Raw genomic sequence first — 57,671 nt, 5'->3', positions numbered from 1 at the left:
GCGCCCTGGCCCAGCGCATCCACGGCTGGAGCCTGGTCCCAAGCGGCACAGCCGGGTATCGCAAGGCCGAAGTGATGCGGGGCGGCGTGGACACGCGGGGCCTCGACCAGAAGACCATGCAGGCCAGGGCGGTGCCGGGCCTGTATTTTATTGGCGAGGCGGTGGATGTCACGGGCTGGCTCGGCGGCTACAACTTCCAGTGGGCGTGGGCGTCGGGCGTTGCCTGCGGCCGCGCGCTACGGGCTGCCTGAAGCACGGCCCCGGCCTTGGCGCGTGGTGCTGATTCACGCTATGCTGGGCCCTCACCCGGAGTTGTCATGACACAGCACTTGAAGCGTACTCCCTTGTATTCCCTGCATGTGCAGGCCGGCGCGCGCCTTACCGATTTCGCGGGCTGGCACATGCCCTTGTCGTACGGGTCCCAACTGGACGAACATCGCGCCGTGCGAAGCGCGGCGGGCATGTTCGACGTTTCCCACATGCGCGTGATCGACGTGCACGGAAGCCAGGCCAAGGCCTTCCTGCAACGCCTGCTGGCCAACGACGTGGCGCGGCTCAAGGCAGTGGGCCAGGCCCTGTATTCATGCATGCTCAACCATGACGGCGGCGTCCTCGACGACCTGCTCGTCTATTTCTTTGCATCCGACGACTGGCGCCTGGTGGTCAATGCGGCCAATGCACAGGCCGACCTCGAATGGATGCAGGCCGTGGCGGCCGACGAAAGCTTCGACGCGGCACTGACAATGCGCGAAGAGCTTGCCATCATCGCGGTGCAGGGTCCCAAGGCGCAGCAGGCGCTTTGGCAGGCGCGGCCGGCCTGGCAGGCGGCCACCCGCGACCTGAAGCGCTTCACGGCCACGTTCATCGACGAGGTCGTCATGGTGGCGCGAACCGGCTACACGGGCGAAGACGGCTACGAAATCGTTTTGCCCGCTTCCCTGGCCCCGGCCCTATGGAGCGACCTGGCGCAGGCGGGCGTGGCACCTTGCGGCCTTGCCGCGCGCGACACCCTGCGCCTCGAGGCGGGCCTGAACCTGCATGGCCAGGACATGGACCCCGGCATACTGCCTTCCCAAGCGGGCCTTTCCTGGACGGTCAGCTTTGCCGATCCAGTCCGCCGCTTCATCGGCCGCGATGCCCTCGAGCAGGCCGGCGAACCCCAACTGGCGTTTGTGGGCCTGCGCCTGCTCGATCGCGGCATCATCAGGGCGGGCGCCGCCGTCCAGACCGCCTTGGGCCAGGGCGTGGTCACGTCAGGCACCATGTCGCCCACCCTGGGCGTTTCCATTGCGATGGCGCGGGTTCCCTACGGCATCGGCGCCGGCGATGCCGTGCAGGTACAGGTGCGCGGCAAGCCGATGTCCGCCGAAGTGGTAAAAATGCCTTTTGTCCGCAGCGGCAGCGCTGCGGGTTCCGACAATCCAGCAACATGAACGAGGTCCTAATGAATCAACCGGATGATCGCAAGTACACGCCTTCGCACGAATGGGTAAAGAACGAGGACGATGTCCTGCTGGTGGGCATCACCGACAATGCGCAAGATCAGCTTGGCGACCTGGTTTTCGTCGGCGATTTCAAGGTGGGTGCCAAGCTCAAGGCCGGCGAGACAGCGGGCGTGGTCGAGTCGGTCAAGGCCGCCTCCGACATCTATGCCCCGGTTGCCGGTGAAATCGTCGCCTTCAATGAAGTGCTCGACAGCCAGCCCGATCTCATCAATCAAACCCCGTACGAGGCCTGGATCTTCAAGATCCGCCCCTCCAATGCCACCGACATCGAGGCTTTGCTCGACGCCAACGGCTACCAAGACCTGGTCGACTCCAACTGACAGCGGCCCCCATCATGGCTGCCATTCCATCCTGCACGCCGCGGGCCGACGGCGAGTTCATTGCGCGCCACATCGGTCCCGACGCATCCGACCGCGCCCGCATGCTCGACGCCATCGGCATTGAAAGCCTCGATGCGCTGGTGGCCTCGGTGCTGCCTGATTCCATCGCCCTTGACCGCCCGCTCGGCCTGCCCGGCCCGCGCAGCGAAGCGGACGTGCTGGCCGAGCTGCAAGGGCTTGCCGGCCGCAACCGCGTATTGCGCAGCTATATCGGCCAGGGCTATTACGGCACCCATGTTCCGCCGGTCATCTTGCGCAATGTGCTCGAGAACCCGGCCTGGTACACGGCCTATACGCCTTATCAGCCCGAAATCTCCCAGGGTCGGCTCGAGGCGCTGCTCAATTTCCAGACCATGGTCGCCGACCTCGCCGGCCTGGACATCGCCAACGCTTCGCTGCTTGACGAGGCCACGGCCGCGGCCGAGGCCATGGCGCTGGCCTGGCGGGCAACGGCTTCGTCCTGCCCGGTTTTCTTCGCGTCGTCGCATTGCCATCCCCAGACGCTGCAGGTGCTGCGCACGCGCGCCGAGCCGCTGGGCATACAGCTTCAGGTGGGCGATGAAACCGCCCAGCCGCTTCCCGAGTGCTTTGGTGTGTTGCTGCAGTATCCGCATAGCCTGGGTGGCGTGGTCGACTATCGCGACTTGATTTCCCAGGCCCATGCCAGGGGCGCGGTGGTGGTCATGGCCACCGACCTGCTTGCATTGGCCCTGCTTACGCCTCCAGGCGAACTGGGCGCCGACATCGCCGTGGGATCGGCGCAGCGCTTTGGCGTGCCCATGGCCTACGGCGGGCCGCATGCCGCCTTCATGGCGTGCAAGGACAGCTACAAGCGCAACCTGCCCGGACGCATCGTGGGCGTCTCGCGCGACGCCCACGGGGCGCCCGCCCTTCGCCTGGCGCTGCAGACGCGCGAACAGCACATCAGGCGCGAGAAGGCCACCTCCAATATATGTACGGCGCAGGTGCTGCTGGCCGTGATGGCGGGCATGTACGCCGTCTGGCACGGGCCGCAGGGCATTACCCGCATCGCGCGGCGTGCGGCCGCGCAGGCCGGGTGGCTGCGCCGGGTTCTGGGCGGCATGGGCCTGAAGGTATTGAACCCGCACGGTTTCGACACCCTGCACGTGGATTGCGGTGCGAACGCCGGGGCTGTCATGATGGCGGCGCTTCAGGCCGGCATCAACCTGCGCCGCGTCGATGAGCGCAGCCTGGCCGTTTCGCTGGACGAAACCGTTACCGAAGACGACCTGGCCATGCTGGCCGAGGTGTTTTCCAAGGGGGCGGCCGCCGGGTCCTCCCTATTCGAAGCGCCCGCGTTCGAACCGTCAGCCGGCGACGCGGCCGACATAGCCATTCCGGCCGCTTTGCTTCGAAAAGACGGCATTCTTTCCCAGCCGGTGTTCTCCCGCATCAAGTCCGAGACCGACATGCTGCGCTACCTGCGCAGCCTGGCCGACAAAGACCTGGCGCTCGACCGGGGCATGATCCCGCTGGGTTCATGCACCATGAAGCTGAACGCAAGCGCCGAGATGATGCCCATTACATGGCCGGGCTTCTGCGACATGCATCCCTATGCGCCCGCGGACCAGGCCCAGGGCTACCAAGAGCTGGTTGAACGCCTGTCTGCGGCCCTGTGCGAGATCACCGGCTACGACGCCGTGAGCCTGCAGCCCAACTCGGGGGCGCAGGGCGAATACGCCGGCCTGCTTGCCATACGCGCCTTTCATCGCCATCAGGGCCAGCGGCAGCGCGACATCTGCCTGATACCGGCCTCGGCTCACGGCACCAACCCGGCGTCGGCCCGCATGGCGGGCATGCAGGTGCTGGTGGTCGAATCCGACGCCAACGGCCAGGTCGACCTGGCCGACCTCGACCGCAAGATCGCCCAGGCGGCCGACCGCCTTGCCGCACTGATGATCACCTATCCCTCGACGCATGGCGTGTTCGAGCCGGCCATCACGGCGATTTGCGACAAGGTGCATGCGGCGGGCGGGCAGGTCTACCTTGACGGCGCCAATATGAACGCCATGGTGGGCCTGGCCAAGCCGGGCCTGTTCGGCTCCGATGTTTCCCACCTGAATCTTCACAAGACCTTCTGCATTCCCCATGGCGGGGGCGGCCCGGGTGCGGGACCGGTGGCGGTGCGGGCCCACCTCGCCCCCTATTTGCCGGGACGGATCGATGCGCACAATGGCCTGGAAGACGCGGCCGTGGGCCCGGTCTCGGCCGCCACGCACGGTTCCGCGGGCATCATGCCCATTCCCTACGCTTATATTGCCCTGATGGGCGCCGAGGGGCTGCGCGAGGCTTCGCGTGTTGCGATATTGAACGCCAACTACATCGCCGCCCGCCTGCGCCGGCATTATCCCCTGCTGTATGCGGGCGACGACGGCCGTGTCGCCCACGAATGCATACTCGACATCCGCCCGCTTACCGCGCGCACCGGAGTCTCGGCCGAGGACATCGCCAAGCGCTTGATGGACTACAGTTTCCATGCGCCCACCATGGGCTTCCCCGTGCCTGGCACGCTCATGATCGAGCCGACGGAATCCGAGGGGCTGGCCGAGCTCGACCGTTTCATCGAAGCGATGATCGCCATTCGAGCCGAAATCGCGGCCATAGAAGAGGGTGCCGCGCCGGCGCAGGACAATCTCCTGAGCAATGCGCCGCACACCGCCCAGGCCCTTTTGGCGGCCGAGTGGAAGCATGGATACAGCCGCGAACAGGCAGCCTATCCGGTGGCGTGCCTGCGTGAATCCAAGTATTGGCCGCCCGTGGGGCGCGTCGACAATGCCTGGGGCGATCGCAACCTGGTCACCATGGCATCCAAAGACTGCGCAGGGTAGTGCTGCATGTTCCTTGAATGCGGAAAGCTGTCTTGCGCATGCGTTGCGCTTTCCACCGCCTTGCTGCTTGGTGGTCCTGGCATGGCGTGTGCCGAGCAGATGATCGATTCCGAGACGGGTGAACTGCATCTCGACTTCCAGGTGGGCGCCGGCGCCTACCACAGCCAGCGCAATTATCAGCAGTCGGGGCTTCGCGGCAAGGGCTCTTCTACGTGGCAAGAGGGCTACGTCAAGCTCGGCTTGCGGGGCGTGCGAAACCTGTCGATGGCAAGCCAACTGTACGGCGGCGTCACAGGCCTGGCCAAGGGCACGTTCGGCGACGGCGATCCCGCCGGATGGACCAGCGGCCGCGAGCGTGCGACAGCGCTTTCCGAAGCCTATGTCGGCTGGCGCTCGGGCTTCCTGTTTCCCGCACTGGGCAAGGACGGGCTGCGCTTTTCAGTGGGGCGCCAGCGGCTCATGCTTGGCGACGGCTTCCTGATCGCCAAGGACGGCCTCAGCATGGGCCGGGAAATTTCGGGCGGGGTGCTGGACCGGGGCGGGGCTTATTACCTGGCGCCCGAGAACGCCTTTGCGCAAACGGCCGCCTTGCGCCTGGGCGGCGACCGGGGCCTGGCCGGCGAACTGATGTGGCTGAAGTCGAACAACCCGGGCCAGGGCAAACCGGAGCTGGCCGTTGCCTTGCTGGAAGGGCAATCGGAAGAGGCCACCCTGAGCCTGGCCTATGTCGATATTCTCGACAGCGATGCCGAGCTCGATACGCGCGACCGCAAGGGCGTCAAGACCTACAGCTTGCGCGGCCATGGAAACCTGGGCATACGCAATCTCTTCGTCTCGGCCGAGTACGCGCATCAGCGCAGGCACACGGGAGCGGAAAGGGCCTGGTATGGCGAGATAGGGTGGACTTTCTCAGATCTGCCCGGCAAGCCCAGCGTCAACTATCGCTACAGCTATTTTTCGGATCGCTTCGATCCTTTGTTCTATGGCAATGTGCGCGGCCTGGGCACCTGGGTGCAGGGCGAGCTGGCCGGCAATTACGCCGGCCCGTTCAACAGCAATGCCAAGGTGCATCACGTCAACGTCAGGGTTTCCGCGGGTGAACGGCTGAGCTTCGGCCTGCTGGCCTACCGCTTCAGTTCCCTGAACAAGTCGCTGGGCCGGCTGGACGCCCATGAAATCGATCTGTACGCCGAATGGCGGGCGGGCAGTTTCTATATCATGCCCGTCATCGGCTGGTACAAGCCTCGGTACGACGATGCAAGCGGAGGCAGCCAGATCGGCACGAGTAGCGGAAACCTGTGGGGCCAGCTTCTCGTTACCTACACTTTCTGAAAGCGGCCCGGCGCTTTTTCAGGCTATCTTGTCCAATACTGCCTTGAGCGTGCCGAACAATTGCTCGATCTGGCCTTCGTCGATGATCAGGGGGGGCGAGAGCGCCAGGGTGTCGCCCGTGTAGCGCAGCAGCACGCCCTGTTCGTAGCAGGCCTGGAAGGCCTCGGCGGCGCGCGCGCCCGGTGCGTCCTCGCGGCCTTGCAGTTCCACGCCGGCAACCAGGCCCAGGTTGCGCACGTCCGCGACATGGCGCGCGCCGCGCAGGCCGTGCGCGGCTTGTTCAAAATAGGGCGACAGCCTTGCGGCGCGTTCGAACAGGCGCTCGCGTTCATAAATGTCCAGAGTCGCCCGGATAGCCGCGGCGGCCAGGGGATGCCCCGAATAGGTATAGCCGTGGAACAGTTCGATGCCCTGGGCCGCCTGGCCCACGATGCTGTCGTGGACGTCGCGGTGCACGGCCACGGCGCCGCAGGGCACGGCCGCGTTGCTCAGCCCCTTGGCCAGGGTAAGCAGGTCGGGGGTAATGCCGAAATACTCGCTGGCCGTGGCGGAGCCCAGCCTGCCGAAGCCGGTGATGACTTCGTCGAAGATAAGCAAAATGCCATGGCGCGCGGTAATGGCGCGCAACTTCTCGAGATAGCCCTTAGGCGGCAGCAGCACGCCGGCCGAGCCCGCCAGCGGTTCGACGATGACGGCGGCAATGGTCGAGGGGTCGTGCAATGCGACCAGGCGCTCGAGTTCGTCGGCCAGGTGAGCACCCCATTCGGGCAGGCCTTTCGAAAAGGCGTTGTGCTGCAGGTTATGGGTATGCGGCAGATGGTCGACGGCGGGCAGCAGGGCGCCCGAGTAGGCCTTGCGGTTGGCCGTGATGCCGCCTACCGAAATGCCGCCGAAGCCGACGCCATGGTAGCCGCGCTCGCGGCCTATGAAGCGCGTGCGCTGGCCTTCGCCGCGGCTGCGATGGTAGGCCAGGGCGATCTTCAGGGCGGTGTCCACCGACTCTGAGCCCGAATTGGTGAAGAAGATGCGATCCAACTGGGGCGGCATGATCCGGGCTACCGCTGTGGCGGCCTCGAAGGCTTGCGGGTGGCCCATCTGGAAGCCCGGCGCATAGTCCAGCTGCGCGGCCTGGCTGGAAATGGCCTGCACGATCTCGCTTCTTCCGTGCCCGGCATTGACGCACCACAGCCCGGCTGTGCCGTCCAGGATGCGGCGGCCGTCCATATCGTGGTAGTACATGCCCTGGGCGCTGCTGAGCAGGCGAGGCTTCTGCTTGAACTGCCGGTTGGCGGTGAAGGGCATCCACAGATGGGCGAGTTCCGGCGCAGAGCCGTCGTCGGCGGAATCGGCGGCCTTCAGCGCGTTTTCCGTGCTGTCTGTGGCAGGCTCAACTGTGTCATCGGCTTTGCGCGCAGCGTCGCTGCCCTGGCGGCAATACACGACGAAGTCGTAGCGATAGCCGTTTTCTTCAGGCTGGGGCCGGCGTTCTTTCTCTTGCCATTCATTGGCGGGCAGAGCCGGAAAAAACACGTCGCCGTCCACCGTCGCATGGATTTCGGTGGCGATGATTTCATCGGCCAGGGGCAGGGCTTCCTTGAATATCTGCGCGCCGCCGATGACGCAGGCCGTGGCTTCGCCTTCGCAAGCCGCCAGGGCCTGAGCCAGCGAGGTGAACGTGCGCGCGCCTTCGGCCGCATAGGCTGGGTCGCGGCTGATGACGAGATTGGGCCGGCCCGGCAGTGGCCGCCCCAGCGATTCCCAGGTCTTGCGGCCCATGACGATGGGCTGGCCCATGGTGCTGCGCTTGAAGTGCGCCAGGTCGCCCGGCAGGCGCCAGGGCAGGTCGTTGTCGCGGCCTATGACCCGGTTGGTGGAATAGGCGACGACCAACTTGATGTGGGGCTGGGCCATGGCAATGCCTTGTGTGAAGGTCAGACGGCGACAGGGGCCTTGATGTGCGGATGGAACTGATAGTCGACGATTTCGAAGTCTTCGTATTCGTACTCGAACAGGCTGGCCGGCTTGCGCTTGATGTTCAGGCGCGGATAGGGATGGGGCGCGCGGGACAGCTGCAGTTCGACCTGCTCGAAGTGGTTGCTGTACAGATGGCAGTCGCCGCCGGTCCAGATGAAGTCGCCCACCTCTAGGTCGCACTGCTGCGCCACCATGTGGGTAAGCAGGGCATAGCTGGCGATGTTGAAGGGCACGCCCAGGAATATGTCGGCGCTGCGCTGGTACAGCTGGCAGGACAGCTTGCCGTCGGCCACGTAGAACTGGAAAAAGGCGTGGCAGGGCGGCAGGGCCATGTTGGGAATGTCGGAGACGTTCCAGGCCGACACGATGAGCCTGCGCGAGTCGGGATTTTCACGTATTTGCCGCAGCACGTTCGAGATCTGGTCGATGTGGCGCCCGTCGGGCGTGGGCCACGAGCGCCATTGCACGCCGTAGACCGGCCCAAGGTCGCCATTGGCATCGGCCCACTCGTCCCAGATCGAGACCCCGCGCTCTTGAAGCCAGCGCACATTGGAACTGCCGCGCAAGAACCACAGCAGTTCGATGAAGATGCTTTTGGTGTGCAGTTTTTTAGTGGTAACCAGCGGAAAGCCCTGGCTCAGATCGAAACGCATCTGGTGGCCGAAGATCGAGCGCGTGCCCGTGCCGGTGCGATCGGTCTTGCTGGTGCCATGTTCGTATACATGGCGCATGAAGTCTTCGTACTGTTGCATGGTCATCGATCGAAAAAGAGGTTTTCAAGTGGGTGGGCCGGCGGTTTCAGCCGTGCCAGGCACGTGCCGGCGCTTCAGGCCTCGTGGATGGAGACCGAATGCGTGATCTCGGCCGTCTGGGCAAGCATGGCCGAGGCGGAGCAGTACTTTTCGTGAGAAAGCTTGACGGCCCGCTCGACGGCCGCCTGGGGCAGGCCCGTGCCCGTGACGGAGAACGCGAAGTGGATCCTGGTGAACACCTTGGGGTCGGTTTCGGCCCGTTCGGCCTCGAGCTTGACCTGGCAGCCCTTGATTGCGTGCCGCCCGCGCTTGAGGATGAGCACGACGTCGTAGGCGGCACAGCCGCCCGCGCCGGCCAGCATCATTTCCATAGGGCGCGGCGCCAGGTTGTGGCCGCCGCCGTCGGGGGCGCCGTCCATGGCGGTAACATGCCCGCTGCCCGTGCGTGCGACGAAAAGCATGCCTTCCGGGCCGCCCCAATCTACAGTGCATTCCATTTGAGTCTCGTTGCCTGGATATATGTCTGAATGGACCGGAAACAAGCCGGTCCGCAAGAGGTCAATCATAGCGCAAGCGTCGTTGCGGTACTGCCCGGCGCGCGCATGGCGGCGACATCGCATAGCTGCGACCGGACAGTGCGGAAGCCCGGCTCCGGGCCTGGGCTGAAAGCGCCGCAGTTCCTGCGGCCGGCGCTGAATTTTTATATCATGTCAGGGTAGAACCTAGTTGACGCAAGAGGGCATTATGGCCGAATCCAACGTATCCCAGGCTCAAGCCTCATCCGCGGCCGGCATGCCGGCGCGCTCTTTGCGCGGGCTGGACGCCGTCCTGGCCGAAGCGGGCCGCGCTCTGCAGGTGCTGTCGGGCGCGGCGCAGGCCAGCCGGCCGAATCCGGCAGGTCGGCAGCGCGGCGAACCTGCGTTGTCAGAGGCCGAGCAGCGGCACGCGGCAGGGCTGATGCGCGTCAACCATGTGGGCGAAGTGTGCGCGCAGGCGCTGTACCGGGGCCAGGCCTTGTTGTGCAAAGACTCGGCAGCCCGAGCGCTGCTGCTGCGCGCAGCAGCCGAAGAGGTCGACCACCTGGCCTGGTGCGGCGACAGGCTGGACGAACTGAAAAGCCGCCCCAGCTACCTGAACCCCTTGTGGTACGCGGGATCGTTCGCTTTGGGGCTGGCCGCCAGCCGGGCCGGCACGGCGCGCAACCTGGGATTCATGGCCGAAACCGAAGCCCAGGTCGAGCAGCATCTCGATGGGCATCTTACCCAGCTTCCGGCTGCCGACGAACGTTCGCGCCGCATCGTCGAACAGATGCGCAGCGACGAGATCGATCATCGCGCCACGGCGCAAAGGGAAGGCGCCCGGCGCTTGTCCCTGCCCGTACGGCTGGCAATGCGCGCCATGTCGAAGGTCATGACCACGACCGCATATCGCATTTAGCAAAGTGGCTCGCCAGAAGGCCGCCCACGGCCTGTTGTTGTTTTGTAACGAATTAGTCGAACCGCTTTTTTATTTTTCTTGCCATTCGGGTTTCCCCTAGGTATACTGCAGTTGTGGTTGCAAGAAAGCGGTATCGAAAGCGCCAGTCGCTCCAGATACGACAGTTTTAAGAAGTTTCTTGCATTGCACCATTTGATGCTATATAATTTAGTTATCGGATGTCGAAACGTGATTGTAGAGGTAAACCCTTAACAAAACTTCCAGTCACGGCGGCTCAAGCAGTAAAGCTTTTGTAGCCCGACATGCCACGGTTGTCTCCTCCACCCTCCTCCTTTGGTGGATTTAGCCCGAGATCTCACGATCTCGGGCTTTTTTTTTCTTTGTGCGCCGTGGCCCCATTTTTATAGGCCTGTCCTCCCTGTTTGGCCCTAGAATTCCGAAGAAGATGCCTCGTGCCTGTTTCGCGGCAGGCCACATGTTTCGTTGCATATTTCTTTTAGGGTTTGCCCCTACTGTTACAATTTCGGCTCATAATGATGGTTGCTCATTCTGGTTCGGCGGCGAAGCGGAATTGTCCTTAACAACATAGCGGGAGCTCTCTGGTCGTGCCTCAAACCTGGGACACTCTAACCTGGCTGTACATTTGTATCGTGGCCTTCACGGTCGGGGGGCTCATTGTTGCGTCCGAGCGCTGGCATGGCGCGTTCACGGGCGACTCCGACATGTCCAAGCCCCAGGCCTCGCATGCGCGCGCCGCGCCGCGGGTGGGGGGGCTGGCCGTGGTCGCGGGCAGCCTGGCGGGCTTGCTGGTGCTGGGCCCCAGCAACATGACACTGACCTGGCTGTGGCCGGTGCTGTTCATTGCGGCCATGCCGGTATTCGTAGCGGGCCTGCTCGAAGACATCACCAAGGAAGTCGGTGCGGGCAAGCGCCTTGTGGCCGCCTTTGTTTCGGCCGCCATTGCCTGGTGGCTGCTGGGAGGCGTGTCGCGCGTAGGTGTGCCGGGGCTTGATTGGCTGCTTTCGTTCTGGCCCATTTCGCTGGTCGTCACGGTGGTGGCGGTGGGCGGCTGTACCCATGCGCTCAATATCGTCGACGGCATGAATGGGCTGGCCGGCATGGTGGCCACCCTTATGGCGCTTTCCATCGGGCTGGTCGCCCTGCAGGTGCAGGATATTCCCATCTTCCTCATCGCTGCGGCGCTTGCCTCGGCCACCCTGGGCTTCCTGGTCTGGAACTTTCCGTTCGGGCGGGTGTTCCTGGGCGACGGCGGCGCGTATTTCCTGGGCTTCATGCTGGCTTCGCTGGCCGTGCAACTGGTGGTGCGCAATCCGGGCGTATCGCCTTTCTATGCCCTGGCGGCGGTGTTCTATCCGGTGTTCGAAACCCTGTTCTCGATCTGGCGGCGGCGCTTCAAGCGCGGCACGCCGGTCGACCAGCCCGATGCCCTGCACTTGCACCAGCTGGTTTTCCGGCGCCTGGTGCGGGTCACCTTCAGCCGCGACAGCCGCCACGCCGTGCCGGCGCTGTGCAACGCCATGGCTTCGCCCTACCTGTGGGTCCTGACGCTGATCGGGCTGGCTCCGGCCACCATCTGGTGGGACAACCCGGTCATTCTCTGCATCAGCCTGGTGGTGTTTGCCGCCGTCTACATCTGGATCTATACGCGGCTCGTATCGTGGCGGCGCCCGGCCTGGCTGCTTCTGCCCTCGCTGGGGCGCAACAGCCGCGACAAGAACTGACTCTGGCGCGGGCTCGTGCCGCCCCGGGCTGTCCGGGCGTGCGCTTTGGCCCGCGAACCTATTAATATTGTTTTCGACAGCTCAACGTGGGAGATTCGATTTTGCAACTTCAAGACGTGAAACTGGCCGTTGTGGGCCTGGGCTATGTAGGCCTGCCTTTGGCCGTGGAATTCGGCAAGAAGCGCCCGGTCCTGGGCTTTGACATCAATGCGCAGCGCATCGCCGAGCTGAAAGAGGGCAGGGACCACACGCTCGAGGTCGACGCTGAAGAACTGGCGCAGGCCAGCCAGCTCGAATTCACGCATGAGGCCGAGATGCTTGCGCGGGCCAATGTCTACATCGTGACGGTCCCCACGCCCATCGACGAATACAAGCAGCCTGACCTTACGCCGCTTGTACGCGCCAGCGAAACCCTGGGCAAGGTGCTCAAGCGCGGCGACATCGTTATTTATGAATCCACCGTGTATCCCGGCGCCACCGAAGAAGATTGCGTGCCGGTGCTCGAGCGGGTGTCCGGCCTGCGCTTCAATGAAGATTTCTACGCCGGCTACAGCCCCGAGCGAATCAATCCGGGCGACAAGCAGCACCGCGTTTCCACCATCAAGAAGGTCACGTCGGGCTCTACGCCCGAAGTGGCCGAACTGGTCGACCAGCTTTACGGCCAGATCATCACCGCGGGCACTCACAAGGCCTCGTCGATCCGGGTGGCCGAAGCCGCCAAGGTCATCGAGAATACGCAGCGCGATGTCAATATCGCCCTCATCAACGAGCTGGCGCTCATCTTCAACCGCCTGGGCATCGATACCCAGGCCGTGCTCGAAGCGGCCGGCACCAAGTGGAACTTCCTGCCTTTCCGTCCGGGCCTGGTGGGCGGGCACTGCATCGGCGTCGACCCTTACTACCTTACCCACAAGGCGCAGGCCATCGGCTACCACCCCGAGATCATCCTGGCCGGCCGCCGCCTGAACGACGGCATGGGCAGCTATGTCGTGTCGCAGCTGGTCAAGGCCATGACCAAGCGCCGCATCCAGGTGCAGGGCTCCAGGGTACTGGTCATGGGCCTGGCCTTCAAGGAAAACTGCCCCGACCTGCGCAACACGCGTGTGGTCGACATTGTGCGCGAGCTGGGCGAATACAACATCGATGTAGACGTCTACGACCCCTGGATCGATGCGGCCGAGGCCGTGCACGAATACGGCATCACGCCCATCAAGACGCCTGGCGCGGGCGCCTACGATGCGGTCATCGTGGCGGTGGCGCACAAGCAATTCCTTGAAATGGGCGCGCAGGCCATACGCGCGCTGGGCAAGGACCAGCACGTGCTTTACGATCTCAAGTACATCATGTCGGCCGACGAATCCGACCTGCGTTTGTGATCAACGGGACAAGAGGTCTATATGAGTAACCGCTATCAAGAAGTCATCGAATCCCTGCGCGAAGAACCCAAGCGCTGGCTGGTCACGGGCTGCGCCGGTTTCATCGGCTCCAATCTGCTCGAGACGCTGCTGGCCCTGGGCCAGAAGGTGGTCGGCCTGGACAACTTCGCCACCGGGCACCAGCACAACCTGGACGAAGTCGAAAAGACCGTCGGGGCCGACAAATGGGCCAATTTTTCCTTCATCCAGGGCGACATCCGCGATCTTGAAGTCTGCCGCCGCGCCGTCCAGGACGTCGACCATGTGCTGCACCAGGCGGCCCTGGGCTCGGTGCCCCGTTCCCTGCAAGATCCCATCACCAGCAACGACGTCAACATTTCGGGTTTTCTGAACGTGCTGGTGGCTGCGCGCGACGCCAAGGTCAAGTCCTTTGTGTATGCGGCCTCAAGCTCCACCTATGGCGACCACGAGGCGCTGCCCAAGGTCGAAGACCGTATCGGCCGTCCCTTGTCTCCCTATGCCGTCACCAAGTACGTGAACGAGCTCTACGCCGACGTTTTCGCGCGCTCATACGGCTTTGGCAGCATTGGCCTGCGCTACTTCAACGTGTTCGGCAAGCGCCAGGACCCCAACGGCGCCTATGCGGCCGTCATTCCCAAATGGGTGGCGGCCATGATCCGCGGCGAAGAAGTCGTGGTCAATGGCGACGGCGAAACCAGCCGCGACTTCTGCTTTGTCGAGAACGCCGTACAGGCCAACATCCTGGCCTCGCTGGCCCAGCCCGAAGGTGTCAACCAGGTATACAACGTCGCCTTCAATGCGCGCACTACGCTGAACGAGCTGTTCCAGTATCTGGCGCAAACCCTCGACAGCCAGGGCGTCAAGTACGACAAGCCGCCGGTCTATCGTGATTTCCGGGCCGGCGACGTGCGTCATTCGCAGGCCGACATCAGCAAGGCCAAAGAGCTGTTGGGCTACGAGCCCATGCACAACATCGTGCAGGGGCTCGAAGTCGCGATGCCGTGGTATACACAATTCCTGCGCTGACTTGAAGACTTTTTCCCAACGGCTGGCCGGGCTGCATGCGGATCATCGCCGCATCGCCCAGGGCGCCGCCCGGGTAGCTTTCTTCCTGCTTCTGGGCAAGGCGGCGGGCGCGCTGAAAGAAATGGCGGTGGCCTACCGCTATGGCGTCAGCGACGCCGTCGACGCCTACCAGTTCACGCTCACGATGGCCAGCTGGCTGCCCGTCACCATCGTGGGCGCCCTGTCCGTCGTGTTGATTCCGGTGCTGGTGCGCAGCCGCCGCGAAAGCCGCGCGGCACGCGCACTTTTCCTGGGGCAGCTGCAGGGGTGGGTCATCATGCTGGGCGTGGTGCTGGCCGTCCTCAGCTATATTGCCTGGCCCTTGCTGCTGCAGCTGGCCGGCCAGGGGCTCGACCCGCGCACCCAGCACATGAGCTCGCAGTTGATGCTGGCGTTTGCGCCCGCGGCACTGCTGACCCTCATGACAGGCATCAGCGCGGCACGGCTGCGCGCGCACGAGCGTCACATCAATACGCTGCTCGACAGCGTGCCCGCCGTCGTGATCCTTATCTGGGTCTTGCTGGCCGCCACGGTCGACGACATCGGGCCCTTGCTGTGGGGCACGCTGGTGGGGTATGTGATTCAGTCGGCATGGCTGCTGTGGCTTGCGTCGCGGGCCGACGGCATGTGGGGCCGGCCCCGGCTGGGTTTTTCGGCCCATCAGTGGCCCGACCTGGTCAAGGCCGCGGGCGTCATGCTGGTGGGACAGATCGCCATGAGTTTTGTCGGTCCCATCGACCAGTACACGGCGGCCAACCTCGGGGCCAACGCCAATGCGACGCTGGGCTTTGCGGCGCGCCTGCTGTCGCTGGTGCTGGGCCTGGGCGCCGCCTCGGTGGGGCGCGCGGCCCTGCCGGTCCTGGCTGATGTTCAGAGCCGTGGCGATGCGGGACATGCCCGGTCGGTGGCACTGAAATGGTCTGTATGGATGCTGGGCGCGGGCGCCGTGGCGGCCGCGGTGGGCTGGCTGCTGGCGCCCTGGGGGGTGGCCCTTCTGTTCGAAAGAGGGGCCTTTACAGCCCAGGACACCGTGGCGGTGGCGCACGTGCTGCGATGGGGCCTGATGCAACTTCCCTTCTATTTCGGTGTCCTGATACTGGTGCAGTTGCTGGCAAGCCAGAACCGCTACCGCATCATGGCCGGCATCGCCGTGGCCAACTTTGCCATCAAGGCCCTCATGAACATGGTGCTTGCGCCGGTCATGGGCACGGCCGGCATCATGCTGGCAACCAGTTGCATGTACGCGCTGTCGTACATTTGTTATGTGTTCGTCGCGCTCTATTTGCCCGCATCGCCGTCGGGCGCGCGCTGAGCCGGTTCATCAAAGGTTTCAATTGTCACGCTCTTCAGTTTCTTCTCCTCACCTGATGATAGTCATCCACTCGCTGAGCGGCGGCGGCGCCGAGCGGGTGGCGGTAGACCTGGCGGCCTATTGGGTCGAAAGGGGCTTTCGTGTCTCGCTCGTGACCCAGGCCGACGCGCAAAGCGACGTCTATGAGGTCGATGCGCGCGTCAAGCGCATCGTCATGGGTACCGCCGGCGAAAGCGGCGGCGCATTTGCCGGAGCGCTTGCAAACCTGCAGCGCGTATGGAGGCTGCGCAGGCTGATCCGGCGCGAGAAGCCCTCGCTGGTGCTGGGCATGATGACGACGTCGTCCGTATTGGCGGTGATGGCCGCCCAGGGCTTGCCCTGCCGCGTCATAGCCACCGAGCACACGCATCCTCCGGCCCAGACGATGGCGCCCATGTGGCAGCGGCTGCGCCGATGGGCCTACCCGAAAGCGGCGCGCGTGGTGGCCCTTACCTCGGGCACGGCTGCCTGGATAGAGCAGCACGTACCCGGTTCGCGCCTTACCGTCATACCCAATGCCGTTCGCTGGCCCATGCCGGTCGAAGAGCCGGTGGTCGAGCCACCGGCGCGCTACGGCAGGCGGCGGCTGCTGGCCGTGGGCCGCCTGCATGAGAGCAAGGGCTTCGACCTGCTGATCGAGGCGTTTGCGCAGTTGGCCGGCTACTTTCCCAACTGGGACCTGGTGATACTGGGCGAAGGCGATTGCCGCGAGCCGCTTCAGGCGCAGATCGAGGTGGCGGGCCTGGAGCAGCGCATCTCCATGCCGGGCCGGGTGGGCAATGTCGGGCAGTGGTATGTCGAATCCGATCTGTACGTCCTCAGTTCGCGCGTCGAGGGCCTTTCGAATACATTGCTGGAATCGATGGCTAGCGGGCTGGCGCCGGTGGCCTTCGATTGCGAAACCGGGCCGCGTGAAATCGTGCGGCACGGCATAGACGGCGTGCTGGTCAACCCGCCCGAAGACGTCGAGGCGCTGGCTGCGCACTTGTCCGACATGATGAGCAACGAAGAAAAGCGGCGCTCATGCGCCCGGCGCGCAGTCGACGTGCTCGACCGTTTCTCGACCGCAAGGGTCATGGCCCTGTGGGAAGAGGTGTTTCGCGCCCGCTGAGCGCGCCTCGCGCTCGGCATCGAACAATGGCAAATAGGCGATAGACATGTGCGGAATCCTTGGGGCCTGGGGCCCGATGCCGGAAAAGCGGGCAGCCATAGGACGGGGCTGCGAACGCATGCGGCATCGGGGGCCGGACAGCCAGGGCTTATGGGAGGACGAAGAGACGCAGGTCGCCTTGGGCCATGTGCGGCTGGCCATCCTTGACCTGACCGAGGCGGGACACCAGCCCATGGTGTCCCACGACGGCAGAAATGTCATGGCGCTGAACGGAGAAATCTACAACCATCAGGAGCTGCGCCGCCGCCTCGAGCAGGAAGGGCATATGCCCGCCTGGAGAGGGCATTCGGACACCGAGACGCTGGTCGAAGCTATTTCAGCCTGGGGCATTGAAAGGACATTGCAGGAAGCGGTGGGCATGTTCGCCCTGGCGCTGTGGGATCGCCATGAGCGCAGCCTGTTCCTGGCGCGTGATCGCTTTGGCGAGAAGCCCCTGTACTATGGCTACGCTGGCGACTCTTTCGTGTTCAGTTCCGAGCTCAAGGCCGTGGCGGGCCTGCCGGGCTTCGACCACCGCATCGACAGGCAGGCTCTTGCGCTGCTGATGCGCCACAACTATATTCCCGCGCCTTTCAGCATATACGCCGCGATGCGCAAGCTGACCCCGGGCTCGTGGCTTCGTCTTGACGGAGCCCTGCTGCAGTCCAAAACGGCGGGACAGCCGCAGGCATACTGGTCCGCTGAGGCGGTTGCCCTCGAGGGCGTGGCCGATCCGCTGGCCTTCGAGTCCGATTCCGCAGCCATCGACGCTCTTGAGAAGGTAATGGGCGCGGCCGTGCAGGGGCAGATGCTGTCGGATGTGCCGCTGGGCGCATTTCTTTCCGGGGGCATCGATTCTTCCGCCGTGGTAGCCCTGATGCAGGCGCGGGGGGGCGGCCAGGTCAATACCTTTTCCATCGGCTTCGACGTGCCCGCCTTCAACGAGGCCGAGCATGCGAAGGCGGTGGCGGCACACCTGGGCACCAGCCACCACGAGCTGTATGTCTCGGCCCAGGATGCGCTGGATGTCGTGCCCGCGGTGGCCGGCATATACGACGAGCCCTTTGCCGACTCATCGCAGATCCCGACCCTATTGCTGGCCCGCATGGCGCGCCGTGACGTTACCGTGGCCTTGTCGGGAGACGGGGGCGACGAACTGATGGGCGGGTACTCGCGTTATGTCCGCGCCGCCGCCTGGTGGGCGCGGCGCGAAAAATTGCCCGGCGCATTGCGGGGCCCCATCGCCCTGGGCATGCGCGCCATGGGTGGCGCCGCGCCCCTTGGCATGATGCGCGAGCAGGCCGGCAAGCTGGCGCAGGTGCTGGCGGCCGAGCACAGCGGCCGGTTTTACCGGCAGTTCGTGTCCTATTGGAAAAAGCCCGAGCAGGTCGTGATCGATGCCAGCATGCCCGAGGGCCTGTTCGACCATGCGTCCGGGCTGCCTTTTCTTGATCACATGACCTGGCTGGACACGGTCAGTTATCTGCCCGATGACATCCTGGTAAAGGTCGACCGCGCCGCGATGTCCGTCAGCCTTGAAACCCGCGTGCCCATGCTCGATCATCGCGTCTACGAGTTTGCGCGTCGCCTGCCGTGGCAGTACAAGAATCGCGACGGCCAGGGAAAATGGCTGCTGCGCCAGCTGTTGTACCGGCATGTGCCGCGCGATTTGGTCGATCGCCCCAAGAAGGGTTTTGGCGTGCCGCTCGGCCTCTGGCTGCGGGGCCCTCTCAAGGACTGGGCCTATGCCTTGCTCGATCCGCAGCGGCTGAAGGCGCAGGGGCTTTTCCATGCGCGACCCATACTTCAGAAATGGCGCGAGCACCAGTCTGGACGCCGCGACTGGAGCCCGCATCTATGGGGTGTACTGATGGCGCAGGCATGGCTGGACGAATCCGAGTCATGGAGGCGCGGCCAATGAAGATACTGTTTCTGGTCAGCTCTTTGAATACGGGCGGCGCCGAACGCGTGGCCACCACCTTGGCCAGCGCCTGGTCCAGGCGCGGCGACGACGTAACGCTGGTTTCCACCTTTCCTCAACGGGGCAGCTGCTTTTACCCGCTGGACGCCGGCGTGAAGCTGGTGTGGATCGCCGATCGCCTGAATGGCGCCCGGCATCCCCTGCGCGTTACGGCCGCCAAGCTGCGGGCGCTGCGCGCAATGATGGTCGACGAAGCACCCGATGTCGTCATTTCGTTCCTGACCAACGTCAATGTCATGGCATTGCTGGCGCATTGGGGGCTGAAGGTTCCCATCGTGGTCTGCGAGCGCACCAACCCCGCGGCGGCGCGCAACAGCGGCGCGGTGCTTCGCGCCATGCGCCGCCTTACTTATCCCCGGGCCGACGTCGTTACGGTTCAGGCCAAGTCGAGTGTGGAGGCTTTCCTGCGCATGGTGCCCGGCATACGCCGGCTCGAGGTCGTCTCCAACCCCCTGCCGCCGGAACTGCTCGAGCGGCCTCTTCGGCCCGCTGTTTCGGCGGGGCGCAAGCGCCTGATGGCCATGGGCAGGCTGGTGCCCGCCAAACAGTTCGATGTGCTGATCGAAGCGTTTTCACAGCTTGCCTCCGGGGCCCCGGACTGGGATCTTATGATCTGGGGCGATGGGCCCATGCGCGATGCCCTTGCAAGGCAAATAGCCGGCCTGGGCATGGAAGCGCGTATTTCGCTGCCGGGACGCACCGAATCTCCCTGGGACGAGCTTTCGAAGGCGGACGCCTTTGCCTTGACGTCGGCGGTAGAAGGATTTCCCAATGTGCTGCTCGAGGCCATGGCCCTGGGCCTGCCCTGCATCGCATTCGATTGCCCCAGCGGGCCCGCCGAAATGACCCGCCATGGCCAGGACGCGCTGCTCATCCCCTTGGGCGATGCCGCTGGCTTGCGCGAAGGGCTGCAGCGGTTGATGCAAGACCCCGCGCTGCGCGCCGAACTGGCGGGGCGGGCCGCCGAGTCGGTGCGCGAACGCTATGCGCTGCCGAGGGTATTGCAGCGCTGGGACGAGATCATGAAGCAGGCGGGTGCGGACCCCGCTACAGGCTGAAAAAAGGACGCTCATGGCAGACGCAGAATTGCACGTAGTACACATCATCTCCGGGCTCGGACAGGGCGGGGCGGAAACCGTGCTGCATCGCCTCGTTACCGCGCCCGGCCAGGCCACGCGGCATACCGTGGTGTCGATGGGCGACGAGGGCGTGTTCGGGCCGCGATTGCGCGAGGCGGGCATACGGGTGGTGACCCTGGACATGCCCGCCGGCCGCCTCACCTGGCGCGGCTTGCGGCATTTGTATCGCTTTTTGCAGGCAGAGCGGCCGGACGTGGTGCAGACCTGGATGTACCATGCCGACCTCATAGGCGGCGTGGTGGCGCGCTGGGCGGGCCTGCGCGCCGTGTCATGGGGCATACGCAACTCGGGCGCCAACCTTGAAAAAAGCAGCCGGCTCACCCACCTGATCGCCTGGGCCTGCGCGCGGCTTTCGGGCGTGGTGCCGGCAGGCATCATCGCCTGCGCCCAGGACGCGGCCGCGCGCCACCAGGCGCGAGGCTACCGGGCCGACCGCATGGCGGTCATTCCCAACGGCTACGACCTGTCGCGCTGGGCGCCCCGTCCCGGGGCGCGCGAGCGCTTGCGGCAAGAGTGGGGCGTGGCGGACGATGTGCCACTGATCGGCAGCGTGGCGCGCTGGAATCCCCTGAAGGACCACGCCAATCTGCTTGAAGGGTTTGCGCTGTGCGCCCGTTCAGTGCCCGAGGCGCGTTGTGTGCTGGTGGGACACGGGCTGACGCGCGACAACGAGGCGCTGATGGCCCTCATCGATCGCTGGCAACTGCGGGACAAGGTCATCTTGCTGGGCCGCCGCGACGATGTGCCGGACGTCATGTCGGCTCTGGACACACATGTCTTGTCCAGCTGCGCCGAAGGCTTTCCCAATGTCGTGGCCGAGGCGATGGCGGCGGGCGTGGCCTGCGTCGTCACCGACGTGGGCGATGCGGCGCGCATCGTGGGCGATTTCGGCTGGGTCGCGCCACCCCAGGACGGCGCCGCGCTTGCGCGGGCCATGGAGGCCGCCCTGCGAGAGCTGGGCACCCCCCTTATGAGCAAACGGCTGCAACACGGCCGGGAGCGTGTTCAGCGCCTTTACAGCCTGCCTGCCATGGTGTCGGCCTATGAGGCGAACTGGCGGCAGCTGGCCGCGCGAAACGGGGCGAAGCGGCCTGCCGCGGCGGCCATGGGCTCGCCGGGCCAAGAACCTGGTGCGGAACCAGGCTCTGGCTCACGCGCGCAGTCGGGCTCGGGCCGGCGGCGCCTGCTGTATGTCGTGAACAATCCCGCTTTCTTCCTGTCGCACCGGCTACCCATTGCCCTGGCCGCCCGCGATGCCGGCTACGATGTGCACGTGGCCACCATGGCCGGGGCCGCCTCGGCCGACATCGAGGCACAGGGCCTGCAGCACCACAATATCCCCATGTCGCGCAGCGGCAAGAACCCCCTGCAGGAGTGCGCCACGCTGTTCGCCTTGTGGCGGCTGTATCGCGCGCTGCGGCCCGATCTGGTGCATGCCGTCACCATCAAGCCGGTACTGTACGGAGGCATCGCGGCGCGCCTGGCGGGTGTTCCCAGCTATGTCGCCGCCGTGTCGGGACTGGGCTTCATCTTCATGCGCAAACGCCAGGGCCTTGATCTTCTGCGCGGGGCGGCCTTGACGCTTTACCGCATTGCCCTGGGGCATCGCAACAGCCGGGTCATCTTCCAGAACACCAGCGACCGCGACGTGCTGCTGCGGGCGGGCGCCGTGCGCCAGCGGCAGGTCGAGCTCATCCGCGGATCCGGGGTAGACCTTGCGCACTTCGCGGCCTTGCCCGAGCCCGCCGGGCCGCTCGTTGCCGTCATGGTGGCACGCCTGCTGGCCGACAAGGGTGTGCGCGAATTCGTCGAGGCGGCGCGCCTGGCTTCGGGCCGGCCGGACAGCTTGCGCTGGGTGCTGGCGGGCAGTCTCGACAGCGGCAATCCGGCCGGTATCTCCGCCCAAGAGCTGCAGGACTGGCAGAAAGAGGGCGTGGTGGATTACGTGGGCGAGCAAAGCGACGTGGCTGGCTTGTATGCGTGCTCGCACATTGCCGTGTTGCCGTCTTACAGAGAAGGCTTGCCCAAGTCCTTGGTCGAGGCCGCCGCCTGCGGCAGGGCGGTGGTAACCACCGACGTGCCCGGGTGCCGCGATGCCATCGAGGCGGGCGAGACCGGCCTTCTGGTGCCGCCGCGCGACGCCACCGCGCTGGCCTCGGCAGTGCAGCGCCTGGCCGACGATGCCGTCCTAAGAAAGCAGTTCGGCGAAGCGGGCAGACGCCTGGCCGAGCGCGCCTTCGACATCCGGCAGGTGGTGCACCGGCATCTCGAGATCTACGACACCCTGATTGCGGCCTCGGGCGCCACCCGCAAGTTCGAGCCTTCCGACCTGGACTGAAAGTCCGGGCCGGGTGGCCGCGCTGCCAAGCGCAGCCTGAAGGCGTGGCTTCAGAAGGGAAGCCTGGCTTCGCCTGCCAGCGGCGCCAGCGCCGCGCGGAATTCCTGCTGGATGCGGTCCAGCGCCTGCTGGCTGTCGGCTTCGAAGCGCAGCACCACGACCGGAGTGGTGTTAGAGGCCCGGGCCAGCCCGAAGCCGTCGGCGTATTCGGCCCGCACACCGTCTATGGTGTTGATGCTTTCGGAAGTCGGGAACTTGCCTTCGGCCTGCAGGCGCTCGATCAGGGCGTGGGGCTGGCCTTCCTGCATTTCAAGCTTGAGCTCGGGGGTGGAGATATCTTTGGGAAGGGCTTCGAGCACGGCCGAGGGGTTGTCGCCGCGCGCCAGAATCTCGAGCAGCCGGGCGCCCGTGTAAAGGCCGTCGTCAAAGCCGTACCAGCGTTCCTTGAAGAAGGTGTGGCCGCTCATTTCGCCGGCCAGCGGCGCATTGGTTTCGGCCAGCTTGGCCTTGATCATCGAATGGCCTGTTTGCCACATAAGCGGCTGGCCCCCAGCGGCGGAAATCGATGCGGCCACATGGCGGCTGCACTTGACGTCGAAAATAATGGTGGCTCCGGGAACCCGCGACAGCACGTCGCGCGCGTACAGGATCAATTGCCGGTCGGGCCAGATGATCTCGCCCGATTTGGTGACCACGCCCAAGCGGTCGGCGTCTCCGTCGAAGGCCAGGCCGATTTCGCAATCGGTTTCACGCACGTGGCGGATGAGGTCTTGCAGGTTGTGCGGGTCGGCCGGGTCGGGATGGTGATTGGGAAAGCGGCCGTCCACCTCGCAATACAGCTCGTCCACCTCACAGCCCAGGGCGCGGAACAACTGCGGGGCCACTGCGCCGCCTACGCCGTTGCCGCAGTCGATGGCGATCTTCATGGGCCGCGCCAGCGCGACGTCGGAGGCAATGCGCTGCACGTAGTCATCTATGAGATTCAGGCTGCGGCGTGTACCCGGCATGACTTCGCCCGTGGGGTCGAGGCTGTGCATTACCTTCTTGAGTTCCTGCACGCCGGCACCATGCAGCGTTTTGCCGGCCATCATCATCTTGAAGCCGTTGTAGTTGGACGGATTGTGGCTGCCGGTGATGGCCACGCCCGAGCCCGTGTGCTGGGTGTAGGCCCCGAAATAGACCAGGGGCGTGGGCACCATGCCGATGTCCAGCGAATCGATGCCCTCGGCATTGATGCCCCCTTGCAGGGCCTGGGCCAGTTCGAGGCTGCTGAGCCTGCCGTCGTAACCCACGACCAGCGTGTCGACGCCTTCCCGCCGGGCCTGCAGCGCCAGCGCGCGGCCCAGCAGGCGGGCAAACTGCGTGTCGATCTGTTCGGGGACTGTGCCGCGGATATCGTAGGCCTTGAAGACGGCGTCGGGCAGGGAGGGGGAGGACGTCACGGGGTTTCCTTTCATGCAGAGTTCCAGCTAGTTGGCCGATTATGGCACAGGGCCGGCGGGCGGCGCGCCGGCCGGGCCGCCCCTTGTGACTAAGGGCTAAAATGAAACGGGGCGGACTGCGCCCCGGGCACAGCAAAAGGCAAGCAATGACGCAACTGAATGACCTCGTTCAAATTCTGGGGCCGGCCAACGTAATCACCGGGGCCGACGCCGATTCCTACGTCGAAGACTGGCGCGGCCGCTATCGCGGCCAGGCGCTGGCCGTGGCCCGGCCCGGCAACACCCAGGAAGTGGCCCAGGTCGTCAAGTGGTGTGCAGCAAACAAGGTGCCCATTGTGCCGCAAGGGGGCAATACGGGCCTGTGCGGGGCGGCCACGCCCGATTCAAGCGGCACGGCGCTTGTGCTTTCGCTTGCGCGCCTCAACCGCATTCGCGGCATCGACACCGACAACGACACCATGGAGGTCGAGGCGGGCTGCATATTGCAACAGGTGCAGCAGGCGGCGCGCGATGCGCAACGGCTTTTTCCGCTCAGCCTGGCGGCCGAGGGCAGTTGCACCATTGGGGGCAATCTGGCCACCAACGCCGGAGGCACGCAGGTGCTGCGTTATGGCAATGCGCGCGAACTGGTGCTGGGGCTCGAGGTCGTGACCCCCGAAGGCGACATCTGGCACGGCTTGCGAGGCCTGCGCAAGGACAACACCGGCTACGACCTGCGCGACCTGTACATCGGCAGCGAAGGCACCTTGGGCATCATCACCGCGGCCACGCTCAAGCTTTATCCCCTGCCCGTGGCCCAATGCACGGCCCTGGTGGCCCTGAATTCGGTCGAAGACGCGGTGGCCCTGCTTTCGATGGCGCGCCGCGGCTTTGCCGCGTCCCTCACGGGCTTCGAGCTGATCGCCGGCTTTTGCCTGCATCTGGTCAACCGGCAATATCCGCAGCAAAGGCTGCCTTTCGAGGGCGATTCGGCGGCCATGCCCTGGTATGCCCTGCTTGAAATCTCCGACAGCGAAAGCGCCGAACATGCGCGCGAACGCTTCGAGGCCATTGTGGGCGAAGCCTTCGAGGCCGGCCTGGTGGCCGATGCCGTCATCGCCGAGAACATCGCCCAAAGCAAGGCGCTGTGGCACTTGCGCGAAAGCATACCGCTGGCCGAAAAAGACGCCGGCAAAAGCATCAAGCACGACGTGTCGGTGCCCGTATCCAGAATGTCGTCCTTCATCGAGGCCACCAATGCCGCCCTGCAGGCGCGTTTCCCGGGCATCGAGCACGTGATCTTCGGCCATCTGGGCGACGGCAACCTGCACTACAACGTGGCGCGCGGCCAGGCCTTTACCGAAGACGAACTGCTGTCCAACCAGGATGCCGTCTATGAAATCGTGCACGACAATGTGCACAAGCTGGGCGGCTCCATCAGCGCCGAGCATGGCGTGGGGCAACTGAAGCGCGATGTCTTGCCGCGCTACAAAGACCCTGTCGAAATGGCGCTGATGCGCCGGATCAAGCAGGCGCTCGACCCGCAAGGCCTGATGAACCCGGGCAAAGTGCTTGGGCCCACTGGCAAGCCTTGACCGTTCAGCCGGCCGGCAGCACGGTGGCCGCGCAGTCGCCGAATCCTATCGACGGGTAGCCTTCTTTGTGGCAGTAGGCGTGCATGACGACGCGGTCGTAGTCCTCGAGAAAGTAGCGGTCTTCTCCCCAGGGCAGCGACACGCATTGCTTGCCGCCTCGTGTGGTTTCCAGCAAAGACCCTTCCTGGCCCGCCGCAGGGCCCGATAGCGTTCCTGTTCCCAGCAGGTCGCCGGGCCGCAGGTTGCAGCCGTTGACGGTGTGGTGGGTAATCAGCTGGGCGATGCTCCAGTACGCTTCCTTGAAATTGCTGCGCGCCAGCACATGCGGCTCATGCCGGGCCGCGCGCGACTTGCGCGTGCTTAATGCGACCTCGAGCTGGATGTCGATGGCGCCTGCCGCCGAGTTGTGCTCCGAGGCCAGGTAGGGCATGGGCTGCGGATCGTCCGCCGCCCGGCTGAACGGCACGCGAAAGGGCGCCAGGGCTTCCAGCGTGACCACCCAGGGCGAAATCGTGCTGGCGAAGTTCTTGGCCAGGAAGGGCCCCAGCGGCTGGTATTCCCAGGCCTGCAGGTCGCGCGCCGACCAGTCGTTCAATATGCAAAGCCCGAACACATGGGATTCGGCCTCGTCCATGTCGATGCGGCGCCCCTGCGCGTTTCCGCTGCCCACGAAGATGCCCAGCTCCAGCTCGTAGTCGAGGCGTTGGCTGGGGCCGAACGAGGGTGTCGGGGCGTCGGGCAGGGGCCGCGTCTGGCCCAGGGGCCGCAGAAAGTCGCTGCCCGAGACATTGATGCTGGAGGCCCTGCCGTGATAGCCGATGGGCACCCATTTGTAGTTGGGCAGCAGGGGGTTGTCGGGCCGGAAAAGGCTGCCCACCGCCGTGGCGTGATGCAGCGAGATATAGAAGTCGGTGTAGTCGCCGATCTGCGCGGGCAGCGAGAAGAGGGCCGTGGCGTGTTCGCTTAGCAGCGGCTGCAGCTTTGCCTGGTGGGCCGACCCGGCTCGCAGGGCGCGCGACAGGGACAGCCGCAATGCCGACCAGTGCTCGGCGCTCAAGGCCATCAAGGCATTGAGGGAATCGCCCTGGCAGGCATCCAGCGCCTGCAAAGCGGCGCCGCAGAACGGCTGCAGCGCGGCCAGGGCGCGCAGGTCGAGTATCTGGCGGCCTATGGCCACCCCCACGCGAAAATCGTCGCCATCGGCGGGCTTGTATACAGCGTAGGGCAGGTTCTGTATCGGGAAGCGGCAATCATGCTCGTTGGCCGATTCGACCCAGCTTTTCAGGCCCGCTTCGTGGGTTTCGTTCAGGGTGAGCATGCGTCCTCCGCAGAAGGTTGTGAAGAAGATTCGTTCTTGAGGCGGATGGAAATTTCATTGGCGCTTTGTACCACCAGCCCTATCAAGGTTTCTTCGTTGAGCTTGGACGGGCGTACGTCGTCCCAGGCCAGCACCAGCGCCCCGACGATTTCAAGGTTCTCTCCGAAGACCGGAGCGGCAATGCCGACGACGCCGGGATCAAGCTGCCCACGCGAAATATAGTATCCCGCTTCGCGGATTCGTTTCAGATTTTTGGTAAATGAGGTCCAGTCTTCGCCGATTGCTCGTGCATCCGGAGCCACGCATGGGTCTTGCAGGGCGCGGTCGTAGACGCGGCGTAGTTTGCGCCGATTCATGTGGGCCAGAACAATATGCGCTTGCGCTCCGCGGAAGGTGGGCATTTTCAGACCCTTCGTGTAGGTGATCTTGGCAGGGTCGCGGCCCGGGACGTGAAAAATATTGACAGCCGATTCGTCATACAGGTTGCACAGCAAGGCGTTGCAGTGGGTCATTTCGGCCAGTCCATACATGAGGTCCCTGCTTGCGTTCAAAACCGGATCGTTGGTATGGATGAGGTATTCCAGTTCGATGATCTTGGGGCCAAGGCGGTAGCAGCCCGAGCTGCGGGACAACATCCCTGCATCAGTGAGTTCGCTGGCATAGCGATATGCCGAAGCAGTGCTGATCTCAAGGGCCGCGGCGATCTCATTGATGTTGATCAATGGCGTGTTTGCATTGAACAAGTCAAGAATGCTCATTACTCGGCCAATGACTGAAGGAGATGCGGACATGGGATGTGGCTTCCAGTGATGAGTGGGCTGTATTCGAGTGCGGACGGATATGGGTAGTTGACCCGGTAGAAAGAAGAAATAAAACCGTTGACAAGAAAACCTTGAAAATATAGAGTTTTATTAATAGACAATAAAAATGTCTAAAAAATAGCGCTATAAGCGTAGAAAATATTTTAGCAACGGGAGACAAACCATGCGTATTTTCACAAAATTATTTGTAGTGTTGGCGGCATGTTCGGCGTTTGGGCTGGCGCATGCAGACGTAAAAGTCGGCGTGATTCTGTCGCTGACGGGCCCGGCGGCTTCGCTGGGCATCCCCGAGCAGCAAACCATCACAATGTGGCCTACCGAAGTCGCAGGCCAGAAGCTTGCTGTCACCGTGCTGGATGATGCGTCCGACCCTACTGCAGCTTCGGTGGCGGCGCGCAAGCTCATCAGCGAATACAACGTCGACATTCTAGTGGGGCCCTCGGTGACGCCCACGGCGCTGGCCGCCATGCAGGTCGCCGGAGAAGTCAAGGTTCCCATGATTTCTCTTTCAGGGGGCGGGGCAGTGGTGCTGCCGCAAACCGGCGCCCGGACCTGGGCCTTCAAAATGCCCCCATCCGAAGAAATCCAGCTTAATGTGATTTTCGACAGCATGAAAAAGAAAGGCGAAAAAACGCTGTCCATTATCGCAACCAACAATGCCTATGGGCAGGTGTTCATCGACGAAGCCAAGAAAGTGGCTCCTTCGGCGGGAATCGAGATCGTCAGTGTCGAGCGTTTTGGGGCGACCGATACTTCCTTCGTGTCGCAGGCACTGAAGATCAAGGAAAAAAACCCCGACGCCGTTTTCATTGCGGCGGCTGGAACGCCTGCGGCCATGCCGCAAATTGAGTTGAAGAACCGGGGATACTCCGGCACACAATATCAGACGCAGGCGGTGGCAAACAACGACTACTTGCGGGTCGGGGGCAAGGCGCTGAATGGCACGCTGGTTACCGTGGCTCCTTTGCTCGTTGCTGAGCAGTTGCCTGACGACAACGTGATCAAGCCTGTGGCCCTGAGTTATGTCGAGGCATTTGAAAAGAAATATGGCAAGGGGTCGCGCTCGCTGTTCGGCGGCATGGCATGGGACGCCGCTTTGTTGCTCGAGCAAGCGATACCGGTTGCCTTGAAGTCCGCCAAACCAGGTACGCCAGACTTTCGAGTGGCCCTGCGAAACGCCCTCGAGAACGACATAAAAGATGTGGTGCTGACGGAAGGTGTATACACCATGTCGGCCGACGACCATAACGGCGCGGACGCGCGCAGTCAGGTCTTGGTAAAGATCCAGGACGGCGCCTGGAAGTACGTGCCCTAGTTGCCCAACCGGAGGCCAGCAACATGGTGTCAACGGCACTGAAACCCTACCCCTTTGAATTCGTAAAGCGAAAAAGCGTATGGCATGACAAGGGACGGGTAGAACGGCAACCCGTGGTCATTGCGGGCGGCGGGGTGGCGGGGCTTACCCTCGCCCTGGCCTTAGCCGTTCAAGGGGTTCGTTCAGTCGTCCTCGAGGCGGACGATAGCGTCTGTTTCGGCAGTCGCGCCATTTGTATTTCCAGGCGTAGCCTCGAGATATTCGAGCGCCTTGGTATCGCGGGCGCTTTGCTCGACAAAGGGCTTGCCTGGACCAGCGGCCGGTCCTTCTATCGCCAGCAAGAGGTACTGCACTTTTCGATGCCCCAGGACGATGATCAGCACCTGCCGCCGATGATCAATATCCAGCAATACTATGTCGAAGAATTTCTGGTTCGCGCTCTTGAGAAACACGCCGGCCTGGTCGATATCCGCTGGTCCAGCCGGCTGATCGGTCTCGAGCAGCGTAGTGGGTCGGTCGTGGTCGAGGTAGAGCATGAAGGCCGGCGCCACACCCTTGAAGGCGAGTGGCTCGCCGCATGTGACGGTGGCCGCAGCACCGTCCGCGATGCGCTGGGCCTCTCGTTGCGTGGAACAGCCTACGAGGGCGCCTATGTCATTGCCGACATCGAGCTCGAGACCAACCTGCCCACTGAAAGGCTCGCCTGGTTCGACCCGCCTTCCAATCCCGGCGAAACGATACTCATGCACCGGCAACCAGATAACATCTGGCGCATCGATTATCAGATTGGAAAGGACGAAGACCCTGAAAAGGCGGTCTTGCCCGAAAACGTACTGCCCCGCATCCAGGCCCACCTTGAAATGATCGACGAAACGGGCAAATGGGCTCCCTTATGGATCTCGCTGTACCGGGCCAATGCGCTGGCCCTCGAGCATTTCCGGCACGAGCGGGTTTTCTTCGTGGGCGACGCCGCGCATCTCGTGCCTATTTTCGGCGTGCGCGGCGCCAATTCCGCCATTGACGACGCCGACAATCTTGCCTGGAAGCTTGCGCATGTAGTTGGCCGGGGCGCCGGCGAAGAACTGCTCGACTCGTATTCGTCCGAGCGCGCGCATGCCGCCCGCGAAAACCTGCAGCAGGGCATGAAAAGCACCGAGTTCATGGCTCCGCCATCAAATGGGTTCCAGCTGATGAGGCGGGCGGTCCTGAGCCTCGCTTCGAAGGCGCCCGGGGTGCGCCCGCTGATCAACCCGCGCCAAACCAGTGCCATCCGCTATGCAGAGTCTTCGGCATTGGCGCAGCACGATGACGAAGAATTGTTCCGTCATGGGCCGCAGCGCGGATCTGTATTGCAGAACCTGCCTTTGCGGCTGATCGACGCCAAGGGCCGGCAAAGCTCCATCCATCTGACGCAACTGCTCAGGCCGGGCGAATACCTGTTGCTTGTGTTTGGCAACGGGCCTGATGCCGCGTGCGAGGCCTCCCGGGCTGTCAAGGAACTGCCTGCAGAATGGGCGGTTCGGCTCCTGTTCGTCTGCTCGTCCATGCTCGAACCTGTAGCCCAGGAGCATGTCGTCGATTCCGGCGCAAGAATGGCCGCTCTTTACGACGCCGAGCCCGGCACGGCGTATCTGGTTCGTCCCGATGGCTATGTCTTCGGACGTTGGCGCTCGTTGTCGGCTTCCGTGCTTGCAACGGCCCTGTGCTCCATGTCGGGCGGGGCCGTGAAGGAGGCATGGCATGACTGACCAGGAACTCGATGCGGTCTACACCGCGCTCTGTCGCGCGCTGGGCGAACTTGATCACGAGCAGGCTCTGATGCTGCTGAGCCGCTTTGCCTTGCTTGCAATGCTGGAGATCGACAGCCCTGATCGGCTGCATGAATTGATCGGACAGGCGGCTGAGCCCGCCTGATAGTGGAATCCAAGAAATGGAGGACGCGCAATGTCAATGTTTATGAAGAATTGCTGGTATGTTGCTGGGTGGGCGCACGAAATTCAATCCGACGCCTTGTTCACACGCACTATTTGCGGCAGGCGTCTCGTATTCTGGAGAGACCGGGCGGGCGCCCTCCATGCCATGGACGACAGATGCTGCCACCGCGGCGCGCCTCTTTCCATAGGCCGCAAAGAAGGCGACAACATTCGTTGCATGTACCACGGGTTCTTGTTCGACATCAATGGCGTGTGCATCGAGATACCCGGCTACGACAAGATTCCGCCCAAGGCGCGCGTTCGCAGCTACGCGGTCGTAGAGCGTTCGCGCTGGGTCTGGCTGTGGATGGGCGATCCGGAGCAGGCCGATGAAGCGCTCATTCCCGACACACATTGGCTCGATGACCCGGGCTGGGCTTGTACCCCACCCGGATATCTGCATTTCGATGTCAACTATCAACTGCTGAATGACAACTTGCTCGACTTTTCCCATCTGGCCTATGTGCATGCCAATACCCTGGGCGGAAGCGAAGAATACGCACAGCTGCGTTCTAAAATTGAACGTCTTCCACGTGGCTTGAGGATTACGCGCTGGTTCATGGATCGTCCTCCCGCTCCGTTTGCCGAAAAGCTGGTACGGGCAAAAGGCATATCGGGCAATGTAGACCGGTGGAATAACTACGACTTTCTATTGCCGGGAGTCCTCATCATGGATTCCGGCTTTGCGCCGGCCGGCAGCGGGGCAGAGAAAGGCCATCGCGACGAGGCCATTGAGTTTCGCCATTGCCAGGTCGTCACCCCCGAGACCGAGAACTCCTGCCATTATTTTTTCGCCCAGCCGCGCAACTTCGACCGGGACGACGAGGCGGTGAACCAGGCGCTTTACAAAAGCGTTCTTACCGCCTTCGGTGAGGACAAGGCAATGATCACGGCTCAGGCCGATAGCCTGAAGGCCGATCCGGCATTCGAGCCGGTGGCTTGCGGCCTGGACGCCGCGCTTGGGCAGTTTCGCTGGATGATCGACCGTCAGATAGAGGCCGAGCGCCAGGAAGCAGCGGGCGCGCCTTTATCCGAAAGCGTTGGCCATATCGAGCCTGCGGCTGCAAAATTGGCATGAGCAATACGGAAAAGGAAACCAATATGCCGGAATCCCCCGCCTTTGAAAGTGGGCCGCCATCAACTTCTCCAGGCGGCTATATGTCGGGCTTTGGCAATGAACACGCTACGGAAGCGTTGCCCGGCGCCTTGCCCGTCGGACAGAATTCGCCCCAAAGAGTTGCTTACGGCCTGTATGCCGAGCAGCTTTCGGGTACGGCTTTTACCGCGCCACGCAGCCGCAACCGCCGGTCGTGGCTGTACCGTATTCGGCCGGCCGCCGTGCATCGGCCATTTGAACCGCTTTCCAGCGAACACCTCGTGGCGGATTTCAATACGGTGCCTGCGACGCCCCCTGATCAGCTACGCTGGAACCCCGTGCCCATACCCGAACTTGCCACGGATTTCGTCGCCGGATTAAGAACCATGGCTGGCAACGGCTCCGCCACCCAGATGAGCGGTTGCGCTGTCCACGTCTATGCGGCGAACCGCTCGATGACGGATCAGTTCTTTTGCGATGCCGACGGCGAACTGCTCATCGTTCCCCAACGGGGGCGCTTGCAGCTGGACACTGAAATGGGGCGCATAGACATCGAGCCCCTGGAAATCGCCGTCATTCCTCGCGGTGTCCGGTTTCGCGTGATACTGCCCGACGGCGAAGCGCGAGGCTACGTCTGTGAGAACTTCGGCGCCTTGTTCCAATTGCCGGATCTGGGGCCGATAGGCTCGAACGGCCTGGCCAACCCGCGCGATTTCATGACGCCGCAGGCAGCCTACGAAGACCTGGCCGGCCGCTTCAAGCTCATTACGAAGTTCGGCGGGCTGTTGTGGCAGGCCGACATGGATCATTCGCCGCTCGACGTGGTTGCCTGGCATGGCAACTATGCGCCCTACAAATACGACCTGCGCCGCTTCAATACGCTGGGCAGCATCAGCTTCGATCACCCTGACCCGTCCATCTTCCTGGTGTTGCAATCGCCAAGCGATACGCCTGGTGTCGACAACATCGATTTCGTGATTTTCCCTCCCCGCTGGCTGGTGGCTGAAAATACCTTTCGGCCGCCCTGGTTCCATCGCAACATAGCCAGCGAGTACATGGGGCTGATTCGCGGCACCTACGACGCCAAGGCAGAGGGCTTTGTACCGGGAGGAAGCAGCTTGCACAATTGCATGACCGGCCATGGTCCCGATGCCGAAACCTTCGCACAGGCATCAGTTGCCGACGTAGCCCGGCCCCGCAAGGTGGAAGACACCATGGCGTTCATGTTCGAAACGCGCCATGTCATCCGCCCGACCCGGTTCGCCCTGGAGAGTCCGCTGAGGCAGTCCGATTACTCCGAGTGCTGGCAGGGCATAGAAAGCCATTTCCAGCCGCCCGCGAAGTAGATTTCCCCAGGCGCGCAGGCAAAAGGGGCCGGCTTTGCTTGCGGTAAAAACTGGCCGCCCGGCGGGGCGGCGCTATTAGCGCCGCTGGCAGCTCGGGCAGTAATACGTGGCCCGCTGGCCTTGCACGATGCGGCGGATGGGCGTGGTGCACACCCTGCAGGGCTGTTTCTCGCGGTCGTACACGGCTGCGTGTATCTCGAAATAAGCGCCTGGCTGGCCCGAGGCGTTGACATAGTCGCGCAGCGTGCTGCCGCCCGAGGCCAGGGCGTCTTGCAGCGTGGCCTTGATGGCTTCGCACAGCCGCTCGCAGCGCTGGAGCGACAGGCGGCCCGCGGGGGTGGACGGATGGATGCGGGCGCGAAACAGGGCTTCCGAGGCATAGATATTGCCCACGCCGACCACGATGTTGCCCGCCAGCAGGGCCTGCTTGATGGCCACGCGCTTGCCGCGCATCTGCGCATGCAGGAAAGCCGGAACAAGGTCGGGGCCGAACGGCTCTACCCCCAGCCTGGCCAGCAGGGGGTGCGCCAGCAGGGGGCCGTCGCGGCTGTCGTGCCAAAGCACGGCGCCGAAGCGGCGCGGATCATGCAGCAGGAAGCGGGCGTGGTCGAATATCCATTCGATGTGGTCATGCTTGCGCCGGGGTTCGTCCGGCGGCGCGCTGCGCAGCGAACCGGACATTCCCAGGTGGATGATCATGGTACCGTGGTCGAAGTTCAGCAGCAGGTATTTGCCGCGCCGTTCGCAGCTTCGCACGGTCTGGCCGGCCACGCGGGCGGACAGGTCGGGGGGCACCGGCCAGCGCATCCGCGGTTCGTGCACCAGCAGGTGGCGCAGCGGCTGGCCGGGCATGACCGTCGCAATTCCGCGACGTGTGGTTTCAACTTCTGGGAGCTCGGGCATGGCAGGGTGCTAACATCGCTAAATCTGATTATGTATTTTCGCCATTTTGCGCTTCTCGAATCGGCGCCGCAGCGGCGGTTGATGAATGAAACTATCCAGTCTTCTGTTTTGGGCAGTATCGGCAAGTTTGTGTGTACAGTTTCCCGCGACGGGGCATGCGGCGCAAGACGAGGTCGTCGAGCAGATACGCTTGCGCGCCGGCGAACCGCCGGCGATCAGCCTTACCTCCGAGCTGCTGTACCGCATCTTGCTGGCCGAAATCGCCGCCCAGCGCGGCGACTTTGACGTTGCCAGCGCGCAGTTCCTGAGCCTGGCAAAGGATACCTCTGATCCGCGCCTGGCTCAAAAGGCGTTCCGGGCATCGATTATCGACCGCAACATGGCGCGTGCAAACGAGGCGGCCCAGCAATGGGTGCTGCTGGCGCCGGGCGACCCCGAGGCGGTGGCCAGTTCGCTGGCGCTGGCCGCCTCGAACGGCCAGACGGACGGCATGGCGTCGGCGTTGTGGCAACGCATCGAAAAGGCCGACGACAAAGACACCGCCATCCTGCAGGCGGCCGCCATCATTTCCAAGCTCAACGACAAAAACGTGGCCCTCGACGTACTCGAGCGCACTTTGCGCCAGCCGGTTCGTTCGCTTCCGATCTCGCATGTCGTGCTGGCCGATGCCGCCTGGGCGGCCGGCGACCCCGCACGCGCGCTTGACGAGGCCCATCAGGCCCAGGCCCTTGACTCGGGCCTGGAATCAGCCGCCCAGCGGGTGCTCGAATACGGCATGAGCGTCGACCCCGAGGCGGCGCTGGCTGAAACGCGCGCCTTCATACAGGCGCATCCCGATGCGTCCAAGACCCAGCTCCTGCTGGCCAATCATCTGGTCCGGCGGGGTGATTTCGACGGCGCCCTGCAGGTGGTGCATGTCCTGCGCCAGCGCACGCCCGAAGATTTCGACCTGTTGTACACCGAGGCCGAGATCAATTTCCGCGGCAATCGGCTCGATGCGGCGCGCAACCTGCTGCTGCAATATGTCAATGTGCAGACCCAGCGGCGCCAGTCGGTCGACGACCGGGCCAGCAACGCCATGGGCGACGCCTCGGACGCCCGGCTGATGCTGGTGAAGATCGCAGAAAAGCAGGGCGATCTGGCCGAGGCCATACGGCAGCTTGAGCAGATCGACGACCCTTCGCTGATGTTCCAGGCGCGTATCCACAAGGCTGTGCTTGAAAGCCGGCAGGGCAATCTGGCCCAGGCCCGGCGCACCATCGATGCCCTCAAGCCGGCCGACAACCGCGAGCGCGCCGTCATTGCCCTGACGCTGTCCTCCATTTTGCGCGAGGCGGGCCGCACCGAGCAGGCGGTCGAAGTGCTGGTCAAGGCCGATAAAGACCTTCCCGACACGTCCGAGATCAAATACGACCTTGCCATGCTGTATGAAAGGCAGGGCCGCTTCGACGATTTCGAGACACTTATGCGGCGTGTCATCGAGCTCGAGCCCGACGACGCTAATGCCTACAACTCGCTGGGCTACACTTTTGTCGACCAGAACACGCGGCTGGACGAGGCCCGCGACCTGCTCGAGCACGCGCTCGAGCTCGAGCCCGACAATCCCTATATTCTTGACAGCGTCGGCTGGTATTTCTTCCGCGTGGGCGACTTTGACGCCGCACGCGAGTATCTCGAGCGCTCGTACGAACTGATGCCCGCGGCCGACGTCGCGGCGCACCTGGGCGAGGTGCTGTGGCAGTTGGGCCAGCGCGACGAGGCCCGCCGCGTATGGCGTGCCGCGCTAGAAAAAGACACCGACAATGAAGTGCTGAACAAAACGATGAAGCGCTTCGGAGTATCGCGCTGATGCCAGAAACCTTTCTTCCCGCGCGTCGCGTGCTCTTGATGGGCAGCCTGGCGTTAGCCACCATGCTGGCGGCCGGATGTGCCTCGCCGCCCCGCATCGACCAAGCGGCCGACGGGCCGTCTTTTGACCGTGGCGGGCGTTTCGCGCTGCTGGTTGAACACCGCGGCGGCAAGCAAGACGCCGTGCAGGGCGGCTTCGCCTGGCGCGACACGGCGGGCGGGCAGCGGCTCGACCTGGCCAACCCCCTGGGCAATACGCTGGCGCGTATCGACGTCCAGCCGGGCCGCGCCCTGCTTACGCGCAGCGACGGCTCCACCGAGGCGGCCGCCGACCCCGATGCGCTGGTCGAGCAGGTGCTGGGCAGTCCCATTCCCGTAGGCGGCCTGCGCGACTGGCTGCGCGGACGGCTTGCCCCCGGCCCCTCTGAACACGTAGAGAAAGACGCCGACGGCCGGCTTTCGCGCTTTGCCCAGAACGGCTGGCGGGTCGAGCTCTCTCGCTACGACGAGCTGGGCCCCCGCCTGCTGCGCCTGCGCCGCACCGAGCCGGCGCGCGACATCAGCCTGCGGCTGGTCATCGACCCATAGCGGGCCATGCGCCTGTACGACGTTCCCGCGCCGGCCAAGCTGAACCTGTTCCTGCACGTCACAGGGCGCCGTGAAGACGGCTACCATTTGCTGCAGACGGTATTCCGCTTCATCGACTTGTGCGACATGCTGCATTTCGAACGCAGCAGCGACGGCCTTGTCGTGTGCGACCACGAGATTCCCGGCTTGCCCGCCGAAGAGAACCTGATCGTCAGGGCGGCCAGGGCCCTGCAGCAGGCCACCGGAGCCAAGTGGGGGGCACGGATTTCCTGCGACAAGCGTATTCCCGCCGGTGGCGGGCTGGGCGGGGGCTCCAGTGACGCGGCAACCACGCTGATCGCGCTCAATCGCCTGTGGGAAACCGGCCTGAACCGCCGCCAGTTGATGGAACTGGCGCTGCCGCTGGGCGCCGACGTACCCGTTTTTGTGTACGGGCAACCCGCCTTTGCCGAAGGCGTGGGTGAGGTATTGACGGGTGTCGACCTGCCCGAACGGGCCTACCTTGTTGCGCAGCCTGCCCAGCATGTTTCGACGCCCCATGTTTTTACCGACCCTGGCTTGACACGTGACACAAAAAGCATCAAAATGTCGGTCTTTGCTGATTGGGTGCTTAGGCATCAGTTGCAAGCGAAAGGCGGGCAAGCGAAGCAAACGCTTGAAAGCGGCTTGAATGGCAGTTGCGGTGTTTTTTTTGGCCGCAACGACCTTGAACCTGTAGTTAGGGCGCGCTATCCTGTTATAGAAAAAGCCTTGGCTTTTTTAAGGCAGAACGGTATATGCGCACGCATGACGGGTTCGGGTGCCTGCCTTTTTGCAGAGTTTGTAACGCATGAGCAGGCCCTGCTGAATCAGCAGAAAATTATCGGTAAAATACCCTACTGTGGCGACACGGTTCCGGTCATCGAAGCAGCTTGGGCTTGCCACGGGTTGCTCGATCATCCCTTGCGGTATTGGACAAAAGATTAATTGGGGAATCGCCAAGCTGGTTAAGGCACTGGATTTTGATTCCAGCATGCGAAGGTTCGAATCCTTCTTCCCCAGCCATTTTCACGCAGTCATGGCTAACGGCCATTGGCGCGTACAACAAGCTGTTGAGTCTGCGTGCTTCACCGGCGCGCGTCAACAGCTTTTTAATTGACGCCACGGAATCTCATCCATCATGGCAAATGACAGATTCATGATCTTCACCGGCACCGCCAACCCCCGTCTGGCGGTCGACGTTGTCAATCATCTGGACATGTCGCTCGGCAAAATGACCGTAGGCCGTTTCTCCGACGGCGAGGTCATGGTCGAAATCAATGAAAACGTCCGTGGCAAAGACGTATTCGTCCTGCAGCCCACCTGTGCTCCCACCAACGACAACCTGATGGAAGTCATGGTCATGGTCGACGCACTGCGCCGGGCCTCGGCGGGGCGCATCACCGCCGCCATTCCCTATTTCGGCTACGCCCGGCAAGACCGCCGGCCCCGTTCGGCGCGCGTTGCCATTTCGGCCAAAGTGGTGGCCAACATGCTGCAGGTCGTCGGCGTCGACCGCGTCATGACCATGGATCTTCACGCCGACCAGATACAGGGCTTTTTTGACATTCCCGTCGACAACGTCTATGCCGGCCCCATTTTGCTGGGCGACATCTGGCGCCGCAACTACAAGGATGTCGTGGTGGTTTCCCCCGACATCGGCGGCGTGGTGCGCGCACGGGCCCTGGCCAAGCAGCTCGAGGCCGACCTGGCCATCATCGACAAGCGGCGTCCGCGTGCCAATGTGTCCGAGGTCATGAACATCATCGGCGAAATCGACGGCCGCACCTGCATCATCATGGACGACATGGTCGATACGGCGGGCACGCTGTGCAAGGCCGCGCAGGCGCTTAAAGAGCGCGGTGCGCGCGCCGTCTACGCATATTGCACCCACCCGGTCCTGTCGGGGGGCGCCATCAGCCGCATCAACGAATCCGAGCTCGACGAACTCGTGGTTACCGACACCATCCCGCTGTCCGAAGAAGGCAGCGCCTGCGGCAAGATCCGCCAGCTGTCCTGCGCTTCGCTGCTGGGCGAAACCATGCTGCGCATTTCCAACGCCGAGTCGGTCAGCTCGCTGTTCGTCGAGTAAACTCATTCGCCTTCCTGCTGGTCGCGGCAGGAAGGCGTTAGCGCGCAGCGCCTTGCGCTGCGTTTTTGAACGGGGCTTCAGCCCCTTGCATTTGGAGTATTTCCATGAAATTCAACGCCACTCAGCGTAGCGTACAAGGTACGAGTGCGAGCCGCCGCCTGCGCAACGCTGGCCGTGTTCCCGCCATTGTTTACGGCGGCACCGAGTCGCCCCTCAGCATCGAGCTGGATCACAACGAAATCTTCCACGCCCTGCGCAAAGAAGCCTTCCACGCTTCCATTCTCGACATGCAGCTTGACGGCAAGAGCCAGCAAGTACTGCTGCGCGCAGTGCAATGGCACCCGTACAAGCAGCAGGTCCTGCACGTCGATTTCCAGCGCGTCCTGGCCAAGCAGGCCCTGACCACCAAAGTGCCCCTGCACTTCGTCAACGGCGATTCCTCGCCCGCGGTCAAGGTGGGCAAGGCCATCATCAGCCACGTTCTGACCGAACTTGAAATCACCTGCCTGCCGGCCGACCTGCCCCAGGCCATCGAAGTCGACCTCAGCTCCCTCGAAGCCGGTGCCACGCTGCACCTGGCCGACATCCAGCTGCCCAAGGGCGTAACCTTCGTAGGCCAAGGCGAAGCAGCCAACCCCGCGCTGGCCACCGCTCTGGTCAAGGGCGGCGGTGCTTCGGCGGCCGACGATGCTGAAGAAGGCGGCGAAGCCGCTTCGGGCGACGAACCCGCAGCCGAGTAATCGCTTCCGGCACTCTGGAGCCGAACGCGGGCGCAGCCCATGTTCACATGGCTCCGGCAAAGCCCCCTCTGGTGTGCACCACAGGGGGCTTTGCTTTACGATAGGCGCTTTGCATGGAACCGCCTTGCGGTGCCGCCCAAGCCGTGTGCGCGCAAGTGCCCATCGGCCACATCATTTTATGAAACCTCCCATTCGCCTCATCATCGGCCTGGGCAACCCGGGCCCCGAGTACGAAGCCACGCGCCACAACGCGGGGTTCTGGCTGGCCGACCAGCTGGCTGACGACCTGCATGCCTCCTTTACGCTCGAAAAGGGTTTTTCGGCCTGGGTCGCCAAGGCGCGGGTCAACGGCGAGGCCGTGCTGCTGGCCAAGCCCACCACATTCATGAACCGTTCGGGCCAGGCGGCGGGCGCGCTGATGCGCTTCTACAAGCTCACGCCCGAGCAGGTGCTGGTGCTGCACGACGAGCTCGACCTCATGCCGGGCCAGGCCAAGATCAAGCAGGGCGGCGGCCACGCCGGCCACAATGGCTTGCGGGACATCCAGTCGGTTTTCTCCAGTCCCGCCTTCTGGCGGCTGCGCATCGGCATCGGCCATCCTCGCTCGCTGGGCCTGGCGCAGCAGGTCGTGGGTTTCGTGCTGGCGCCGCCGCGGCGCGACGAGCTTCTTGAAATCGAAAAAGCCCTGGAACGCTGCCGGGTGGTCGTGCCGGCATTGCTGCGCGGCGATTTCGACCAGGCCATGCAGCAGCTTCATGGCGGCAACAGTGTCCAGGGCGCTTGAGTGGCAACCGGCGCCTACGGCACGCATACCCTGAGGTTTCGCGACGAGTGGCGCGACTTCCTGCGCTTCGTGGCCAGGCCCCGCATAGCTCCGCGCCTTCCGGGCAGGCGGGGCGGCCACGGCGAATGGATGGACTGGTTCCCAGATGTGTCGGTGGGGCGCCTGTTTCGCTGGGCCTGCGTGCTGTGGGCGATCAACTTGCTGTTCCTGGGCCCCATCGCCCTGGCCGCCGCCGGCGCAGGCGGGGCAGAGCACCGGCTCGACCTGGGCAATATTCCCTGGCTGCAGGCCTTGCTGTGGGCGCCCATCGTCGAAGAATTGACTTTCCGGCATGGCCTTCGCCAGCCGGGCCGCGCGGTCTGGCTGGTGCCGGCCTGCGTGGTGGCGCTGCTGTCGGGGCCTCGCTGGTATGCCGTGGCGCTGGCGGGCATGGTGGTGTTGCTGTGTTGGTGGCCGTATTTGCGGCGCGTTCCGGCCAGGCCCGCAGCCTTGCCCTGGCGCTGGCGCCGCGCCTATCTGCGCATATTCCCCTGGGTGGTGCATGGCTCTTGCCTGCTGTTCGCGGCGGTTCACCTCAACAACTTCTCGTTGAACCAGACGCCTTGGTGGCTGATGCCCTTGCTGGTACTGCCGCAGTGGCTTACCGGCTTGGCGCTGGCCTGGCTGCGCGTGCGGCGGGGCATAGGCGCAAGCATGCTGTTGCACGGAATGTTCAATGGCGGGCCCTTGCTGGTGGTGTGGCTGGCCCTGCAGTGGATGCCCCTGCCGCCTGCTTAGAAACGATTCCCTGTGCCGAAGCCTGCGCCACGGGCGACAGCCCCCGCCGGCCGGTTAAAATAGATACTATTTGCTTGCGATTTCTCGCTTCATTCAACTTTCAGGATCTCCATGGCTTTGCAATGCGGCATCGTTGGCCTGCCCAACGTCGGAAAATCTACTTTGTTCAACGCCCTGACCAAGGCGGGCATTGCGGCGGAAAACTATCCCTTCTGCACCATCGAGCCCAACGTGGGCGTGGTCGAGGTGCCCGACGCCCGGCTGGCCGCGCTGGCTGAAATCGTCAAGCCCGAGCGTGTGCTGCCGGCCGTGGTCGAGTTCGTCGACATCGCCGGCCTGGTGGCGGGCGCATCGAAGGGCGAGGGCCTGGGCAACCAGTTCCTGGCCAACATCCGCGAAACCGACGCCATCGTGCACGTGGTGCGCTGCTTCGAAGACGAGAACGTCGTTCACGTTGCCGGCCGCGTCGACCCCATTTCCGACATCGAGGTCATCAACACCGAGCTGGCCCTGGCCGACCTGGCTTCCGCCGAAAAAGCCTTGCAGCGTCATCAAAAGACGGCACGTTCCGGCGACAAAGAAGCCATCAAGATGGTGGCCGCGCTTGAAAAGCTGATTCCCGTCCTGAACGAAGCCCGCCCCATACGCTCGCTTTCGCTCGACGAAGACGAACTCGCCCTGATCAAGCAGTTCTGCTTCATCACCGCCAAGCGCTGCATGTATGTGGCCAACGTGCGCGAAGACGGCTTCAACGACAACCCGCACCTGGATGCCGTGCGCAAGTACGCCGAAGCCGAGCACGCGCCGGTCGTGGCCGTATGCGCCGCCGTCGAGGCCGAGATCGCAGAGCTCGACGACGAAGACAAGACCGTGTTCCTGGAAGACATGGGCATGGACGAGCCCGGCCTGAACCGCGTCATCCGCGCCGCCTACACCCTGCTGGGCCTGCAAACCTATTTCACCGCCGGCGTGAAGGAAGTGCGCGCCTGGACCATCCGCATCGGCGACACGGCCCCCCAGGCCGCCGGCGTCATCCACACCGACTTCGAACGCGGCTTCATCCGCGCGCAAACCATTGCTTACGACGACTACATCGCCTGCAAGGGCGAGCAGGGCGCGAAAGAGGCCGGCAAGATGCGGGCTGAAGGCAAGGAATATGTGGTGAAGGACGGGGATGTGTTGAATTTCTTGTTCAACGTCTGATTAGTCGGTGCTGAATTTTCAGGTTGATACCTACTGCGAAAATAAAGGTAATAGGCAATTGAAAATAGGGTAATGAAGCGTGTATTACCCCATTTTTTAGAGGAAGCTGACGACATTCGAGCCCTCTGATAGTTGTTATCGAGGATAATCGTCACGAATTGATACGGCTTCAGCCCAGTAGCAGGCAAGCAGGCACAGATAAAAGTGCCAGTACGGAGGGGGGACAGGCTATGAATAAGCAGACACTCAGTGAGCGCGATATCTGCACTAAGTTCATCACGCCTGCTCTGGAAAAGGCCGGATGGGATGTTCTGACCCAGGTGCGAGAAGAGTTCCTGCTGACCAAGGGTCGCATCATCGTACGCGGCAAACTGCACACGCGCGGTCAGCACAAGCGCGCCGACTATGTGCTGTTCCACAAGCCCAACCTGCCCATCGCCGTCATCGAAGCCAAGGACAACAAGCACGCTGTCGGCTCGGGCATGCAACAGGCGCTTGGCTATGCCGACATGCTGCAAGTGCCTTTCGTATTCAGCAGCAATGGAGACGGCTTCCTGTTCCACAACAAGATCGCCAAGGACGGTGTGATCGAGCGCGAACTGGGCCTAGACGAGTTCCCCAGTGCCGATACGCTGTGGCGGTGGTGGGCAGAGCACCAGGGGCTGAGCACGCAGCAGCAGGCCCTGGTGGCCCAGGACTACTACAGCGATGGCAGTAACAAGATGCCCCGCTACTACCAGTTGCTTGCCATTAACAAGACCATCGAGGCGATAGCCAAAGAGCAGAAGCGCATTCTGCTGGTGATGGCCACGGGTACAGGCAAGACCTATACCGCCTTCCAGATCATCTGGCGGTTGTGGAAGTCGCGTGCCAAGAAACGCATCCTGTTTCTGGCTGACCGCAACATCCTGGTCGATCAGACCATGACCAACGACTTCAAGCCGTTCGGCGCTGCGATGACCAAGATCCAGAGGCGACAAGCCAACAAGTCGTATGAGATCTACCTGTCACTTTACCAAGCCGTCACCGGTAACGAAGAAGAACGGAACATCTACAAACAGTTCAGCCCGGAATTCTTCGACCTGATCGTGATCGACGAATGCCACCGGGGCAGTGCTGCCGAAGATTCGGCCTGGCGCGAGATCCTGACGTATTTCCACTCCGCCACACAGATCGGTCTGACCGCGACGCCCAAGGAAACCAAGGACGTTTCCAACATCGACTACTTCGGCGAGCCCATTTACACCTACTCGCTACGCCAGGGCATCGACGATGGCTTTCTCGCACCCTACAAGGTGGTGCGCATCGACCTGGACAAAGACCTGACCGGCTGGCGTCCCGACAAGGGCATGCTCGACAAGCACGGTAACGAGATCGAAGACCGTATCTACAACCAGCGTGATTTTGACAAGACGCTGGTACTGGAACAGCGCACGCACGTGGTGGCGCGCAAGATCAGTGAGTACCTGAAAGCCAGCAACCGCTTCGACAAGACCATCGTCTTCTGCGACAACATCGACCATGCCGAACGCATGCGCCAGGCGCTGGTCAACGAAAACGCCGACCTGGTGGCGCAGAACCACCGCTATGTCGTGCGCATCACCGGCGACAATGAAGAAGGCAAGATGGAGTTGGACAACTTCATCTTCCCGGAAAGCAAATACCCCGTCATCGCGACCACTTCCAAGCTGATGACCACGGGCGTCGATGCCCAGACCTGCAAGCTCATTGTGCTGGATCAACGTATCCAGTCCATGACCGAGTTCAAGCAGATCATCGGTCGCGGGACGCGCATAAATGAAGACTTCGACAAGTACTGGTTCACCATTCTCGACTTCAAGAAAGCGACCGAGCTGTTCGCCGATCCGGCTTTCGACGGCGATCCCGTCCAGATCTATGAGCCAGGCCCGGGCGAGCCACCGCTTCCTCCAGATGAAGAAGAAGGGGAGGCGTCGCCTGACGATGAATTCACCTATCCCACGCCGGACGACAACCCCACGTCCCCCGGCGGCGTAGCCGAACCGCTGCCAGGCGAGGAAGGCACCAACGTGCGTCGTTACGTTGTCGCCAATGTCGAGGTCAAGGTGGTGGCCGAGCGGGTGCAGTACTTCGACGCCAACGGCAAACTGATCACCGAGTCCCTGAAGGATTACACCCGTAACACCCTGGCCAAGGAGTTCGCGTCACTCGACGATTTCCTGCGCCATTGGAGCAAGGCCGAAAAGAAGCAGGCCATCATCGACGAGCTGGCTCATCAAGGCATCTTTTTCGAGGCTTTGGCCGACGAGGTGGACAAGCAATCCGGCAAGGATTTCGACCCCTTCGATCTGCTATGCCACGTGGCCTGGGACCAGCCCCCACTCACGCGCAAGGAGCGGGCCGAGCAGGTCAAGAAGCGCCATTACTTCGCCAAGTATGGCGAGCAGGCGCAAAAGGTGCTCGAAGCCCTGCTCGACAAGTATGCCGACGAAGGCGTGGCCGCCATCGAGGAAACGCAGATCCTCGCCATCGCTCCCTTCAACCGCCTGGGCACACCGATCGAACTGGTGCGTGCCTTTGGCGGCAAGACCCAATACCAACAGGCCGTGGGCGAGCTTGAACGTGAGCTCTACCGCGCCTGACCAGAACTAGACCCAGGAAGTATTCATGTCACTCGCAACTCTTATCAAAGCCATCCAGGACATCATGCGCAAGGATGTCGGCGTCGATGGCGATGCCCAGCGAATCAGCCAAATCTGCTGGCTGTTGTTCCTGAAGATCTTCGACGACAAGGAACAGGAGTGGGAACTGACCCAGTCCAGCTACCGTTCGCCGCTGCAAAGCCGCTTTCGCTGGAGCAACTGGGCCAAGGATCCGGAAGGCATGACCGGTGAAGAGTTGATCGACTTCGTCAACAACGACCTCTTTCCCTCCTTGAAACAGCTTGCCACCAAGGCGGGCGTGTCCGCGCAAGGCCGGGTGATCGGCTCGGTGTTCGAGGATGCCTACAACTACATGAAGTCCGGCACGCTGCTGCGCCAGGTGATCAACACCATTGAAGAGGACGTGGATTTCAACTCGTCCAGCGACCGGCACCTGTTCAACGATATCTACGAGAAAATCCTCGCCGACTTGCAGTCGGCTGGCAACGCGGGCGAGTACTACACCCCGCGTGCGGTCACGCAGTTCATGGTCGATATCCTCGACCCGAAACTCGGCGAAAGCATCCTCGACCCAGCCTGCGGCACGGGTGGCTTCCTGACCTGCGCCATCGAGCACCTCAGAAAGCAGGTCAAGACGCCAGATGACAACCGGCTGCTGCAAGAAAACATCCACGGCGTCGAGAAGAAGCCCCTGCCGCACATGCTGGCCATGACCAACATGATGCTGCACGGCATCGACGTGCCTACCCGGATCCGCCACGACAACACGCTCTCTCGCCCCTTCAAGGACTATGGCCCGCGCGACCGGGTGGACATTATCATCACCAACCCACCATTCGGCGGCATGGAAGAGGATGGCATCGAGAAGAACTTCCTCGCCAAGCATCAGACCCGCGAGACCGCCGACCTGTTCATGGCGTTGATCATGCACCTGCTCAGGCACGACACTGGCCGCGCTGCCGTGGTGTTGCCGGATGGCTTTCTGTTCGGCGAGGGAGTGAAAACCACGCTCAAGCGCGAACTGCTGGAAGAGTTCAACCTGCACACCATCGTGCGCCTGCCCAAAGGCGTGTTCGCCCCCTACACCAGCATCGCCACCAACATCCTGTTCTTCGAGAAGGGCGGCCCCACCAAGGACGTATGGTTCTTCGAGCATCCCTACCCAGAGGGCTACAAGAGCTATTCCCGTTCCAAGCCGTTGACCATTAAGGAATTCGATCTTGAGAAAGCCTGGTGGGGCGGCCCGCAACGCAAGGGACGCAAGACCACCGAGCATGCCTGGAAGGTCTCTGCCAAGGATCTGGCTGCTCGCAACTACAACCTGGACTGCAAGAACCCGCACGAGGTGGCTGTCGAACTGGGTGATCCGGACGAACTGATGGCCGAATACCAGGACATTACCCGCCAGTTGCAGGCTGCCCAGCAAGCGCTGAAAACTGAACTGCTGGCCGCGCTCAAGGCTACCAGCGGGCAAGCGGAATGAGCGACAAGCCCGTCTCCCTCGTTCCAGCCCCCGAAGGCTACGCCAACTGGCTGGGCGAACTGAAGAACCGCATCCACAATGCCCGGCAGCGGGCCGCGCTGGCCGTCAACCGCGAACTGGTGCTGCTCTACTGGCAGATCGGCCGTGACATCCTGCAGCGGCAGGCTGAGCAGGGCTGGGGGGCCAAGGTCATCGAGCGGCTGGCGCACGACCTCAGGACAGCCTTTCCCGAGATGAAGGGCTTTTCCCGCGCCAACCTGATGTACATGCGTTCCTTCGCCGACGCCTGGCCGGACGCGGCAATTGTCCAACAGGCTGTTGGACAATTGCCCTGGGGCCACAACCTGGTGTTGCTGGCCAAGCTGAAGCAGCGAGAACAACGCCTGGCCTATGCCCAGCGCGCCGTGGAACACGGCTGGTCACGCGCCACACTGGAAATCCATATCGAATCCCGCCTGCTGGAACGAGAAGGCCAAGCGATCACCAACTTCGCCAACCGTCTTCCCGCGCCGGGAACCGATCTGGCCCGGCAAGCCCTCAAGGATCCCTACTTGTTCGACTTCCTGGATGTTGGCCAGGAAGCCAACGAGCGGGAAATCGAGTCAGCGCTGGTCAAGCACATCACCCAGTTCCTGCTGGAACTGGGTGCGGGCTTTGCCTTCGTCGGTCGCCAGATTCATCTGGAAGTCGGCGGTGACGACTTCTACATCGACCTGCTGTTCTACCACCTCAAGCTGCGCTGCTACGTGGTCATCGAGCTGAAAGCCGAGAAATTCAAACCGGAACACCTCGGCCAGTTGAGCTTCTACCTCACTGCCGTCGATATGCAGGTCAAGGCCGAACAGGACAACCCCACCATCGGCCTGTTGCTGTGCAAAAGTAAGAACACCGTGGTGGCCGAATACGCATTGCGCGACAAGACTCAGCCCATCGGCGTGGCGGAATACCAATTGATTGAATCCCTGCCTGAAGAACTACAAACCAGCCTGCCCAGCATCGAACAGATCGAACGCGAACTAGGGGGCGAGCATGAATAAGCACACCGCCGAACTATTGGAAAAGCACTTCGATACCGCCTTTGCCGCCCCCGATGGCATCAGGAAGCTGCGCGAGCTGATCCTGACATTGGCCATGCAGGGCAAGCTGGTGCCACAAGATCCGAACGACCAGCCCGCTAGCGAACTGCTGAAAGAAATCGAAGCCGAGAAACAGCGGCTGGTAAAGGAAGGCAAGATCAAGAAGCCCAAGCCCTTGCCGCCGATCACGGACGCAGAGAAACCCTATGCGTTGCCGCGGGGGTGGGAATGGGTGAGGCTGGGTGATATCGGCCTTATCAATCCGCGCAATAATGCAGATGATGATATGTTGGCTGGGTTTGTACCTATGCCGCTTATTCAGGAGGGTTACTCTGAGTTTCATTCTTTTGAAGAGCGTCATTGGGGTGATATAAGAAAAGGCTATACACATTTCGCAGATGGAGATGTCGGAATGGCCAAAATTACCCCATGCTTTGAGAATGCGAAGTCTTGTGTATTCTCTAACCTCCCCAGTGGAATCGGTGCCGGAACAACTGAGCTTCATATATTTCGCAACACATTTGATGCAGTTGACCCACGCTACCTTCTTTTTTTCTTGAAGAACCCAAAGTTCATTTCCACAACAGCGGCGAGAATGACAGGTTCGGCTGGCCAGAAGCGTGTGCCAACACCTTTGTTTGCGGAACTGGAACTGCCTTTACCTCCCATCTCCGAACAACACCACATCGTCGCCAAAATTGACGAACTGATGGCACGTTGTGATGAACTGGAAAAACTGCGCAGCGCCCAGCAGAAGGCGCGCCTGACCGTCCATACCGCTGCCATCAAGCAACTGCTGAACATCGCTGAACCCGACCAGCACCAGCATGCTCAGACCTTCCTCGCCGAACACTTCGGCGAGCTCTACACCGTCAAGGAAAACGTCGCCGAACTGCGTAAGGCCATCCTGCAACTGGCGGTGATGGGCAAACTCGTCCCGCAAAACCCGGACGACCAGCCCGCCAGGGAACTGCTGAAAGAGATCGAAGCCGAGAAACAGCGGCTGGTAAAGGAAGGCAAGATCAAGAAACCCAAGCTCTTGCCGTCAGTGACGGAGAAAGAAAAGCCCTATAAGTTGCCGCAGGGGTGGGAATGGGCAAGATTGGGCGATCTAATTTCATACATGGATGCTGGCTGGAGCCCGAAATGTGAAAACGAACCAGCAAGGGAAAATGAGTGGGGTGTACTCAAAACGACCGCTGTTCAAGCCTTACAGTTTTGGCCTCACGAGAATAAGGCTCTTCCTGGAAAATTAGCCCCACGGCCCGATGCGCAAGTCGCAGAAAACGACATTCTCATTACCCGCGCGGGCCCAAAGAACCGTGTGGGAGTTTGTTGCGTTGCAAAAACTGTACGCCCGCAACTAATGCTCTCCGACAAAATTATACGTTTTAAGATCTATGGGGATCTGATTTTCCCGGATTTTTGCGCTCTTGTTTTAAACACGGGATATGGAGGTGACCAAATTGAGAGAATGAAGTCGGGAATGGCAGATAGCCAAATGAACATATCCCAAGACAAAGTGAAGCAAGTAATTGCGGCACTCCCACCCCTCCCCGAACAGCACCGCATTGTTGCAAAAATCGACGAACTAATGGATTTATGCGATTCGCTGGGTCATCAGATTAAGGCCGCAACCAGCAAGCAGGCCGAACTGCTGAGCGCGCTGAGGCTCGCCCAATCACAAGACGACACAACGGAAGAGCCTCAGCGAAAGCCATTTTCAAAAGCCCAAGTCATTGACTTGGCTACCTACCGCGCCAACATCGGCTGTTATGCGATCAACAAACTCGCCAACGCCCAATACTTCGGTCGGACCGCTGCCGCCAAGGTGATGTACCTGGCGCAAGCGCATATTGGCTTGGATCTGGATCTGAAACCCGAGCGTGAAGCTGCGGGGCCACTGGATACCTGGATTTATGATTTCGAGCGGCAAGGTCAAGACAAGCGCTGGTTCGAGGTCAATGAAAAGACCTGGGCCAACGGCAGGAAAAAGACGGAGTACCGCTGCTTGTCGGCGTTGTTGGAACCTGCGGCCAACGCCGAAGCTCTAATGACACCCGGCCAGAAGACTGAATTTGATCGTTTGCTCTACGCTCTGGCAGACAGGACTACCGAAGAGGTCGAAATCATCGCCACGCTTTTCGCAGTCTGGAACGACTTTCTGATCGACGGTGTTCAACCGACGGATACGCAGATCATCTCCGATGTTCGCGAAAACTGGCATGAACGCAAAGCCCGCTTTTTGCCATCCGACCTCAAGCCATGGCTTTCCTGGTTGCGCAAGGAAAACTTCATCCCTCGCGGGTTGCCACCGAGAACCATCCAACAATGGACGCTTGGCGTTTGATTCGATTAGAGGGTTTTCCCAACATGCGCGTCACCGCAACCCATCTCGTGCAGTGGTCAGACAGGCGCGAAGCACAAGGAACGCTTCCTGTCTTGGTAAGAAGGCTGATCTCGGACCCGCGTAGCCGCGCGCAATGGGGCGGCTGACCGCCGGCGCCTGTACGATACGGTCACAGCAGGAACAGGCCAGGAGCGGACGCACGTGACGCACGACATGGAAGCGCACCCGAACCAGACTAGTACCTCGCTCAACGTCTTCGCCCAGCCGCTTTCAGGCTCCGCCACAGTCGGGGCATTGTCCCCTATGCCCGATTTAACGGTCGGTTGGCTTCTTGCTCAGAGAGTCGACTGCCGTTAAGACGGTGCAGGTCAGGCCGTTACAGAGCGGGGTCGGGGAGCGAAGGTGATCGACCGGTTGGTGCATGATCTAGGCACCGCCTTCCCGGATATAAAAGGCTTTTCGCCGCGCAACCTAAAGTACATGGGAGCGTTTGCCGAGGCCTGGCCGGATGGGTCGTTTATGCAAGAGCTGCTTGCACAATTGCCTTGGTACCACCATCTGGCCCTGTTGGACAAATTGCCCGGTCCTGAAACCCGCAAGTGGTATGTTGCCAAAGCCATTGAGCACAACTGGTCGCTCGCGTAACGTGCTGGTGATGCAGATCGAGTCCCGACTGCTGGAGCGCAGCGGCCAGGCGGTCACCAACTTCCCAGCCACGCTGCCTGCGCGCAGAACCGTATGGCGGTCCTGTTTCCCACCTCGGTAGCAGAGGGCGGTTTTCCCTCTAGCCCTCGGACCATGGGGCAAGCCCTAGTGACAATCTTCCTGGCTTTGTGCAAAAATTAGTTGATACATAAACAATTAACGGGAGATCCCCCCATGAAGATTCTTACCAGGATGGCCGGCGTGGCCCTGGCCGTCGGCACTTTGTTCGCCGCGGCCCCTGTCAGCGCGGAAGAGGTCGTCCTTCGGGCCGTCAGCTCGTTCCAGCAGGGTTCGCTCATCGAACGTCCGTTTGCCCGCTTCGTCGAAAAGGTCAACGCCGAGGGCAAGGGTCTGGTACAAATCAACTACATGGGCGGGCCTTCGGCCATGCCTCCGTTCGAAGTGGGCAACTCGGTGTCGTCGGGCGTCATCGACATGGCCTTCGTCACTGCGGCCTTCTACACCAACCTGCTGCCCGCGGGCGACGGCCTGAAGCTTACCGAATACACCATACAAGAACTGCGCAAGAACGGCGGCTGGGAATACATCAACGAGCTGCACAACAAAAAAATGAACGCGTGGTACCTGGCCCGCACCGGCGACGGCGTGCCTTTCCACATGTACACGAACAAGCCTGTCGAAAAGGCCGATCTCAGCGGCTTCACCCTGCGGGTCACGCCGGTTTATCGTGCCTTCTTCGAAGCGCTTAACGCCAGCAGCATTCAAACACCTCCGTCCGAGGTCTACACCGCGCTCGAGCGGGGCGTGGTCGACGGCTATGGCTGGCCCATCCAGGGCGTGCTCGACCTGGGCTGGCAAGAAGTCACCAAGGCGCGCGTCGACCCGGGCTTCTATACCGTCGACGTCAACATCCTGCTCAACCTCGACAAATGGAAGTCCCTCTCCGACGAGCAGCGCGCCTTCCTGAACAAGATGGCCGAATGGGTCGAGTCCACCAACGCCGAGAACGAGCAGATCAACGCCGAAGAGGCCAAGAAGCAGGCCGCCTCGGGCATGACCGTGTACACGCTCGAAGGCGCGGAACGCGAAAAATGGCTTGAAACCGCACGCGAAGCCGGCTGGGCCCAGGTGCTCAAGGCCGCGCCCGACACCGCTCCGCGCCTGCGCGAACTGCTTACCCGGTCCAAGTAACAAGGTTTTTTCCGCATGAATCATCCAGGCACAGGCGCCGCTGTTTCCAGCAACCCCGTGGCACGGGCCTACAACTCCCTTATTACAGGCCTGGCAGTCGTTGCGGGGGCCATCTTCGGGCTGATGGCCTTCTTCATCGGCGCCGACGTGCTGGTGCGCAACACCGTCGGCGGCGGCCTGGCCTGGGTGATCGAAACCATGGAATACGCCATGTACGTGGCAACCATCTTCGCCGCACCCTGGGTGCTTCGCGAGGGGGCCCACGTAAGCGTCGACGTCGTTACGTCCAACCTGCCCGAAGGCCTGCGACGTGTGGTCAGCTGCTTTGTCTGCCTGCTGGGCAGCGCCATCTGCTTCGTCATCTGCTATTACAGCGCCCTGGCCACCCTCAAGGCGTTCGAACGCGGCAGCCAAATCTACAAAACCTTCACCATCCCCGAGTGGACGATAAGTATCTTCGTGCCCTTTGGCATGCTTCTTGTCGCCATCGAGTTCCTGCTGTTGTTCAGGGGCGAACTTCGCTCCCCCGCGCACGTTTCAGCGCGGTAAACGGAATACCCCTACATGGATTGGATTTCTGCTTTGTTATTGCTGACAGGATCACTTGTGGTCCTGCTCATGCTGGGCCTGCCGGTGGCCGTCACCTTCTTTGGTGTCAACATCATCGGCGCCATTGTCTTCCTGAATGGCGAAATCGGCCTGATACAAATGACCCGCAACGTGGTCACGGCCATCACCAATTACAATCTTGCGCCCATCCCGCTGTTCATCCTGATGGGCGAAATCCTGCTGCACACCGGCATGGCCTTCAAGGCCATTGACGCCATCGAACGCCTCATCGTCAAGGTGCCGGGCCGCATGGCGGTGGTCACGGTGGCCGCCGGAACGGTGTTTTCGGCCCTGTCCGGCTCCAGCATCGCCAACACGGCCATGCTGGGGCGCTCGCTGATGCCCGAGATGCTGAAGCGCGGCTACCACCCAACGCTGTCGATGGGCCCCATCATGGCAACCGGAGCCATCGCCATGCTGATCCCCCCATCGGCGCTGGCCGTTCTGGTGGGCAGCCTGGCGGGCATGTCCATTTCGAAGCTGCTGCTGGCGGGCATTATTCCGGCGCTGCTCATGTCGCTGCTGTTCTTCACCTACATCATCTATCGGGCCAAGCGGCGCCCGCAGGACGCCCCGGCCGACGATCCGGTACAGCGCACGTTCGCCGAGCGCTGGGTGCCTTTCCTTATTTACGTGGTGCCGCTTTCGGGCATTCTGATCGTAGTGGTGGGCTCGCTGATACTGGGCGTCGCCACGCCCACCGAGTCCGCCGGCCTGGGCGTAATCGCCTCTTTCATCGCCGCGGCGGGCTATCGCACCCTTAGCTGGCAGGCCATCAAGACCACCCTGGCCGAAACGGCCAAGACCAGCACGATGATTCTCTTCATCATCATGGCGTCCACCACCTTCAGCCAGATCCTGGCCTTCTCCGGCGCCACCAGCGGCGTGGTCACCCTGGTTACGGGCTTCGGGGCCGACCCGCTGATGGTGTTGGTGATGATGATGCTGGTCTTGCTTGTGCTGGGGTGCTTTGTCGACCAGGTCAGCATGGTCATGATCACCGTGCCGCTGTTCATCCCTATTGCGCACGCCGTGGGCATCGACCCGATCTGGCTGGGGGTCATCTATCTCATCACCATGGAGATGGGCTTTCTTACTCCGCCGTTTGGCCTGCTGCTGTTCGTCATGAAGGGCATCGCGCCGCCCGAGATCCGTATGGCCACGGTCTACAGGGCGGCGGTGCCGTTCCTGGCGATCGAGATGTTCGTGCTGGTGCTCATCCTCATTTTTCCGCAAATCGCCTTATGGATGCCTAGCCTAATACGTTAGGCGCAGCGGGTTCGGTCGAGCCGCGTAGGTCGGGCTGCGCTTGCGCGCAGCCGCGTCTCGGCCGAAAATGGCCCTGTGACAGTTTCACAGCGGGGGGCTTGATGCGCGTCTTGGTCATCGGCGGTACCGGGTTCATCGGACAGCATCTGGTCGCATGCCTTGTCCGGGCCGGGCATTTCGTCCATGTGCCCACGCGCCGCTATCAGAAGGGGCGCAATCTCCTGGTGTTCCCCACCCTTACCCTCTTCGAGGATGACATCCATGACGACGCCGTGCTTGAACGCCTGCTGTCCGAGGCCGATGCGGTCGTCAATCTGGTGGGTGTGCTGCACAGCAGGCCGGGCAAGCCCTACGGGCCCGAGTTCGAGCGTGCACATGTCGAGCTTCCCCGGCGCATTGCGGCGGCCTGCCGCAAAACGGGGGTGCCGCGTCTTTTGCACGTAAGCGCCCTGGGCGCCGACCCGCAAGGGCCAAGCGGCTACCAGCGCTCGAAGGCGGCGGGTGAAGCGGCCGTATGGGCCGAGTTCTCATCCTTTGCGGAAGGCGCCCTGACGATCTTCCGGCCCTCGGTCGTGTTCGGCCGCGAAGACAATTTCATGAACCTGTTTGCCCGCCTGGCAAGATGGCTGCCCGCCATACCCCTGGCAGGCGCCCAGGCTCGCCTGCAGCCGGTGTATGTGCGCGATGTGGCCACGGCCATGGCCAACGCGCTCGAAAACTCGCAAACCTACGGTAAGACCTATGTGGTTGCCGGCGTGTCGCAGTATACGCTGGCCGATCTGGCGCGGCTGGCCGCAAAATGGAGCGGCCGGCCCCGGCCGGTGCTGCCCATGCCCCGGTTCATCGGCTATGCGCAAGCCCTGTTGTTCGAATGCCTGCCCGGCCTGCCGATTATGTCGCGCGACAACCTTGATTCGCTCAGGGCCGACAATACCAGCGACGAGATCATGGCGCCCGAGCTGGGAATCATTCCGACCCCGCTGGAATCGGTGGCGCCCAGCTATCTGCGCGGCGGAAAGCCCGACCGCGGGCCCGTGCACTGACGGGCCCAAGGCTGCTTTTACTCGACCGCCTTCACCATGTCTTCGAGCACTTTCTTGGCGTCGCCGAACACCATCATGGTTTTATCCATGTAGAACAGCTCGTTGTCCAGGCCCGCATAGCCCGCCGCCATCGAGCGCTTGTTGACGATGACGGTGCGCGCCTTGTAGGCCTCTAGAATGGGCATGCCGGCTATGGGCGACTGCGGATCGGTCTTGGCCGCCGGGTTGACCACGTCGTTGGCGCCCAGCACCAGCACGATGTCGGTCTGCGAGAACTCGCTGTTGATGTCCTCCATTTCGAAGACCTGGTCGTAGGGCACTTCGGCCTCGGCCAGCAGCACGTTCATGTGGCCCGGCATGCGGCCCGCCACCGGATGGATGGCGTACTTCACCGTCACGCCTTTTTCGGTGAGCTTTTCGGCCAGTTCCTTCAGGGCATGCTGGGCGCGCGCCACCGCCAGGCCGTAGCCCGGCACGATGGTCACGGTTTCGGCGTTACCCATGAGAAAGGCCGCATCGTCGGGGCTGCCCGATTTGACGCTGCGCTGTTCTTGCGCGCCGCCTTGCGACGAACCGCCATCTGAACCGAATCCGCCCAAAATTACGTTGAAGAACGAGCGGTTCATGGCCTTGCACATGATGTATGACAGGATGGCCCCCGACGACCCCACCAGCGAGCCGGCGATGATGAGCATGGGGTTGTTCAGCGAGAAGCCGATGCCGGCCGCCGCCCAGCCTGAATAGCTGTTGAGCATGGACACCACCACCGGCATGTCGGCGCCGCCGATGGGGATGATGATGAGCACGCCCAGGATGAAGGCCAGCACGGTCATGATGATGAAGGGCAGCCACTCTTGCGTGCCCATGAACCACAGGCCGCAGGCCAGCATCACCAGGGCCAGCAGCAGGTTGAGCATGTGCTGGCCGCCGAATACGACCGGAGCGCCCTGGAACAGGCGGAACTTGTATTTGCCCGACAGCTTGCCGAAGGCGATGACCGAACCCGAGAACGTGATGGCGCCGACGAAAGTGCCGATGAAGAGCTCGAGCCGGTTGCCCACGGGCAGGCCCGCGCCCTCGGCGGCAATGTTGAAGGCATGCGGCTCGGCCACGATGGCGATGGCGATGGCCACCGCGGCCAGGCCGATCATGCTGTGCATGAAGGCCACGAGCTCGGGCATTTTGGTCATTTCGACCCGCTTGGCCATGATGGTGCCGGTGGCGCCGCCGATGAGCAGGCCCAGCAAGATCCAGCCCAGGCCGACGGCGGCCGAGCCCTCTGACAGACTGATGATGAGCGCCGCGGTGGTGAGCACGGCGATGGCCATGCCCACCATGCCAAAGACGTTGCCCCGCCGCGAGGTGGTGGGGTGGGAAAGGCCCTTGAGCGCCTGGATGAAGCAGACCGAGGCCAGCAGGTAGAAGAAAGTGACGAGATTGATTGAGATCACGATTTGCCTCCGGCCTTCTTTTCTTTCTTCTTGAACATCTCGAGCATGCGCCGGGTGACCAGGAAGCCGCCGAACACATTGACGGCGGCCAGGGCCACGGCGAACACGCCCATGTAGCGGGCCAGCCCGCCTTCGGTCAGGCCTGCGGCCAGCATGGCGCCCACGATGACGATGGCCGAGATGGCGTTGGTGACCGCCATGAGAGGGGTGTGCAGCGCGGGCGTGACGTTCCAGACCACGTGATAGCCCACGTAGACGGCCAGCACGAAGATGATGAGGTTGAGCAGAGTGGGATTGATGGCTTCCATCAGGCGCTCCTTAGTACGTTGCCGTCGAGGGTCATCAGGCAGGCGGCGACGATTTCGTCTTCGCGTTGTATGGCCAGGCCGCCTTCCGCATCGGTGATGAGCTTGAGGAAATCGAGCACGTTGCGTGCGTAAAGGGCCGAGGCGTCGGTAGCCACCAGGGCCGGCAGGTTGCTGTAGCCGATAAGGGCCACCCCATGCTTGACGACCACTTGGTCTTTTTCGGAAAGAGGGCAGTTGCCGCCGCGCTCGACGGCCAGGTCGACGATGACCGAGCCGGGTTTCATGGCCTGGACGGTTTCTTCGCTGACCAGCGTGGGGGCCGGCCGGCCGGGGATCAGGGCCGTGGTGATGACGATGTCGGCCTGCTTGCAGCGTTCGGAGACCAGTGCGGCCTGCCGGGCCATCCAGGCGGCCGGCATGGGGCGAGCATAGCCGCCCACGCCCTGGGCGATTTCGCGCTCTTCGTCGGTTTCGAACGGCACTTCGATGAACTTGGCGCCCAGCGACGCGACCTGCTCTTGTGCGGCGGGGCGGACGTCGGAGGCTTCGACCACCGCACCCAGCCGCTTGGCCGTGGCAATGGCCTGCAGGCCGGCAACGCCCGCGCCCAGCACGACCACGCGCGCGGCTTTGAGCGTGCCGGCGGCCGTCATCATCATGGGAAAAATGCGTCCGTACTGGTTGGCCGCCAGCATGACGGCCTTGTAGCCGGCCAGGTTGGCCTGGGAAGACAGCACATCGAGGCTTTGGGCGCGTGTGATGCGCGGCGCGGCCTCGAGGGCGAACGAGGTCAAGCCCGCCTGGGCAATGGCCTGCAGGCCCTCTTGGTTGAACGGGTCGAGCATGCCCACCAGCACGGTGTTGGGCTGCATGTGGCCGAGTTCGGCGGCCGAAGGCGAGCGCACTTTGAGCACCAGGCTGGCGCCCAGCGCGTCTTGATTGCTGCCCAATGTGGCGCCGGCCGCCTGGTAGGCTTCGTCGGTGTAGCTGGCGGCTGCACCGGCGCCCGTTTCTACCACGACGCTGTGCTTGGCTGCGACGTACTTCTTGATGGTTTCTGGCGTTGCGGCGACGCGTGTCTCGCCCGCCGCGCTTTCGCGCGGAATGCCGATGAGCATGTTGTTCCCCCGGGGTTTACGGCTCTTGGAATGTGGCTCGTGTTCTTTTGGATCGTTAACTATAACCGAAGTAAGGCTGCGGCCCGCCACGGCGGGCGGCCGCCCCTTGATAGGCTTGGAACCTAGTGTCCTGTTTGGCTAATTCGCGTACTTATCTTCGGCGCCTGGGCCCGCCATGCTGCGTTGCAAATCCGCGCGATAGCTACGGCTATCGCTGTGGTTTGCGCCTTGCCTG

47 protein-coding genes, 1 tRNA gene and 2 pseudogenes (1 of these 50 running past the window's edge) are annotated in these 57,671 nt (G+C 62.7%); 39 read left to right on the top strand and 11 right to left on the bottom strand.

Annotation, left to right across the window (positions count from 1 at the left end; genetic code table 11):
* From C7440_RS07640 to C7440_RS07620, 5 genes are all read left to right on the top strand, one after another.
* Positions 1–251: the end of a BaiN/RdsA family NAD(P)/FAD-dependent oxidoreductase gene (locus C7440_RS07640; protein WP_218940667.1), read on the top strand. It extends 910 nt beyond the left edge of the window; the window shows 251 of its 1,161 coding nt (coding positions 911–1,161); its start codon lies off the left edge, out of view; the stop codon is at positions 249–251.
* A 66-nt stretch (positions 252–317) separates the two neighbouring features.
* Complete coding sequence (gcvT, locus tag C7440_RS07635) at positions 318–1,433, top strand: glycine cleavage system aminomethyltransferase GcvT (RefSeq protein ID WP_116518051.1); 1,116 nt, start codon at positions 318–320, stop codon at positions 1,431–1,433.
* A gap of 11 nt (positions 1,434–1,444) precedes the next feature.
* Entirely contained in the window at positions 1,445–1,825 is a 381-nt protein-coding gene (gene gcvH / locus C7440_RS07630; protein WP_017523912.1) for a glycine cleavage system protein GcvH, read from the top strand.
* A gap of 14 nt (positions 1,826–1,839) precedes the next feature.
* Positions 1,840–4,734, top strand: a complete 2,895-nt coding sequence (gene gcvP, locus C7440_RS07625) for an aminomethyl-transferring glycine dehydrogenase (protein WP_116518050.1) — start codon at positions 1,840–1,842, stop codon at positions 4,732–4,734.
* A gap of 81 nt (positions 4,735–4,815) precedes the next feature.
* Complete coding sequence (locus C7440_RS07620; protein ID WP_051019243.1) at positions 4,816–6,066, top strand: alginate export family protein; 1,251 nt, start codon at positions 4,816–4,818, stop codon at positions 6,064–6,066.
* An 18-nt stretch (positions 6,067–6,084) separates the two neighbouring features.
* Here C7440_RS07620 and aptA read toward each other — a convergent pair whose 3' ends face one another.
* The 3 genes from aptA to C7440_RS07605 all read right to left on the bottom strand — a co-directional run bounded on the left by aptA (position 6,085) and on the right by C7440_RS07605 (position 9,289).
* Positions 6,085–7,977 (bottom strand): omega-aminotransferase AptA, encoded by a 1,893-nt coding sequence (aptA, locus tag C7440_RS07615; RefSeq protein ID WP_116518048.1) that lies wholly within the window; start codon positions 7,975–7,977, stop codon positions 6,085–6,087.
* A gap of 20 nt (positions 7,978–7,997) precedes the next feature.
* Positions 7,998–8,792, bottom strand: a complete 795-nt coding sequence (locus tag C7440_RS07610) for a thymidylate synthase (RefSeq protein WP_026067835.1) — start codon at positions 8,790–8,792, stop codon at positions 7,998–8,000.
* 74 nt (positions 8,793–8,866) lie between these two features.
* Entirely contained in the window at positions 8,867–9,289 is a 423-nt protein-coding gene (locus C7440_RS07605) for an OsmC family protein (RefSeq protein ID WP_116518047.1), read from the bottom strand.
* Positions 9,290–9,584: 295 nt separating this feature from the next.
* Between C7440_RS07605 and coq7 the strand changes: the two genes are divergently transcribed.
* The 10 genes and pseudogenes from coq7 (at position 9,585) to C7440_RS20230 (ending at position 22,392) form a co-directional block, all read left to right on the top strand.
* Positions 9,585–10,229, top strand: a complete 645-nt coding sequence (gene coq7 / locus C7440_RS07600) for a 2-polyprenyl-3-methyl-6-methoxy-1,4-benzoquinone monooxygenase (RefSeq protein ID WP_116518561.1) — start codon at positions 9,585–9,587, stop codon at positions 10,227–10,229.
* A 605-nt stretch (positions 10,230–10,834) separates the two neighbouring features.
* Positions 10,835–11,971 (top strand): MraY family glycosyltransferase, encoded by a 1,137-nt coding sequence (locus C7440_RS07595; protein ID WP_040548717.1) that lies wholly within the window; start codon positions 10,835–10,837, stop codon positions 11,969–11,971.
* A 101-nt stretch (positions 11,972–12,072) separates the two neighbouring features.
* On the top strand, positions 12,073–13,347 hold the full coding sequence (tviB, locus tag C7440_RS07590; protein WP_017523921.1) for a Vi polysaccharide biosynthesis UDP-N-acetylglucosamine C-6 dehydrogenase TviB: 1,275 nt from the start codon (positions 12,073–12,075) through the stop codon (positions 13,345–13,347).
* A gap of 21 nt (positions 13,348–13,368) precedes the next feature.
* The gene (locus C7440_RS07585; RefSeq protein ID WP_017523922.1) at positions 13,369–14,394 is read left to right on the top strand and encodes an SDR family oxidoreductase; all 1,026 of its coding nucleotides are present in this window, start codon (positions 13,369–13,371) and stop codon (positions 14,392–14,394) included.
* A 1-nt stretch (position 14,395) separates the two neighbouring features.
* Entirely contained in the window at positions 14,396–15,745 is a 1,350-nt protein-coding gene (gene murJ / locus C7440_RS07580) for a murein biosynthesis integral membrane protein MurJ (protein ID WP_116518046.1), read from the top strand.
* Positions 15,746–15,800: 55 nt separating this feature from the next.
* A complete protein-coding gene (locus tag C7440_RS07575; RefSeq protein ID WP_116518045.1) occupies positions 15,801–16,895 on the top strand; it encodes a glycosyltransferase family 4 protein in 1,095 nt (364 codons plus the stop codon).
* Positions 16,896–16,941: 46 nt separating this feature from the next.
* Positions 16,942–18,855: an asparagine synthase (glutamine-hydrolyzing) gene (gene asnB / locus C7440_RS07570; protein ID WP_026067838.1), complete on the top strand. Its 1,914-nt coding sequence runs from the start codon at positions 16,942–16,944 to the stop codon at positions 18,853–18,855.
* On the top strand, positions 18,852–19,973 hold the full coding sequence (locus tag C7440_RS07565) for a glycosyltransferase family 4 protein (RefSeq protein WP_017523926.1): 1,122 nt from the start codon (positions 18,852–18,854) through the stop codon (positions 19,971–19,973). The genes asnB and C7440_RS07565 overlap by 4 nt, the downstream gene beginning before the upstream one ends.
* Before the next feature lie 13 nt (positions 19,974–19,986).
* Positions 19,987–20,997 (top strand): annotated as a pseudogene (locus C7440_RS20235) (glycosyltransferase); the annotation flags it as partial.
* Between the two features lie 240 nt (positions 20,998–21,237).
* On the top strand, positions 21,238–22,392 hold the full coding sequence (locus C7440_RS20230) for a glycosyltransferase family 4 protein (protein ID WP_306669716.1): 1,155 nt from the start codon (positions 21,238–21,240) through the stop codon (positions 22,390–22,392).
* Positions 22,393–22,442: 50 nt separating this feature from the next.
* Here the strand turns inward: C7440_RS20230 and C7440_RS07555 are convergent, their stop codons facing one another.
* Entirely contained in the window at positions 22,443–23,849 is a 1,407-nt protein-coding gene (locus C7440_RS07555; protein ID WP_116518043.1) for a phosphomannomutase/phosphoglucomutase, read from the bottom strand.
* Positions 23,850–23,980: 131 nt separating this feature from the next.
* On the opposite strand from C7440_RS07555, the gene C7440_RS07550 reads away from it, so the two are divergent.
* Positions 23,981–25,408: an FAD-binding oxidoreductase gene (locus C7440_RS07550; RefSeq protein WP_116518042.1), complete on the top strand. Its 1,428-nt coding sequence runs from the start codon at positions 23,981–23,983 to the stop codon at positions 25,406–25,408.
* A gap of 4 nt (positions 25,409–25,412) precedes the next feature.
* Here the strand turns inward: C7440_RS07550 and fahA are convergent, their stop codons facing one another.
* Positions 25,413–26,726 (bottom strand): fumarylacetoacetase, encoded by a 1,314-nt coding sequence (gene fahA, locus C7440_RS07545; protein ID WP_116518041.1) that lies wholly within the window; start codon positions 26,724–26,726, stop codon positions 25,413–25,415.
* Positions 26,714–27,517, bottom strand: coding sequence for an IclR family transcriptional regulator (locus C7440_RS07540; protein WP_083851248.1), 804 nt, complete (start codon positions 27,515–27,517; stop codon positions 26,714–26,716). Before C7440_RS07540 ends, fahA begins: the two co-directional genes overlap by 13 nt.
* 193 nt (positions 27,518–27,710) lie before the next feature.
* On the opposite strand from C7440_RS07540, the gene C7440_RS07535 reads away from it, so the two are divergent.
* Genes C7440_RS07535 through hmgA form a run of 5 tightly spaced genes read left to right on the top strand, consistent with a single transcriptional unit; the run spans position 27,711 to position 33,277 of the window.
* Positions 27,711–28,862 (top strand): ABC transporter substrate-binding protein, encoded by a 1,152-nt coding sequence (locus C7440_RS07535; RefSeq protein WP_165832493.1) that lies wholly within the window; start codon positions 27,711–27,713, stop codon positions 28,860–28,862.
* Positions 28,863–28,885: 23 nt separating this feature from the next.
* Positions 28,886–30,610, top strand: a complete 1,725-nt coding sequence (locus C7440_RS07530) for an FAD-dependent monooxygenase (RefSeq protein WP_017523933.1) — start codon at positions 28,886–28,888, stop codon at positions 30,608–30,610.
* On the top strand, positions 30,603–30,776 hold the full coding sequence (locus C7440_RS19815) for a hypothetical protein (RefSeq protein WP_017523934.1): 174 nt from the start codon (positions 30,603–30,605) through the stop codon (positions 30,774–30,776). The genes C7440_RS07530 and C7440_RS19815 overlap by 8 nt, the downstream gene beginning before the upstream one ends.
* Before the next feature lie 36 nt (positions 30,777–30,812).
* Complete coding sequence (locus C7440_RS07525) at positions 30,813–31,913, top strand: aromatic ring-hydroxylating dioxygenase subunit alpha (RefSeq protein WP_026067840.1); 1,101 nt, start codon at positions 30,813–30,815, stop codon at positions 31,911–31,913.
* Between the two features lie 23 nt (positions 31,914–31,936).
* Positions 31,937–33,277, top strand: coding sequence for a homogentisate 1,2-dioxygenase (hmgA, locus tag C7440_RS07520; RefSeq protein WP_116518560.1), 1,341 nt, complete (start codon positions 31,937–31,939; stop codon positions 33,275–33,277).
* A gap of 75 nt (positions 33,278–33,352) precedes the next feature.
* Here hmgA and mutM read toward each other — a convergent pair whose 3' ends face one another.
* Positions 33,353–34,180 carry a bifunctional DNA-formamidopyrimidine glycosylase/DNA-(apurinic or apyrimidinic site) lyase gene (gene mutM, locus C7440_RS07515; RefSeq protein WP_116518039.1) on the bottom strand — a complete coding sequence of 276 codons (828 nt, stop codon included), beginning with the start codon at positions 34,178–34,180 and terminating at the stop codon, positions 33,353–33,355.
* An 85-nt stretch (positions 34,181–34,265) separates the two neighbouring features.
* Between mutM and C7440_RS07510 the strand changes: the two genes are divergently transcribed.
* The 13 genes from C7440_RS07510 to C7440_RS07450 all read left to right on the top strand — a co-directional run bounded on the left by C7440_RS07510 (position 34,266) and on the right by C7440_RS07450 (position 49,781).
* A complete protein-coding gene (locus C7440_RS07510; RefSeq protein WP_243410864.1) occupies positions 34,266–36,029 on the top strand; it encodes a tetratricopeptide repeat protein in 1,764 nt (587 codons plus the stop codon).
* The gene (lolB, locus tag C7440_RS07505; RefSeq protein ID WP_116518037.1) at positions 36,029–36,616 is read left to right on the top strand and encodes a lipoprotein insertase outer membrane protein LolB; all 588 of its coding nucleotides are present in this window, start codon (positions 36,029–36,031) and stop codon (positions 36,614–36,616) included. The genes C7440_RS07510 and lolB overlap by 1 nt, the downstream gene beginning before the upstream one ends.
* Positions 36,617–36,622: 6 nt before the next feature.
* The gene (gene ispE, locus C7440_RS07500) at positions 36,623–37,582 is read left to right on the top strand and encodes a 4-(cytidine 5'-diphospho)-2-C-methyl-D-erythritol kinase (protein WP_017523940.1); all 960 of its coding nucleotides are present in this window, start codon (positions 36,623–36,625) and stop codon (positions 37,580–37,582) included.
* Position 37,583: 1 nt separating this feature from the next.
* A tRNA-Gln gene (locus C7440_RS07495) sits at positions 37,584–37,660 on the top strand.
* A gap of 115 nt (positions 37,661–37,775) precedes the next feature.
* Complete coding sequence (locus tag C7440_RS07490; RefSeq protein WP_026067843.1) at positions 37,776–38,726, top strand: ribose-phosphate pyrophosphokinase; 951 nt, start codon at positions 37,776–37,778, stop codon at positions 38,724–38,726.
* Between the two features lie 104 nt (positions 38,727–38,830).
* Positions 38,831–39,466 (top strand): 50S ribosomal protein L25/general stress protein Ctc, encoded by a 636-nt coding sequence (locus C7440_RS07485; RefSeq protein ID WP_116518036.1) that lies wholly within the window; start codon positions 38,831–38,833, stop codon positions 39,464–39,466.
* A gap of 178 nt (positions 39,467–39,644) precedes the next feature.
* The gene (gene pth / locus C7440_RS07480; RefSeq protein WP_116518035.1) at positions 39,645–40,250 is read left to right on the top strand and encodes an aminoacyl-tRNA hydrolase; all 606 of its coding nucleotides are present in this window, start codon (positions 39,645–39,647) and stop codon (positions 40,248–40,250) included.
* Positions 40,251–41,027, top strand: coding sequence for a CPBP family glutamic-type intramembrane protease (locus tag C7440_RS07475; RefSeq protein WP_116518034.1), 777 nt, complete (start codon positions 40,251–40,253; stop codon positions 41,025–41,027).
* 111 nt (positions 41,028–41,138) lie between these two features.
* Entirely contained in the window at positions 41,139–42,230 is a 1,092-nt protein-coding gene (gene ychF / locus C7440_RS07470) for a redox-regulated ATPase YchF (RefSeq protein WP_017523945.1), read from the top strand.
* Positions 42,231–42,460: 230 nt separating this feature from the next.
* Positions 42,461–44,851, top strand: a complete 2,391-nt coding sequence (gene hsdR, locus C7440_RS07465; protein ID WP_116518033.1) for an EcoAI/FtnUII family type I restriction enzme subunit R — start codon at positions 42,461–42,463, stop codon at positions 44,849–44,851.
* Positions 44,852–44,876: 25 nt separating this feature from the next.
* Entirely contained in the window at positions 44,877–46,355 is a 1,479-nt protein-coding gene (locus C7440_RS07460) for a type I restriction-modification system subunit M (RefSeq protein WP_017523947.1), read from the top strand.
* A complete protein-coding gene (locus C7440_RS07455; RefSeq protein ID WP_017523948.1) occupies positions 46,352–47,392 on the top strand; it encodes a PDDEXK nuclease domain-containing protein in 1,041 nt (346 codons plus the stop codon). Before C7440_RS07460 ends, C7440_RS07455 begins: the two co-directional genes overlap by 4 nt.
* Entirely contained in the window at positions 47,385–49,781 is a 2,397-nt protein-coding gene (locus C7440_RS07450) for a restriction endonuclease subunit S (protein WP_116518032.1), read from the top strand. The genes C7440_RS07455 and C7440_RS07450 overlap by 8 nt, the downstream gene beginning before the upstream one ends.
* 111 nt (positions 49,782–49,892) lie before the next feature.
* On the opposite strand, the pseudogene C7440_RS20065 reads toward C7440_RS07450, so the two are convergent.
* A pseudogene (locus C7440_RS20065) lies at positions 49,893–50,075 on the bottom strand (IS66 family transposase zinc-finger binding domain-containing protein); the annotation flags it as partial.
* A gap of 108 nt (positions 50,076–50,183) precedes the next feature.
* Between C7440_RS20065 and C7440_RS07440 the strand changes: the two are divergent.
* The 5 genes from C7440_RS07440 (at position 50,184) to C7440_RS07420 (ending at position 54,559) form a co-directional block, all read left to right on the top strand.
* On the top strand, positions 50,184–50,426 hold the full coding sequence (locus C7440_RS07440) for a DUF1016 N-terminal domain-containing protein (protein WP_341476769.1): 243 nt from the start codon (positions 50,184–50,186) through the stop codon (positions 50,424–50,426).
* A 234-nt stretch (positions 50,427–50,660) separates the two neighbouring features.
* Entirely contained in the window at positions 50,661–51,638 is a 978-nt protein-coding gene (gene dctP, locus C7440_RS07435; protein WP_116518030.1) for a TRAP transporter substrate-binding protein DctP, read from the top strand.
* A 15-nt stretch (positions 51,639–51,653) separates the two neighbouring features.
* The gene (locus tag C7440_RS07430; protein WP_116518029.1) at positions 51,654–52,187 is read left to right on the top strand and encodes a TRAP transporter small permease; all 534 of its coding nucleotides are present in this window, start codon (positions 51,654–51,656) and stop codon (positions 52,185–52,187) included.
* 15 nt (positions 52,188–52,202) lie between these two features.
* On the top strand, positions 52,203–53,516 hold the full coding sequence (locus C7440_RS07425) for a TRAP transporter large permease (protein ID WP_116518028.1): 1,314 nt from the start codon (positions 52,203–52,205) through the stop codon (positions 53,514–53,516).
* A gap of 101 nt (positions 53,517–53,617) precedes the next feature.
* Positions 53,618–54,559, top strand: coding sequence for a complex I NDUFA9 subunit family protein (locus C7440_RS07420; protein ID WP_116518027.1), 942 nt, complete (start codon positions 53,618–53,620; stop codon positions 54,557–54,559).
* A 17-nt stretch (positions 54,560–54,576) separates the two neighbouring features.
* Here C7440_RS07420 and C7440_RS07415 read toward each other — a convergent pair whose 3' ends face one another.
* Genes C7440_RS07415 through C7440_RS07405 form a run of 3 tightly spaced genes read right to left on the bottom strand, consistent with a single transcriptional unit; the run spans position 54,577 to position 57,436 of the window.
* Complete coding sequence (locus tag C7440_RS07415) at positions 54,577–56,010, bottom strand: NAD(P)(+) transhydrogenase (Re/Si-specific) subunit beta (RefSeq protein ID WP_116518026.1); 1,434 nt, start codon at positions 56,008–56,010, stop codon at positions 54,577–54,579.
* Positions 56,007–56,318, bottom strand: a complete 312-nt coding sequence (locus tag C7440_RS07410) for an NAD(P) transhydrogenase subunit alpha part 2 (protein ID WP_017523956.1) — start codon at positions 56,316–56,318, stop codon at positions 56,007–56,009. Before C7440_RS07410 ends, C7440_RS07415 begins: the two co-directional genes overlap by 4 nt.
* Positions 56,318–57,436, bottom strand: coding sequence for a Re/Si-specific NAD(P)(+) transhydrogenase subunit alpha (locus C7440_RS07405; protein WP_116518025.1), 1,119 nt, complete (start codon positions 57,434–57,436; stop codon positions 56,318–56,320). The genes C7440_RS07410 and C7440_RS07405 overlap by 1 nt, the downstream gene beginning before the upstream one ends.
* Positions 57,437–57,671 lie beyond the last annotated feature (235 nt).

Origin of the sequence: Pusillimonas noertemannii, assembly GCF_003096595.1 — a bacterium.
GTDB classification, from domain to species: domain Bacteria; phylum Pseudomonadota; class Gammaproteobacteria; order Burkholderiales; family Burkholderiaceae_B; genus Pusillimonas; species Pusillimonas noertemannii.
The sequence above is the reverse complement of the archived record's forward strand: the minus strand, read 5'-3'. Positions and strand labels throughout refer to the sequence as shown.

Coding starts and splice junctions, on each gene's coding strand:
- ychF (WP_017523945.1), top strand. CDS start 41,139: ATGGCTTTGCAATGCGGCATCGTTGGCCTGCCCAACGTCGGAAAATCT.
- gcvP (WP_116518050.1), top strand. CDS start 1,840: ATGGCTGCCATTCCATCCTGCACGCCGCGGGCCGACGGCGAGTTCATT.
- C7440_RS07490 (WP_026067843.1), top strand. CDS start 37,776: ATGGCAAATGACAGATTCATGATCTTCACCGGCACCGCCAACCCCCGT.
- C7440_RS07430 (WP_116518029.1), top strand. CDS start 51,654: ATGAATCATCCAGGCACAGGCGCCGCTGTTTCCAGCAACCCCGTGGCA.
- C7440_RS07540 (WP_083851248.1), bottom strand. CDS start 27,517: ATGTCCGCATCTCCTTCAGTCATTGGCCGAGTAATGAGCATTCTTGAC.
- C7440_RS07510 (WP_243410864.1), top strand. CDS start 34,266: ATGAAACTATCCAGTCTTCTGTTTTGGGCAGTATCGGCAAGTTTGTGT.
- C7440_RS07425 (WP_116518028.1), top strand. CDS start 52,203: ATGGATTGGATTTCTGCTTTGTTATTGCTGACAGGATCACTTGTGGTC.
- C7440_RS07450 (WP_116518032.1), top strand. CDS start 47,385: ATGAATAAGCACACCGCCGAACTATTGGAAAAGCACTTCGATACCGCC.
- hsdR (WP_116518033.1), top strand. CDS start 42,461: ATGAATAAGCAGACACTCAGTGAGCGCGATATCTGCACTAAGTTCATC.
- C7440_RS07535 (WP_165832493.1), top strand. CDS start 27,711: ATGCGTATTTTCACAAAATTATTTGTAGTGTTGGCGGCATGTTCGGCG.
- asnB (WP_026067838.1), top strand. CDS start 16,942: ATGTGCGGAATCCTTGGGGCCTGGGGCCCGATGCCGGAAAAGCGGGCA.
- C7440_RS07550 (WP_116518042.1), top strand. CDS start 23,981: ATGACGCAACTGAATGACCTCGTTCAAATTCTGGGGCCGGCCAACGTA.
- aptA (WP_116518048.1), bottom strand. CDS start 7,977: ATGGCCCAGCCCCACATCAAGTTGGTCGTCGCCTATTCCACCAACCGG.
- C7440_RS07405 (WP_116518025.1), bottom strand. CDS start 57,436: ATGCTCATCGGCATTCCGCGCGAAAGCGCGGCGGGCGAGACACGCGTC.
- lolB (WP_116518037.1), top strand. CDS start 36,029: ATGCCAGAAACCTTTCTTCCCGCGCGTCGCGTGCTCTTGATGGGCAGC.
- C7440_RS07420 (WP_116518027.1), top strand. CDS start 53,618: ATGCGCGTCTTGGTCATCGGCGGTACCGGGTTCATCGGACAGCATCTG.
- C7440_RS07410 (WP_017523956.1), bottom strand. CDS start 56,318: ATGGAAGCCATCAATCCCACTCTGCTCAACCTCATCATCTTCGTGCTG.
- C7440_RS07460 (WP_017523947.1), top strand. CDS start 44,877: ATGTCACTCGCAACTCTTATCAAAGCCATCCAGGACATCATGCGCAAG.
- C7440_RS07530 (WP_017523933.1), top strand. CDS start 28,886: ATGGTGTCAACGGCACTGAAACCCTACCCCTTTGAATTCGTAAAGCGA.
- C7440_RS19815 (WP_017523934.1), top strand. CDS start 30,603: ATGACTGACCAGGAACTCGATGCGGTCTACACCGCGCTCTGTCGCGCG.
- coq7 (WP_116518561.1), top strand. CDS start 9,585: ATGCCGGCGCGCTCTTTGCGCGGGCTGGACGCCGTCCTGGCCGAAGCG.
- fahA (WP_116518041.1), bottom strand. CDS start 26,726: ATGCTCACCCTGAACGAAACCCACGAAGCGGGCCTGAAAAGCTGGGTC.
- C7440_RS07620 (WP_051019243.1), top strand. CDS start 4,816: ATGGCGTGTGCCGAGCAGATGATCGATTCCGAGACGGGTGAACTGCAT.
- hmgA (WP_116518560.1), top strand. CDS start 31,937: ATGCCGGAATCCCCCGCCTTTGAAAGTGGGCCGCCATCAACTTCTCCA.
- dctP (WP_116518030.1), top strand. CDS start 50,661: ATGAAGATTCTTACCAGGATGGCCGGCGTGGCCCTGGCCGTCGGCACT.
- C7440_RS07575 (WP_116518045.1), top strand. CDS start 15,801: ATGATAGTCATCCACTCGCTGAGCGGCGGCGGCGCCGAGCGGGTGGCG.
- C7440_RS07565 (WP_017523926.1), top strand. CDS start 18,852: ATGAAGATACTGTTTCTGGTCAGCTCTTTGAATACGGGCGGCGCCGAA.
- C7440_RS07525 (WP_026067840.1), top strand. CDS start 30,813: ATGTTTATGAAGAATTGCTGGTATGTTGCTGGGTGGGCGCACGAAATT.
- C7440_RS07610 (WP_026067835.1), bottom strand. CDS start 8,792: ATGCAACAGTACGAAGACTTCATGCGCCATGTATACGAACATGGCACC.
- C7440_RS07585 (WP_017523922.1), top strand. CDS start 13,369: ATGAGTAACCGCTATCAAGAAGTCATCGAATCCCTGCGCGAAGAACCC.
- C7440_RS07605 (WP_116518047.1), bottom strand. CDS start 9,289: ATGGAATGCACTGTAGATTGGGGCGGCCCGGAAGGCATGCTTTTCGTC.
- C7440_RS07555 (WP_116518043.1), bottom strand. CDS start 23,849: ATGAAAGGAAACCCCGTGACGTCCTCCCCCTCCCTGCCCGACGCCGTC.
- pth (WP_116518035.1), top strand. CDS start 39,645: ATGAAACCTCCCATTCGCCTCATCATCGGCCTGGGCAACCCGGGCCCC.
- C7440_RS07485 (WP_116518036.1), top strand. CDS start 38,831: ATGAAATTCAACGCCACTCAGCGTAGCGTACAAGGTACGAGTGCGAGC.
- gcvH (WP_017523912.1), top strand. CDS start 1,445: ATGAATCAACCGGATGATCGCAAGTACACGCCTTCGCACGAATGGGTA.
- gcvT (WP_116518051.1), top strand. CDS start 318: ATGACACAGCACTTGAAGCGTACTCCCTTGTATTCCCTGCATGTGCAG.
- mutM (WP_116518039.1), bottom strand. CDS start 34,180: ATGCCCGAGCTCCCAGAAGTTGAAACCACACGTCGCGGAATTGCGACG.
- ispE (WP_017523940.1), top strand. CDS start 36,623: ATGCGCCTGTACGACGTTCCCGCGCCGGCCAAGCTGAACCTGTTCCTG.
- C7440_RS07455 (WP_017523948.1), top strand. CDS start 46,352: ATGAGCGACAAGCCCGTCTCCCTCGTTCCAGCCCCCGAAGGCTACGCC.